58 protein-coding genes (3 of these 58 cut by a window edge) are annotated in these 55497 nt (G+C 72.3%); 34 read left to right on the top strand and 24 right to left on the bottom strand.

Annotated elements, in window-relative coordinates; all coding sequences use genetic code 11:
* Positions 1-19: the 3' portion of a putative hydro-lyase gene (locus tag HD593_RS39610; protein ID WP_312904040.1), read on the top strand. Its footprint begins 761 nt before the window's first position; only the last 19 of its 780 coding nucleotides appear in the window; its start codon lies beyond the left edge, outside the window; the stop codon is at positions 17-19.
* On the opposite strand, the gene HD593_RS39605 is transcribed toward HD593_RS39610, so the two are convergent.
* Positions 1-2201: the 5' portion of an excinuclease ABC subunit UvrA gene (locus HD593_RS39605; RefSeq protein ID WP_185107245.1), read on the bottom strand. The gene continues 19 nt to the left of window position 1, outside the view; only the first 2201 of its 2220 coding nucleotides appear in the window; it begins with the start codon at positions 2199-2201; its stop codon lies beyond the left edge, outside the window. The genes HD593_RS39610 and HD593_RS39605 overlap by 38 nt on opposite strands.
* Before the next feature lie 53 nt (positions 2202-2254).
* Between HD593_RS39605 and HD593_RS39600 the strand changes: the two genes are divergently transcribed.
* A complete protein-coding gene (locus HD593_RS39600) occupies positions 2255-2866 on the top strand; it encodes a TetR/AcrR family transcriptional regulator (RefSeq protein WP_185107243.1) in 612 nt (203 codons plus the stop codon).
* Here the strand turns inward: HD593_RS39600 and HD593_RS39595 are convergent.
* Complete coding sequence (locus tag HD593_RS39595; RefSeq protein ID WP_312904038.1) at positions 2808-3404, bottom strand: P-loop nucleotide/nucleoside kinase family protein; 597 nt, start codon at positions 3402-3404, stop codon at positions 2808-2810. The two genes, HD593_RS39600 and HD593_RS39595, sit on opposite strands and share 59 nt — an antisense overlap.
* An 88-nt stretch (positions 3405-3492) precedes the next feature.
* On the opposite strand from HD593_RS39595, the gene secY reads away from it, so the two are divergent.
* Positions 3493-4782, top strand: a complete 1290-nt coding sequence (secY, locus tag HD593_RS39590) for a preprotein translocase subunit SecY (RefSeq protein ID WP_185107239.1) — start codon at positions 3493-3495, stop codon at positions 4780-4782.
* A gap of 5 nt (positions 4783-4787) precedes the next feature.
* On the opposite strand, the gene HD593_RS39585 is transcribed toward secY, so the two are convergent.
* Entirely contained in the window at positions 4788-5441 is a 654-nt protein-coding gene (locus HD593_RS39585) for a response regulator (RefSeq protein ID WP_185107237.1), read from the bottom strand.
* On the opposite strand from HD593_RS39585, the gene HD593_RS62335 reads away from it, so the two are divergent.
* Positions 5425-5583, top strand: coding sequence for a hypothetical protein (locus HD593_RS62335; protein WP_185107235.1), 159 nt, complete (start codon positions 5425-5427; stop codon positions 5581-5583). The two genes, HD593_RS39585 and HD593_RS62335, sit on opposite strands and share 17 nt — an antisense overlap.
* On the opposite strand, the gene HD593_RS39575 is transcribed toward HD593_RS62335, so the two are convergent.
* Genes HD593_RS39575 through HD593_RS39565 form a run of 3 tightly spaced genes read right to left on the bottom strand, consistent with a single transcriptional unit; the run spans position 5573 to position 8026 of the window.
* A complete protein-coding gene (locus HD593_RS39575) occupies positions 5573-6631 on the bottom strand; it encodes a sensor histidine kinase (RefSeq protein ID WP_185107233.1) in 1059 nt (352 codons plus the stop codon). The two genes, HD593_RS62335 and HD593_RS39575, sit on opposite strands and share 11 nt — an antisense overlap.
* Positions 6632-6675: 44 nt before the next feature.
* Complete coding sequence (locus HD593_RS39570; RefSeq protein ID WP_185107231.1) at positions 6676-7059, bottom strand: PPOX class F420-dependent oxidoreductase; 384 nt, start codon at positions 7057-7059, stop codon at positions 6676-6678.
* Between the two features lie 46 nt (positions 7060-7105).
* Positions 7106-8026, bottom strand: coding sequence for a phosphotriesterase family protein (locus tag HD593_RS39565; protein ID WP_312904037.1), 921 nt, complete (start codon positions 8024-8026; stop codon positions 7106-7108).
* Between the two features lie 140 nt (positions 8027-8166).
* Here HD593_RS39565 and HD593_RS39560 point away from each other — a divergent pair, with 140 nt between their 5' ends.
* Complete coding sequence (locus HD593_RS39560) at positions 8167-8622, top strand: TIGR02611 family protein (RefSeq protein ID WP_185107229.1); 456 nt, start codon at positions 8167-8169, stop codon at positions 8620-8622.
* Between the two features lie 60 nt (positions 8623-8682).
* On the top strand, positions 8683-9615 hold the full coding sequence (locus tag HD593_RS39555) for a TolB-like translocation protein (protein WP_185107227.1): 933 nt from the start codon (positions 8683-8685) through the stop codon (positions 9613-9615).
* A 20-nt stretch (positions 9616-9635) separates the two neighbouring features.
* On the opposite strand, the gene HD593_RS39550 is transcribed toward HD593_RS39555, so the two are convergent.
* A complete protein-coding gene (locus HD593_RS39550; RefSeq protein WP_185107225.1) occupies positions 9636-9956 on the bottom strand; it encodes a GroES family chaperonin in 321 nt (106 codons plus the stop codon).
* A 93-nt stretch (positions 9957-10049) separates the two neighbouring features.
* On the opposite strand from HD593_RS39550, the gene HD593_RS39545 reads away from it, so the two are divergent.
* The gene (locus HD593_RS39545; protein ID WP_185107223.1) at positions 10050-10631 is read left to right on the top strand and encodes a DUF1349 domain-containing protein; all 582 of its coding nucleotides are present in this window, start codon (positions 10050-10052) and stop codon (positions 10629-10631) included.
* On the opposite strand, the gene HD593_RS39540 is transcribed toward HD593_RS39545, so the two are convergent.
* Positions 10618-11529 (bottom strand): endonuclease/exonuclease/phosphatase family protein, encoded by a 912-nt coding sequence (locus HD593_RS39540; RefSeq protein WP_221525204.1) that lies wholly within the window; start codon positions 11527-11529, stop codon positions 10618-10620. The two genes, HD593_RS39545 and HD593_RS39540, sit on opposite strands and share 14 nt — an antisense overlap.
* Before the next feature lie 73 nt (positions 11530-11602).
* Between HD593_RS39540 and HD593_RS39535 the strand changes: the two genes are divergently transcribed.
* Positions 11603-12859 (top strand): ArgE/DapE family deacylase, encoded by a 1257-nt coding sequence (locus HD593_RS39535; RefSeq protein ID WP_185107219.1) that lies wholly within the window; start codon positions 11603-11605, stop codon positions 12857-12859.
* On the opposite strand, the gene HD593_RS39530 is transcribed toward HD593_RS39535, so the two are convergent.
* A complete protein-coding gene (locus HD593_RS39530; protein WP_185107217.1) occupies positions 12810-14150 on the bottom strand; it encodes an FAD-dependent oxidoreductase in 1341 nt (446 codons plus the stop codon). The two genes, HD593_RS39535 and HD593_RS39530, sit on opposite strands and share 50 nt — an antisense overlap.
* 114 nt (positions 14151-14264) lie before the next feature.
* On the opposite strand from HD593_RS39530, the gene HD593_RS39525 reads away from it, so the two are divergent.
* Positions 14265-14858: a TetR/AcrR family transcriptional regulator gene (locus HD593_RS39525; protein ID WP_185107215.1), complete on the top strand. Its 594-nt coding sequence runs from the start codon at positions 14265-14267 to the stop codon at positions 14856-14858.
* Positions 14859-14905: 47 nt separating this feature from the next.
* Here HD593_RS39525 and HD593_RS39520 read toward each other — a convergent pair whose 3' ends face one another.
* The 3 genes from HD593_RS39520 to HD593_RS39510 are packed head-to-tail and all read right to left on the bottom strand — an operon-like array spanning position 14906 to position 17777.
* Entirely contained in the window at positions 14906-15709 is an 804-nt protein-coding gene (locus HD593_RS39520) for an ABC transporter ATP-binding protein (protein WP_185107213.1), read from the bottom strand.
* Positions 15709-16716, bottom strand: coding sequence for a FecCD family ABC transporter permease (locus HD593_RS39515; RefSeq protein ID WP_185107211.1), 1008 nt, complete (start codon positions 16714-16716; stop codon positions 15709-15711). Before HD593_RS39515 ends, HD593_RS39520 begins: the two co-directional genes overlap by 1 nt.
* Positions 16713-17777, bottom strand: coding sequence for a FecCD family ABC transporter permease (locus HD593_RS39510; RefSeq protein WP_185107208.1), 1065 nt, complete (start codon positions 17775-17777; stop codon positions 16713-16715). The genes HD593_RS39515 and HD593_RS39510 overlap by 4 nt, the downstream gene beginning before the upstream one ends.
* A gap of 86 nt (positions 17778-17863) precedes the next feature.
* Here HD593_RS39510 and HD593_RS39505 point away from each other — a divergent pair, with 86 nt between their 5' ends.
* Entirely contained in the window at positions 17864-18883 is a 1020-nt protein-coding gene (locus HD593_RS39505) for an ABC transporter substrate-binding protein (RefSeq protein ID WP_185107206.1), read from the top strand.
* On the opposite strand, the gene HD593_RS39500 is transcribed toward HD593_RS39505, so the two are convergent.
* Entirely contained in the window at positions 18877-21297 is a 2421-nt protein-coding gene (locus HD593_RS39500; protein WP_185107204.1) for a helicase-associated domain-containing protein, read from the bottom strand. The two genes, HD593_RS39505 and HD593_RS39500, sit on opposite strands and share 7 nt — an antisense overlap.
* 78 nt (positions 21298-21375) lie before the next feature.
* Entirely contained in the window at positions 21376-21870 is a 495-nt protein-coding gene (locus HD593_RS39495) for an ATP-binding protein (protein ID WP_185107202.1), read from the bottom strand.
* A gap of 354 nt (positions 21871-22224) precedes the next feature.
* Between HD593_RS39495 and HD593_RS39490 the strand changes: the two genes are divergently transcribed.
* From HD593_RS39490 to HD593_RS39465, 6 genes are all read left to right on the top strand, one after another.
* Complete coding sequence (locus HD593_RS39490) at positions 22225-23046, top strand: helix-turn-helix domain-containing protein (protein WP_185112403.1); 822 nt, start codon at positions 22225-22227, stop codon at positions 23044-23046.
* The gene (locus HD593_RS39485) at positions 23047-23283 is read left to right on the top strand and encodes a DUF397 domain-containing protein (protein ID WP_043632079.1); all 237 of its coding nucleotides are present in this window, start codon (positions 23047-23049) and stop codon (positions 23281-23283) included.
* Positions 23284-23383: 100 nt separating this feature from the next.
* Positions 23384-23629, top strand: coding sequence for a 3'-5' exonuclease family protein (locus HD593_RS39480; RefSeq protein ID WP_246546947.1), 246 nt, complete (start codon positions 23384-23386; stop codon positions 23627-23629).
* Between the two features lie 48 nt (positions 23630-23677).
* The gene (locus HD593_RS39475) at positions 23678-24436 is read left to right on the top strand and encodes a hypothetical protein (RefSeq protein WP_185107198.1); all 759 of its coding nucleotides are present in this window, start codon (positions 23678-23680) and stop codon (positions 24434-24436) included.
* 20 nt (positions 24437-24456) lie between these two features.
* Positions 24457-25356 (top strand): maleylpyruvate isomerase family mycothiol-dependent enzyme, encoded by a 900-nt coding sequence (locus HD593_RS39470; RefSeq protein ID WP_185107196.1) that lies wholly within the window; start codon positions 24457-24459, stop codon positions 25354-25356.
* Positions 25356-25616: a sigma factor gene (locus HD593_RS39465; protein WP_185107194.1), complete on the top strand. Its 261-nt coding sequence runs from the start codon at positions 25356-25358 to the stop codon at positions 25614-25616. Before HD593_RS39470 ends, HD593_RS39465 begins: the two co-directional genes overlap by 1 nt.
* Positions 25617-25623: 7 nt before the next feature.
* Here the strand turns inward: HD593_RS39465 and HD593_RS39460 are convergent, their stop codons facing one another.
* From HD593_RS39460 to HD593_RS62325, 3 genes are all read right to left on the bottom strand, one after another.
* Complete coding sequence (locus HD593_RS39460; RefSeq protein ID WP_185107192.1) at positions 25624-26217, bottom strand: histidine phosphatase family protein; 594 nt, start codon at positions 26215-26217, stop codon at positions 25624-25626.
* A gap of 62 nt (positions 26218-26279) precedes the next feature.
* Positions 26280-27188, bottom strand: coding sequence for a TIGR03621 family F420-dependent LLM class oxidoreductase (locus tag HD593_RS62330; protein ID WP_312904036.1), 909 nt, complete (start codon positions 27186-27188; stop codon positions 26280-26282).
* A 71-nt stretch (positions 27189-27259) separates the two neighbouring features.
* On the bottom strand, positions 27260-27913 hold the full coding sequence (locus HD593_RS62325) for a hypothetical protein (protein ID WP_246546945.1): 654 nt from the start codon (positions 27911-27913) through the stop codon (positions 27260-27262).
* Between the two features lie 98 nt (positions 27914-28011).
* Here HD593_RS62325 and HD593_RS39450 point away from each other — a divergent pair, with 98 nt between their 5' ends.
* The 10 genes from HD593_RS39450 to HD593_RS39405 all read left to right on the top strand — a co-directional run bounded on the left by HD593_RS39450 (position 28012) and on the right by HD593_RS39405 (position 36846).
* A complete protein-coding gene (locus HD593_RS39450) occupies positions 28012-28779 on the top strand; it encodes a phytanoyl-CoA dioxygenase family protein (protein WP_185107190.1) in 768 nt (255 codons plus the stop codon).
* Complete coding sequence (locus HD593_RS39445; protein ID WP_312904034.1) at positions 28764-29723, top strand: phosphotriesterase family protein; 960 nt, start codon at positions 28764-28766, stop codon at positions 29721-29723. Before HD593_RS39450 ends, HD593_RS39445 begins: the two co-directional genes overlap by 16 nt.
* A complete protein-coding gene (locus HD593_RS39440; protein ID WP_185107188.1) occupies positions 29720-30937 on the top strand; it encodes a cytochrome P450 in 1218 nt (405 codons plus the stop codon). Before HD593_RS39445 ends, HD593_RS39440 begins: the two co-directional genes overlap by 4 nt.
* The gene (locus HD593_RS39435; RefSeq protein WP_185107186.1) at positions 30931-31737 is read left to right on the top strand and encodes an SDR family NAD(P)-dependent oxidoreductase; all 807 of its coding nucleotides are present in this window, start codon (positions 30931-30933) and stop codon (positions 31735-31737) included. The genes HD593_RS39440 and HD593_RS39435 overlap by 7 nt, the downstream gene beginning before the upstream one ends.
* 9 nt (positions 31738-31746) lie before the next feature.
* Positions 31747-32616, top strand: coding sequence for a Gfo/Idh/MocA family protein (locus HD593_RS39430; RefSeq protein WP_185107184.1), 870 nt, complete (start codon positions 31747-31749; stop codon positions 32614-32616).
* A gap of 199 nt (positions 32617-32815) precedes the next feature.
* Positions 32816-33766 carry an ABC transporter substrate-binding protein gene (locus tag HD593_RS39425; RefSeq protein WP_185107182.1) on the top strand — a complete coding sequence of 317 codons (951 nt, stop codon included), beginning with the start codon at positions 32816-32818 and terminating at the stop codon, positions 33764-33766.
* A 1-nt stretch (position 33767) separates the two neighbouring features.
* Positions 33768-34802: a FecCD family ABC transporter permease gene (locus tag HD593_RS39420; protein WP_185107180.1), complete on the top strand. Its 1035-nt coding sequence runs from the start codon at positions 33768-33770 to the stop codon at positions 34800-34802.
* Positions 34799-35572: an ABC transporter ATP-binding protein gene (locus HD593_RS39415; RefSeq protein WP_185107178.1), complete on the top strand. Its 774-nt coding sequence runs from the start codon at positions 34799-34801 to the stop codon at positions 35570-35572. Before HD593_RS39420 ends, HD593_RS39415 begins: the two co-directional genes overlap by 4 nt.
* Positions 35569-36210, top strand: coding sequence for an adenosylcobinamide amidohydrolase (locus HD593_RS39410; RefSeq protein WP_185107176.1), 642 nt, complete (start codon positions 35569-35571; stop codon positions 36208-36210). The genes HD593_RS39415 and HD593_RS39410 overlap by 4 nt, the downstream gene beginning before the upstream one ends.
* Positions 36211-36273: 63 nt before the next feature.
* Positions 36274-36846, top strand: coding sequence for a Uma2 family endonuclease (locus tag HD593_RS39405; RefSeq protein WP_185107173.1), 573 nt, complete (start codon positions 36274-36276; stop codon positions 36844-36846).
* Here the strand turns inward: HD593_RS39405 and HD593_RS39400 are convergent.
* Both HD593_RS39400 and HD593_RS39395 read right to left on the bottom strand, forming a co-directional pair.
* Entirely contained in the window at positions 36843-38507 is a 1665-nt protein-coding gene (locus HD593_RS39400; RefSeq protein ID WP_185107171.1) for a hydantoinase B/oxoprolinase family protein, read from the bottom strand. The genes HD593_RS39405 and HD593_RS39400 overlap by 4 nt on opposite strands.
* Entirely contained in the window at positions 38504-40591 is a 2088-nt protein-coding gene (locus HD593_RS39395) for a hydantoinase/oxoprolinase family protein (RefSeq protein WP_185107169.1), read from the bottom strand. The genes HD593_RS39400 and HD593_RS39395 overlap by 4 nt, the downstream gene beginning before the upstream one ends.
* Before the next feature lie 103 nt (positions 40592-40694).
* Here HD593_RS39395 and HD593_RS39390 point away from each other — a divergent pair, with 103 nt between their 5' ends.
* From HD593_RS39390 to HD593_RS39365, 6 genes are all read left to right on the top strand, one after another.
* Positions 40695-42158 (top strand): zinc ribbon domain-containing protein, encoded by a 1464-nt coding sequence (locus HD593_RS39390; protein WP_185107167.1) that lies wholly within the window; start codon positions 40695-40697, stop codon positions 42156-42158.
* Positions 42158-43993, top strand: a complete 1836-nt coding sequence (locus HD593_RS39385; RefSeq protein ID WP_185107165.1) for a serine/threonine protein kinase — start codon at positions 42158-42160, stop codon at positions 43991-43993. Before HD593_RS39390 ends, HD593_RS39385 begins: the two co-directional genes overlap by 1 nt.
* A gap of 79 nt (positions 43994-44072) precedes the next feature.
* Positions 44073-44729: a response regulator gene (locus HD593_RS39380; protein ID WP_185107163.1), complete on the top strand. Its 657-nt coding sequence runs from the start codon at positions 44073-44075 to the stop codon at positions 44727-44729.
* A 77-nt stretch (positions 44730-44806) separates the two neighbouring features.
* Positions 44807-46930: a DUF6421 family protein gene (locus HD593_RS39375; RefSeq protein ID WP_185107161.1), complete on the top strand. Its 2124-nt coding sequence runs from the start codon at positions 44807-44809 to the stop codon at positions 46928-46930.
* The gene (locus HD593_RS39370; RefSeq protein WP_185107159.1) at positions 46927-47556 is read left to right on the top strand and encodes an SDR family NAD(P)-dependent oxidoreductase; all 630 of its coding nucleotides are present in this window, start codon (positions 46927-46929) and stop codon (positions 47554-47556) included. Before HD593_RS39375 ends, HD593_RS39370 begins: the two co-directional genes overlap by 4 nt.
* Positions 47553-48605 (top strand): threonine aldolase family protein, encoded by a 1053-nt coding sequence (locus tag HD593_RS39365; protein ID WP_185107157.1) that lies wholly within the window; start codon positions 47553-47555, stop codon positions 48603-48605. The genes HD593_RS39370 and HD593_RS39365 overlap by 4 nt, the downstream gene beginning before the upstream one ends.
* A gap of 87 nt (positions 48606-48692) precedes the next feature.
* Here HD593_RS39365 and HD593_RS39360 read toward each other — a convergent pair whose 3' ends face one another.
* Together HD593_RS39360 and HD593_RS39355 are read right to left on the bottom strand one after the other, a co-directional pair.
* Positions 48693-50093: a phytoene desaturase family protein gene (locus HD593_RS39360; protein WP_185107154.1), complete on the bottom strand. Its 1401-nt coding sequence runs from the start codon at positions 50091-50093 to the stop codon at positions 48693-48695.
* Positions 50094-50095: 2 nt separating this feature from the next.
* Entirely contained in the window at positions 50096-50725 is a 630-nt protein-coding gene (locus HD593_RS39355; protein WP_312904032.1) for a DUF305 domain-containing protein, read from the bottom strand.
* Positions 50726-50854: 129 nt separating this feature from the next.
* Between HD593_RS39355 and HD593_RS39350 the strand changes: the two genes are divergently transcribed.
* A complete protein-coding gene (locus HD593_RS39350) occupies positions 50855-51568 on the top strand; it encodes a DUF3105 domain-containing protein (protein WP_185107150.1) in 714 nt (237 codons plus the stop codon).
* Positions 51569-51743: 175 nt separating this feature from the next.
* On the opposite strand, the gene ald is transcribed toward HD593_RS39350, so the two are convergent.
* On the bottom strand, positions 51744-52859 hold the full coding sequence (gene ald, locus HD593_RS39345; RefSeq protein ID WP_185107148.1) for an alanine dehydrogenase: 1116 nt from the start codon (positions 52857-52859) through the stop codon (positions 51744-51746).
* A gap of 150 nt (positions 52860-53009) precedes the next feature.
* Here ald and HD593_RS39340 point away from each other — a divergent pair, with 150 nt between their 5' ends.
* Positions 53010-53969, top strand: coding sequence for an excalibur calcium-binding domain-containing protein (locus tag HD593_RS39340; protein ID WP_185107146.1), 960 nt, complete (start codon positions 53010-53012; stop codon positions 53967-53969).
* Here the strand turns inward: HD593_RS39340 and HD593_RS39335 are convergent.
* A complete protein-coding gene (locus HD593_RS39335; protein WP_185107144.1) occupies positions 53966-55351 on the bottom strand; it encodes an NCS2 family permease in 1386 nt (461 codons plus the stop codon). The genes HD593_RS39340 and HD593_RS39335 overlap by 4 nt on opposite strands.
* Before the next feature lie 54 nt (positions 55352-55405).
* Positions 55406-55497 carry the 3' end of an EF-hand domain-containing protein gene (locus tag HD593_RS39330; protein ID WP_185107142.1) on the bottom strand. It continues 142 nt past the right edge of the window, so the window shows 92 of its 234 coding nt (coding positions 143-234); its start codon lies off the right edge, out of view; the stop codon is at positions 55406-55408.

Here is a 55497-nt window from a genome sequence, read left to right as displayed (position 1 = left end):
CGACTATCTAGTGACATAACGAGATATTTCGCCGTATGGGTGGACGCGCTGGTCAGCTCGGCCGGGGTGCCCTCGAACACCACCCTGCCCCCGTGCTGCCCGGCCTCCGGGCCCAGGTCGATCACCCAGTCGGCGCGCTTGACCACGTCGAGGTCGTGCTCGATGACGATCACCGTGTTGCCCTCGTCCACCAGCCGGTCGAGCAGCGCCAGCAGCGTGTCCACGTCCGCCATGTGCAGGCCGGTCGTCGGCTCGTCGAACACGTACACCCGGCCCCGCTCGCGCAGCCGGTGCGCCAGCTTCAGCCGCTGCCGCTCGCCGCCCGACAGCGTGCTCAGCGGCTGCCCCAGCGTCAGGTAGCCCAGCCCCAGCTCGCCCAGCCGGGCCACGCCGGGCAGGTCGAACACCGCCGCCGCCTCGCCGGCCGTCATCGCCAGCACGTCCGCGATCGTCCGCCCCGCCACCGTGTACGACAGCGCCTCCTCGCTGTACCTGCTGCCCCCGCACGCGTCGCACACCCGCGTCACCGGGTCCATGAACGCCAGGTCCGTCTTGATCTCGCCGCGCCCCCTGCACGCCGGGCACGCCCCGGCCGAGTTGAAGCTGAACATCCCGGGCGCCACCCCGTGCGCCTCGGCGAACAGCCTGCGCAGCGGGTCCATCGCGTTGAGGTACGTGGCGGGGGTGGAGCGCGGTGAGGCGGCGATGGCCGACTGGTCGATCAGGATCGTCTCCGGGTGCTGCGCCACCAGCTCCTGCCGCATCAGGGTGCTCTTGCCCGACCCGGCCACCCCGGTGACGGCCGTCAGCACGCCGAGCGGCACGCGTACGGTGACGTCCTTGAGGTTGTGGGCGTTCGCGCCGGACACCGTCAGCCGGCCGGACGGCTCGCGCACGCGCTCCTTGAGGCCGGTCACCCGGCGCAGCATGCGGCCGGTCAGCGTGCCACCGGCGCGCAGCCCGGCCACCGTGCCCTCGAACACCACCTGCCCGCCCTCCGCGCCCGCGCCCGGCCCCAGGTCCACGACGTGGTCGGCCAGCTCGATCAGGTCCCGGCTGTGCTCGACGACCAGCACCGTGTTGCCCTTGTCGCGCAGCTCCACCAGCAGGTCGCCCAGCCGGTGCACGTCACGCGGGTGCAGGCCCACGCTGGGCTCGTCGAAGATGTAGGTCATGCCGGTCAGGCTGCTGCCCAGGTTGCGCACCGTCTTGAGGCGCTGGGCCTCGCCGCCCGACAGCGTCGGCGTCTCGCGGTCGAGGCTGAGGTAGCCGAGGCCGATGGCGTCGATCCTGCGCAGCGACTCCACGGCGGCCTCGGCCACCGGATCGTCAAGGCGTCCGAGCACCTCGATCAGGTCGGTGACCTCCATCGCGCAGTAGCCGGCGAGGTTGTGGCCGCCGATCCTGGAGGCCAGGGCGGCCTCGTTGAGCCGGGCGCCGCCGCAGGCCGCGCAGGTGCGCTCGCGCACGTACGGGCGGGCCTCCTCGTCCACGTGCTCGCGTGCCCGCTGGAGGTAGAGCCGGTTGAAGCGGACCACCACGCCCTCGTAGGTGTTCAGGTACCTGCCCCGCCTGACCTTGAACCCGCTCCCGCGCAGCAGCAGCTCCCGCTCCTGCTCCGTGAACTCGCCCAGCGGCTTGTCCGGGTCGAACAACCTCGACTCGGCGTAGATCTGCCACGGCGCCGTGCCCACCGGGTGCAGCGCCAGCGCGCCCTGGTTGAGCGACAGGGCCGGGTCGATCAGCTTGTCCAGATCGACCTCGACCGTGCGCCCGAGGCCGTCGCAACCGGGGCACATGCCCTGCGGGTCGTTGAAGCTGTAGGCGGAGGCCGGGCCCGCCGACGGCTCGCCGCGCCGCGAGAACAGCACCCTCAGCAGCGCGTGCACCTCGGTCATCGTGCCCACGGTCGAGCGGGCGCCGCCGCCGACCGGCTTCTGGTCGACGACGACCGCCGCCGTCAGGTGCGACATGCGCTCGGCCCTGGGCCGCTCGTGCTTGGGCAGCCGGTTCCTGACGAACGCGCTGAACGTCTCGTTGAGCTGCCGCTGCGACTCCACCGCGATGGTGCCGAACACGATCGACGACTTGCCGGAGCCCGACACGCCCGTGAACACCGTCAGCCGCTCCTTGGGCAGGCGCAGCGAGGCGTTCTTGAGGTTGTTCTGCCTGAGCCCGATCAGCTCGATGTCATGCGGCACGCGGATCCACCCCCTGTAGCTTTTGCTAACACCATTAGCCTAAGCTATCTGGCATGGCTGACATTCCCGACCGCAGAGCCCGCCGCAGGGCCGAGACGCAGGCCGAGATCCTCGGCATCGCGCTCGGCGTCATGGCGGAGGAGGGGGTGGCAGGGCTGAGCCTGGCGACCGTGGCCAGGCGGCTGGGAGTGCGGCCGCCCTCGCTCTACAAGTACTTCCCGTCGCGGCACGCGGTCTACGACGCGCTGTTCAAGCTGGGGCAGGAGGGCTACCTCGCCGCCGTGCGCGGGCCCGGCGAGCCGGGGCTGCGCGGGATGGGGGCCTCGCTGGAGGCCGGCGCCCGATGGATCATGGACAACCAGGTGCTGGCGCAGCTCCTGTTCTGGCGGCCGGTGCCCGGATTCACCCCTTCACCGGAGTCGTACGCGCCCGCCCTGGCCATCCACGAGCACTTCGCCACGCTGATCGGGCAGGCCGTCGCGCGCGGCGAGCTGCATCCGGACGCGGCGAGCGAGGAGGGCCTCGCCCTGGCCGCCAGCCTCATCGCCGGCCCGATCTCCCAGCAGCTCGCCAACGAGCCGGACGCCACCTACGAGGAGGGCCGCTTCACCCGGCTCGTTCCCCGGCTTCCCGCCGTGTTCGCGGCGGTATACCCGCCGCCGTGAGCTGCGCCCCGATCTCCGGCGCGCCCCGCCGGTTGTCGATCTCTAGATGCGGTACGGCCGGCGGCTCGTCCACCCGGATGTCGCGCAGGTAGTTCTCGAACGCCGCCAGCTTGCCCGCGTCCCTGCCGAGCCCCCTGGCCGTCAGCCGCTCGCGCAGGGTCGGCCCGTCGGAGCGCACCCACAGCAGCCGCACCGGCGGCCCGCCCAGCTCCGCCACCCACTCCGCCCACCTGGCCGCGTCGTGCACCTGCGTGGTGAACGGCCCGTCGAGCATCACGGGGCAGCCGTGCCCGCGAACCTGCCTGGCGATCCTGGTCAGCCCGCCGTACTCGTGCCGCTTGATGTGCTCGTCGTACCAGGGGCCCTCGCGCTCGCCGCCGGGGCGGCCGTGGGCGCGCAGCACCTCCGCCGCGAAGCCGCCGTACACGGTGTCCTTGTCGAGCAGCGCGGGCACGGGGGACAGGCGGGCGAGCAGCTCGGCCGCCACCGTGGACTTGCCCGCCCCCGGCGGCCCGCTGATCACCCAGAGCGTGCTCACGCAGATCACCGTATACGCGGATCTGCGTACGCGGGTGCCTCGCCTCGGCGGACGACCGCGCGGCGCGCGGTGAGCAGACTCGTTGCCCATGCTGACCGTCTTGACCAGAGTCTTCCGGGCGCCCGACCTGCGGGGCAAGGTGCTGTTCACGCTCGGGATCATCGTGCTGTTCCGGCTCGGGCAGCTCCTGCCCGCCCCGGGCGTGGACATCGTGGTGGTGCGCCAGTGCCTCGGGTCCGCCAGCGGCGGCCTGTTCGACATGGTGCAGATGCTCAGCGGGGGCGCCATGCTGCAGCTCTCGGTGTTCGCGCTGGGCGTGATGCCGTACATCACGGCCAGCATCATCATGCAGCTGCTCGCCGTGGTGATCCCCAGGCTGGACGCGCTCAGGAAGGAGGGCCAGAACGGCCAGGCCAGGATCACCCAGTACACCCGGTACGCCACCGTCGGCCTCGCCGTGCTGAACGCCGGCACGGTCGTCGCCCTGGCCCGCACCGGCCAGCTCCTGCCCGGCTGCCCCCGCCCGCTGCTGCGCGACGACGGGCTGCTCACCGAGACGGTGATCGTGCTGACCATGGTGGCGGGGGCCTGCGCGGTCATGTGGCTGGGCGAGCTGATCACCGAGCGCGGGGTCGGGAACGGGATGTCCCTGCTGATCTTCACCCAGGTCGTGGCCGTGTTCCCGGCGTACCTGTCGAGGATCTTCGTGATCAGCCCGGTGAGCTTCGTGGTGATGATCGCGGCGGGGCTGTTCCTGGTGGCCGCCGTGGTGTTCGTGGAGCAGGCGCAGCGTCGGGTGCCCGTGTCGTACGCCAAGCAGCTCATCGGCAAGCGCATGTACGGAGGGCGCAACACCTACATCCCCATGAAGGTGAACCAGGCGGGCATCGTGCCGGTCATCTTCACCTCGTCCCTGCTGTACCTGCCGACGCTGGTCACCCCTCTGCTGGGGCCGGAGGCGCGGGCGTGGGTGGAGCTCAACCTCACCTCCGGGACGCATCCGCTCTACATGACGGCGTACGTGCTGCTCATCGCCGGGTTCGCGTACTTCTACGTGTCCATCACCTTCAACCCCGAGGAGGTGGCGGACGGCATCCGCAAGTACGGCGGGTTCGTTCCGGGGATCCGGCCGGGGCGGCCGACGGCGCAGTACCTGGCGTACGTGCTCAGCCGGCTGACCGCGCCCGGGGCCCTGTACCTGGCGGTGCTGGCGCTGCTGCCGCTGGTGGCGTTCGCGATCCTGCGGGATCCGGGGACGCAGCAGAACTTCCCGTTCGGCGGGACCAGCATCCTGATCATGGTGGGAGTCGGGCTGGACACCGTGAAGCAGGTCGAGGCCCAGCTCCAGCAGCGCAACTACGAAGGGTTCCTGAAGTAGCGGGCTCAGGCGGGCAGTGCGAGGCCGGCGCGCATGGCGAACACCACGAGCTGCGCCCGGTCCCTGGCGTGCAGCTTGACCATGGCGCGGCTGACGTGGGTGCGTACGGTGTCGCGGCTGATCGTCAGCTCCCTGGCGATCTCCTCGTTCGACCGGCCGGTCGCCACCCACGCCACGAGCTCCCGCTCCCTGGGCGTGAGCGTGTCGATGCCCTCGACCGGGCGGGCGTCGCCGTGCCTGCCGAACAGGCCGATGACCTTCCTGGTGATGGCGGGCGACAGCAGCGCCTCGCCGGCGGCCACCACGCGGACGGCGTTGACCAGCTCGTCCGGGGCGCTGTCCTTGAGCAGGAAGCCGCTGGCGCCGGCCTGGAGGGCGGTGAAGACGTACTCGTCCATGGCGAACGTCGTCACCACGACGATGCGGGTGCCGCGCAGGCCGGGGTCGCCGGCGATGGCGCGCAGGGTGGCCAGGCCGTCCAGGCCGGGCATGCGGATGTCGAGGAGCAGGACGTGGGGGCGGGTGCGGCGGATCAGCGTCAGCGCCGCCTGCCCGTCGCCGGCCTCGCCGACGCACTCCATGCCGGGCTCCCGCTCCAGCAGCGCTCGCAGCCCCATCCGCACGACGGCCTGGTCGTCGGCGATGGCGACCCTGATCACACCCTCCGGCCCAGCAGCGCCTTCCGCGCTGGCCGGGCTAGCCGCCCTGGCCGAGGTTTCCGCGCTGGCCGGGCCGTCTGTGCTGGCCGGGCCGTCTGTGCTGGCCGGGCCGTCTGTGCTGGTCGTGCCGGTCATGTCGTGACCTGTGGGAAGCGTGCCTCCACGCGGAAGCCGCCGCCCTCGCGTGGCCCGGCCGTGAGGTGGCCGCCCGCCTCGGTCACCCTGGCGCGCATCCCGGCCAGCCCGCGCCCCTCGCCCGCGCCCGCCGGGCCGATGCCCCGGTCGGCGACCTCCACGACGAACTCGTGCGGGTCTCCGGACGCGCGCACCAGCGCTCTGGTGGGGCCGGCGTGCCGCAGCACGTTGGTGAGCGACTCCCGCACCACCCGGTAGACGGGGCTATGGAGGTGGGCGGGCACGGTGAGGACCGGAGGCTCGACGTCCACGGGCAGGCCCGCCGCCCGTACGCCGTCGATCAGCGCGGCCAGCTCGCCGGCCGGCGGGTCGATCCCGTCGAGCGCGGCGCGCAGGTGGGCGAGCGCCGTCGTGCTGGTCTCCTTGATCGCGCGCAGCGAGGCCCGCGCCTGCTCGGGATCGTCGTCGAGGGTGACGAGCGCGAGCCCGGCCTGCATCGCGATGGCGGCCAGCCCATGACCGGCCGCGTCATGCACCTCCCCGGCGATCCTGGCCCGCTCCCGCGCCAGCACCGCATCAGCACCCGCGCCGCCCAGCCCGGCCGCGACCTCCGGCGCACCGACCAACCCGCTACCGCCCAGGCCACCCACGCCGGCGAACGCCGCGCCGGCCTCACAGTCCAGACTGCCCGCGCCGTCCAGGCCGGGTGCGGCGTGGGCGACGGCGGGTGCGGCGGGGCTCGCCTGGCAGGGCCGCACTGTCGCGATGGGCGCGGTGCGGGCCGCGGGGATGCCCCATGCCGCCGTGACGGCAGGCGGGGCACCCTGGGACTGGTCGGCCGCAGGCGCCTGGAGGCGGGGCATCTCGGCCTCGGCGGCGGCAGCGGCGGCCGCCGCGCGGGCCTGGGCGAGGCCGCTGAACGACCAGGGGACGGCCAGCCACCCGGCCCATGCCAGCATGACGACGACCGGCACGTCACCCAGCCGGCTCACGCGCGACAGCGCGGCGAGCGGCCTGCGCAGACGCCCGGTCCTCCGCGTGTCGTCGGTCGCCATCCCCCACCCGCTCAGGCTCGTGTAGCCCCGATCCTAGCGAGCTTTCACACGGTGCGGCTCGACCGAGTCCCGTCCAGCCCCCAGGAGATGATCTTGCTGGGCGCGAGGCGGATGACCTCGCGGGAGAAGAACGGCACAGGCGGCTCGGCGTCCGTCAGCGCCACCGCCGTGCCGCGGATCTCGATCCCCCGCGCCACCCACGGATCGACCGAGGCCAGGTCGTCCACGACGAAGGAGACGGTGCTGCCGCGCTGGATGTTCCTGAACTTCTTGGACGCGCCCAGCGCGTGCCCGCCGATGACGATCGTGCCGTCCTGCACGAAGAAGCCGACGGGGTTGTTCTGTACCTGCCCGTCGGGCGCCACCGTGGCCAGGCGGCCGAGCTGCTGGCCGGAGAGATAGTCGAGTTCCGCTGATGTGAAGATCATGCCGACCAGTCTGCAACCTTGACATTGGTTGAGGTCAAGGCCGGGCTCAGGCCGCCAGCCCCTCGGTCAGCCAGCGCAGCGGGTTGTCGTGGGTGATGAGGCGCATGACGTCCTCGCCCGTGCCCGCCTCGCGCAGGCGCGGCAGCAGCGCGTGGAACAGGTGCGCGTAACCGGGCCCGTCGTACCGGCGTACCTGCGCCACCCGGCTCAGCCCCGTGCTGAGCAGCAGGCGCTCGGCGTGGCCGTCCTCGATGAGGGCGAGCGCGATCCTGGCCGCCTGCTCGGCGCCCAGGCCCAGCGCGCCCAGGCTGACGTACGCGCCCGACTCGGCGATCTTCCTGGCGGCGCCGAGGTCGGCGCCCGCGTACCCGACGGCGATCCGCGAGCCGGGCAGGTTCTGGCCGAGCAGGATCTCCAGCAGCGCCAGGGCGCTCCTGCCGTGCGTGGCCACGGGCAGGCGCGAGCGCAGGGAGGCGCGGGCGGCGGCGATCAGGCAGCGCTCCTCGCGCGCGGTGGGCTCCGCGCCCCAGCAGCCGACCTCGCCGATCACGCCGGGGAACACGCCCGTCCCGTCCACGCCGCTGACGATCTCGTCCATCAGGCGGGCGGTGAGCGCGTCCACGTCGTCGTCGCCGACGTTCGTGAACGGCTCGGCGTACAGGCCGGTCGAGGCGATCACCGGCACCCGGCTGCCCGCCGCGACGCGGGCCAGGGCGGCGGCGTCGCGGCCCATGCCCATGCAGGTCAGATCGACCACCAGCCCGAGCTGCTCGGACTGGCGCAGCTCGCGCAGCTCCGCGGTGACCGTCGTCTCCTCGTCGAGCCAGCGGTGCGGGTCGGAGTCGATGCCGACCGCCCAGCGCATGTCGGTACGCAGGTGTTCGTGGGGGAGGACGGTGCCGTCGATGGCGGCCACGCGTACAGGGCCGGTGACGGTACGGAGCAGGACCTCGGGCATAACAGACATTAACCGATGTTTGCTGGACAAAAGCTGATCAGGCGGGAAATTTTACCGTCTATGGGGTTTGGTGGATTGCTAGTCGTCTGCAAGTGGGCACGGGGGGCCGGGCCGTATCCTGGGTGGCACACTGACTGCCGGGGGGACTTGTGCCGATTTCGAACTCCGACGCGGGCGCAGCCGACGTGATCAAGAACGACGCCGCCGACCGTTCCAGCATGCCCGAGCGCCGCTCGGGTTTCCGGGGCTGGCTGGACGGCGTGCGCTCCACCCGCGCGGGGGCCCTCACTCTGAAGATCGTGGTCGGCGTGATCGGCGCCCTCATGGTCGCGGGCGGGTTGATCATGGTGCCGTTCCCCGGGCCGGGCTGGCTCGTGGTGTTCGCGGGCCTGGCGGTGCTGGCCACGGAGTTCCACTGGGCGCACAAGGTGCTGGAGTTCGGCAAGCAGACGTTGCACGCCTGGACCGAGTGGTACAAGCGGCAGGGCTGGACCGTGCGCATCATCGTGCTCGTCGTCACGGTGGCCGCCGCCGCGGTGATCGTCTACTTCGGCCTGCTCACGCTCGGCATCGACGTCATCGAGATCGCCCAGCGCTTCGTCTAGTCCCAGACCCGGTGGTTATCGCCACCGGGAACCGGGCGATCCGCTGTCTATTCTGCGGGCGTGATCGCTCACCTCGTCATCGCGCTGTCCATGACGTTCTCCGCCGCCTCCGTGCCCGCTCGGGCGGACCTGGCGCTGCCCGGCACCGGTGGCGTGAAATATCGCGAAAAGGCGGGCGATCCGGTGCGCCTGGCCGCCTACGGGCTCGGCACCAGGCGTACCTATCTCCGATCGGCCACCGGCAACGCCTTCACCTGGGAGAAGTCGCTGTCCGAGGTGTCCGTCTCGCCGGGCAACCGCTGGACGGCCGGCGTGCCCGCCGCGTACCGGTCCGGCTACGACCACCTCGTCGTCACCGACCGCACCACCGGGCGCAGCTCCAGCATCCGCACCGTCAAGCAGCCGATGACCGCCTCGTACGTCTCCTGGTCGCGCGACGCCAGGCGCGTCGCGCTCACGGTCGAGCGCAAGGTGAGCGGCAAGTGGCGGGTGCTCGGCTTCACGGTCGTGGACGTGGTCTCCAAGACCGCCCGCACCGTGCGGATCTCCGGGCTGAGCGCGGAGGCCGGGTTCTGGTGGAGCCCCGACGGCAACCTCGTCTCCCGGCACGGCGGCGGCCTGCGCGTCCACCGGGCCTCCGACGGGGCGGTCCTGCGCACGTACGCGGGCGCCGGGCTGCCTACGGGGCCCGAGGACTCGTTCTCGCCCTCGGGCAGGCGGCTGGTCACCTGGTGCCCGTCACGCTTCCAGGAGCACCTGTGCCTGGTCGATCCCGCCACCGGCAGGATCGCCAGGCGGGTGGCGGCGCGGCCGGAGGCGGTCTTCGGCTGGTGGGACGAGAGCCACCTCGTCGCCGTCATGGCGCACCGCGGCGCCTACCGCCTGTCGGTGCTCGACCTCGGCGGCAGGGTCACGCGCGTGCTCGCCGGCCTGCCCGCCCGGACGTGGGCCGCCGACCTGTGGCTCTCCTTCACCCGTACGCCGGGGGCCTAGGTCTCACCCGGACGCCGGGGTCACAGGTACAGGCCCGTGCCGTGGTCGGTCTCCTCGGTGGCCACGGCGTGCAGGTCGCGCTCGCGCATCACCAGGTAGACCTTGGCGTGCACCTCCACCTCGAACTGGTCCTCCGGGTTGAACAGCACCTTGTCGCCCACCTTGACCGAGCGCACGTTCGTGCCGACGCCGCAGACCTCGCCCCACGCCAGGCGGTTGGCCATCTTGACCGTCGCGGGAATGACGATCCCGGAGCCGCTGCGCCGCTCCTCGGCCTCCTGCTCCAACCTGATCATGACTCGGTCGTGCAGCATCTGAATCTCGAACTTGGGCTCTTCCACGGGCTCAAGTTTACGAGCAGGCGGACGTGCGGTCCTCCAGGACGCTCACACCGGCCGGCTACCGTGACCGGGCGATCATGGCAGGATATCGCCATGATCATGGCCTTCGGCGAGACCGGCTGGCAGTGGCTGAACGCTCCGAAGCAGTGGACCGTGGACGACGGCCTGAGCCTCTTCTGCGACCCGGGCACCGACCTGTGGCGCACCACCCACTACGGCTACGTCAACGACAACGCCCACCTGTTCGGCCGCACCCTCCCCGGCGACCTGCGGCTCACGGTCACCTTCTCCGGCGAGTACGCCGAGCAGTACGACCAGGCCGGCGCCGTGCTGCGGATCGACGAGCACAACTGGATCAAGGCCGGCGTCGAGTACGTCGACGGCGGCTTCCACCTCAGCACGGTCGTGACCAGGCAGTTCTCCGACTGGTCGGTGCTGCCGCTGGACCGGGCGGCGAGCACGGTGACGTTCGACCTGGAGCGGTCGGGCGACGCGGTCACCGTGCGCTACGGCCTCGACGGCGCCCCGCCGCGGACCATGCTCCGCCTGGCCTACTTCCCTCCCGGCGAGCCCGCCCTGGCCGGCGCCATGGCCGCGGCCCCCGCCGGCAAGGGCTTCCCCGTCCGCTTCACCGACATCCGCGTCGCCACGACCCCGCCGGCTACGGGAGCCTGAGCTCGGCGAACACCGGCCGGTGGTCGGTGCCGCCGAGGCCCAGCACCTCGAAGCCGAGCACCGCCATCCGCGAGTCCGCCAGCACGTGGTCGATGGTCACCCCTGGCGACTGCACCAGCGGCCCGTTCTGCGGCCACGTCGCCACGAACCCCAGCCCCATCACGTCCGCGGCGTCCCGGTACCCGGAGGCCAGCAGGTCACGCACCGGCAGGTGGTCGAGCGTGGCGTTGAAGTCGCCCGCCAGCACCCGCAGCTCCTTCCCGCCGCCCCGGGGCAGCGCCTCCAGCCCGGCCCGCCAGCAGGGCTGCCGCCCGATCCGCTTGGGCGCGCACGGATGCACGGAGACGACCTCGATCCGCTCCTCGCCGGGAATCGTCACCCACGCCCTGGCCTGCCCGAACGGCCCCTCCTTGATGAACCCGCCGTCCTTGAGCGGGTGCCGGGCGTACACGGCGGACCCGCCCACCCCGTTCAGCGGCCTGGTCACCGCGTGCCGCAGCGTACGGCGCAGCCCCGCCTCCTCCAGCCCCCGCATGGAGTCCGGGGTGAACTCCTGCAGCGCCAGCACGTCCGGCTTCAGCCGTTCGACCAGGGCCATCAGCTCGGCCGGGTCCGCCTGGCCGACCATCAGGTTGGCCGCGAGCACCCGCAGCGTGGGCCCCTCGGCGTCGGGGTTGCCGTCCGTGAGCGCGCGCGGCAGCACGGCGGGCACCAGTGCCAGCACCGACACGAGCGCGACCGTGCCCGCCGCCCATCGCCGCAGCACGCAGGCCAGCACCAGGCCGACCACGGCCGCGCACACCGCGTACGGCGTGTACGCCACAGCCGGGATCCACGGCCAGTCCGGCTCGAACCCGCTCAGCCGCACCACCGCCCACAGGGCGAAGGGCACCACCATGATCCAACTCGTCCAGGTACGCACACCCTGTATCGCCATAAGTCCGGATCCGGGTTCATGAGAAGGTGTGCCCATGCACCGCGCAGAAACCCTCGTCCTCGACGCCCTCGACGAGGCCGAGACCGTGAACCTGCTGGCCGAGACCGTCAGGGTCCCCAGCGTGACCGGCACCGACGCCGAGTCCGACCTGCAGCACCGCATGGCCCGCCTGCTCACCGAGGCGGGCATGGACGTGGACGTCTGGAAACTCGACCTGGCCGACCTGACCACCCGCCCCGGCTTCCCCGGCACCGAGGCCCCGAGATCGGAGGGGTACGGCGTGGTGGCCGTCACCCAGGCCGGCGAGGGCGCGCCCGCGCTGGCGCTGCAGGGTCACGTGGACGTCGTGCCGACCGGCGACCTGGCCAAGTGGGCGGGCAGCGACCCGTTCGCCGCCCGGATCACCGGCGACGTGCTGCACGGCAGGGGCGCCTGCGACATGAAGGCCGGCCTCGTCGCGAACCTCGCCGTCGCCCGCGCGATCAAGCGGGCCGGGATCGAGCTGGCCAGGCCGCTGGCCGTGCACTGCGTGATCAGCGAGGAGGACGGCGGGCTCGGCGCGTTCGCCACCCTGGCCAGGGGGCACACGGCCGAGGCCGCGGTCATCACCGAGCCCACCAGCGGCGCGGTCATCACGGCCAACGCTGGCGCGCTGACGTTCCGGCTGGAGATCGCCGGACGGGCCGCGCACGGCGCCACCCGGTACGAGGGGGTCAACGCGATCGAGGCGTTCTGGCCGGTGTTCCAGGCGATCAGGCGGCTGGAGGCCGAGCGCAACAGGGACGTGCCCGAGCTGTTCGCGGGGAACGCGATGCCGTACCCGATCGAGGTCGGCACGGTGCGGGCCGGCGACTGGGCCAGCACCGTGCCCGACCTGCTGGTCGCCGAGGGGCGGCTCGGGGTGCGGCTGGACGAGGACCCGGCGGCGGCGCGGGCGGCGTTCGAGGGGGCGCTGGCGGAGGTCGCGGACCCGTGGCTGCGGGCCAACCCGCCGGTGGTGACGTGGCCGGGAGGGCAGTTCGCCAGCGGCAGGCTGCCGGCCGGTCACGAGCTGCTCGACCAGGTGAACCGGGCCGTCAAGGACACGACGGGCGCCCGGCCCGCGCAGACGGCGGCGCCGTACGGGAGCGACCTGCGGCTCTACACGGCGGGCGGCATCCCGACGCTGCACTACGGCCCGGGGGACGTGCGGTTCGCGCACGCCCCGAGGGAGCAGGTCGAGCTGAGGGAGCTGCGCGAGGTCACGCGGGCACTGGCACTGCTCGCTGTGCGCCGCTGCGCAGCACTCTGAGCAGCGCGGGAGGGCTCATCAGCGCCTGCGGCGGGTCGTAGAGGTTCGTCACCCGCAGGAAGCGCCGCGTCAGCTCGGCGTCGTGCTCGGCGGCGGCGTGGAACCGGTCGAGGTAGGCGCCGATCAGCCGCATCCTCGGCGTCGGCCGGCCGGCCGTGGTGGCGATCCGCAGGTCGGCGCCGACCGTGATCTCCCAGGGGAGGTCCACGACGGCGGCGATCCGGCGGAAGTACGCCGCCGGGCTCAGGTCGGGGTCGAGCAGCGCCCTGGCCTCCAGGGCGGCGACCGTCATGCCCTGGCCGTAGAGGGGGTTGAACGAGCAGACCGCGTCCCCGATGACCAGCAGGCCGTCGGGGAAGGAGGCCAGCCGCTCGTAGCGGCGCCTGACGGCGGCGGGCGTGTGGTACGTGCGCGGCTCCCCGAGCGGCTCCGCGGTCGTGACCAGGTGGTGCAGGTCGGGAGCCGCGAGGGTGCCGGCGAACGCGGTGAAGCCGTCATGGCCGCGCGGCGGAGCCGCCGTGGTGATGCAGGCGGTTGCGTCCGCGTGGCCGTGCGGCGGGCCCGCGCCGTAGCCGGCCAGGGTGACGGCCCAGCGCTCGTCCTCCAGCGCCAGCGCCACCCCGGCGCGCGGCACCCCGGGCGTGGGGCCGACGACGGCGATCAGGTCGCCGGCGAGGTGGTCGCCGCGGCGGCGGAACTCGCGCGAGCTGTACCGCAGGTCGATCGTCACCCGCTCCTCCCGCGGCGGCCGGCAGCCCAGGTCGCCGAGCCAGAGCGGGGTGCGCGAGCCGCGGCCCGAGGCGTCCACGATGAGATCGGCCGGGACCAGCTCGCCCTCGGCGAGCCGCACCCCCGTGACCCGGCCCCGCCTGGACAGCAGCCCGGTGACGGTCCGCTCGGCGAGCACCCGCACGCCGGGCAGGGCGCTGACCCTGCGCCGCACCTGGCCTTCGAGCAGCGGCCGGCTGACCAGCACCCCGGTGAGCCCGCTGGAACCCCGGGCCAGCCGCCGCCCCCCGTGCACGTGGCGGGCCCTGTCCTGCATGTCTCCCCTGATCGCCCCCTGCGCGACGAGCTCGGCGGTGAGGCCGGGCAGCAGCTCGTCCATGACCTCGCTGCCCCTGGCGAGCAGGCCGTGTGCGTGGCGGCTCTGGGCGGCGCCCCTGCGGTGGGCGTCGACCGCCGGCAGCGTGTCGCGGTCGAGCACCGTGACCTGGGCGAACCGGCGGTGCAGGGCGGCGGCGGACAGCAGGCCCGCGATGCTCGCCCCGATGACGACTGCGTGGTCCATCTGGATTCCCCCTGTGAAGTCGTTCTGAGCATTCGGCAGAGGGTCGCCCGTGGATGGCTTTCCTTCCACGTCTTTTGGTGCGTTTCAGGGCCGGGGAATTGGACTAGAGTCCGGATGGTGCGGGAAACGTCGCTGGAGCTGCTGATGAGCCGGCCCGTCCAGGAGCGGGCGGACGCGGCACGCAACCGGGAGAAGGTGCTGGCCGCGGCGGCGCGGCTGTTCGCCGAGAAGGGCGTGGACGCGGTCTCCATGGACGCCGTGGCGGCGGAGGCCGGGGTGGGCAAGGGCACGCTGTTCCGGCGCTTCGGTGACAAGTCGGGGCTGGCGGTGGCGCTGCTCGACGCCCGCGAGCGCGACCTCCAGCAGCGCATCCTGTCGGGCCCGCCGCCGCTCGGGCCCGGCGCGCCCGCCGGCGATCGGCTGGTCGCGTTCGTACGGGCCTACCTCGGCTACCTCTTCGACCACCTCGACCTGGTACGCATGTCGGAGACGGCCAGCCCGGGCGCGCGATACCGCATCGGGGCGTACCGGTTCTGGCACCGGCACGTGGCGATCCTGCTGGCCGAGGCCAGGGGCGGCGACGCCGACGCCCTGGCGCACGCGCTGCTGGCGGCCACGCAGGCGGAGCTGGCGGAGGTGCTCAGGAACGAGTACGGCCGCGACCGCGCCGTCGCCGCCGTCACCACCCTGGCGACGGCCCTGACCTGAGCGCGCCTCCTTCCGTTCCCTGAAGGGACCGGGAGTGGACGGAGGGCTCAGGAGGAGGCGGCGGTCACGCGGCGGCGGGCCTCGGGGACGATGAGCGGGGTGCCCGACTGCGGGTCCTGGATGATCTCGCAGCGCAGGTCGAACACCTCGTGCACCAGCTCCGACGTGACGATCTGCGTGGGATCCCCCTCGGCCACGATCTGCCCGCCCCGCATCACGATGAGATGCGTGGCGTACCGGCACGCCTGGTTCAGGTCGTGCAGCACGGCCACCATGGTCCGCCCCTGCTCGTGCAGCTCGGCGCAGAGGTCGAGCACCTCGATCTGGTGGGAGATGTCCAGGAACGTGGTGGGTTCGTCGAGCAGCAGGATCGGCGTCTCCTGGGCCAGCGCCATGGCCAGCCACACCCGCTGCCGCTGCCCGCCCGACAGCTCGTCCACGATCCGGTCGGCCAGCTCGGCCACGTCGGTGGCGCGCATGGCCTCCGACACGGCCGCCTCGTCGGCCTTCGACCACTGCCGCATCAGCTTCTGGTGCGGGTACCGGCCGCGGGCCACCAGGTCGGCCACGGTGATCCCGTCGGGCACGATCGAGCTCTGCGGGAGCAGGCCGAGCCGCCGGGCCACCTCCTTCGACGGCAACGAGGTGATCACGCTGCCGTCCAGGTGCACGGCGCCGGTCTTCGGCTTGAGCATCCTGGCCAGCGCGCGCAGCAGGGTGGACTTGCCGCAGGCGTTCGGGCCGATGATCACGGTGAACGACTCGTCGGGGATCGCCACGGTCAGGTCCGTGGCCACGACGCGCTGGTCGTAGGCGAGGGTCAGGCCGGTGCCGGACAGGCGGCAGTCCATCAGTGGCGGTCCTTTCGGAGGAGCAGGACGAGATAGGTGCCGCCGATGGCAGCGGTCAGCACACCGACGGGCAGCTGGGTGGGGGCGAGCACGCGCTGCGCGGCCAGGTCGGCGGCGGTCAGCAGCACGGCGCCCATGAGAGCGGAGGAGGCCAGCGTCACGCCGGGGGAGCGGGTCAGCCGCCGGGCGAGCTGCGGGGCGGCCAGCGCGACGAAGATGACGGGCCCGGCGGCGGCCGTGGCCACCCCGGACAGCAGCACGCCGGCCGTGACGGCCGCCGCCCGGACGACCTCGACCCTGATGCCCATGGCCTTGGCCGCGTCGTCGCCCATCTCGATCATCCGCAGCGGCCGCGCGATGGACAGGCACAGCGGCAGCAGCACGAGCAGCGCCAGCGCCACGGGCCAGGCGTGCTCCCAGCCGCGCCCGCCGAGGCTGCCGGTGAGCCAGGCGCCCGCGTTGGCCGCGTCGTTGATGTTGGCCCTGGTCAGGATGTACGAGTTGACGGCCAGCAGCAGCGCGTTCGCCCCGATGCCGACCAGGACCAGCCGGTACCCCTGGACGCCGCCCCGGTAGGCCAGCAGGTACACCAGCGCCGCCGTCACCACGCATCCGGCCAGCGCGCCGCCGGCGATCGTCATGGCCGAGCCGCCCGCGACGACGGCGAGGATGCCGCCCGTGGAGGCGCCGGCGGTGAAGCCGATGAAGTCGGGGCTGCCCAGCGGGTTCCTGGTGAGGCTCTGGAAGATGGCCCCGCTCAGCCCGAACGCGGCCCCGACCAGCAGCCCGGTGACCACGCGTGGGGCGCGGAGTTTGCCGACGATCAGCTCGGCGACCGGCGTGCCCTGCCCGAAGATCGCCGAGACGATGTCGGGCACGGGCACGGTGAACTCGCCCGTGGACAGCGCCGCCACGGTGACCAGGAAGCCGGCCACGACGAGGAGCACGCTGACGAGCAGGGCGCGCGGTGCGAGCCGTACGGACCAGGAGCCGACGCGCACGTTCACAGCGCCGCCACCCGCTTCCGCCTGGCGAGCATGATGAAGATCGGCGCGCCGATCACCGCCCACACGATGCCCACCTGCACCTCTCCCGGCCGGGCGATGAGCCGGCCGATCACGTCCGCCCCCAGCAGCAGGATCGGCGCGGCCAGCGCCGAGTACGGCAGCACCCACCGCTGGTCGGGCCCCACCAGGGCGCGCACGGCGTGCGGCACGATGAGCCCGACGAACACCAGCGGCCCGGCGGCGGCGGTGGCGGCGCCGCACAGCAGCGTGACGGCCACGCCGGTGAGGATCCTGGTCCTGTTCACGTTCACGCCCAGTGCCTTGCCGGCGTCCTCGCCGAGCGCCAGCAGGTTGAGCGGCCTGGCCAGCAGCAGCCCGAGCACCAGCCCCGCGACCATGAACGGCGCCAGCCGCACCAGCGTGTCGGCCGTCTGCCCGGCCAGCGAGCCGGTCAGCCAGAACCGCATCCGGTCGAAGGTCTGGGAGTCCATGCGGAGGATGGCCGAGGAGATCGCCGTGCAGACCATGCCGAACGCGACTCCGGCCAGGGCCAGGCGTACCGGGCTGGAGCCCGAGCGGCCCGAGGACGCCAGCGAGTACACCGCGACGGAGGCCAGCGCGGCGCCGCCGAAGGCGAACCAGACGTACACGACGGGGTCGGTGAGCCCGAACAGGCCGAGCGCGAGCGTGACGCCGAGCGCGGCGCCCTGGTCGATGCCCAGCAGGCCGGGGTCGGCCAGCGGGTTGCGGGTCAGGCTCTGCATGAGCGCGCCGGCCAGCCCGAGCGTGGCGCCGACGCCGAGGCCGAGCAGGGTGCGCGGGACGCGCAGCTCGCGGATGACCGTGTGGTCGTTGGAGCCGTCCGGCGCCACGAACGCGTCGATCACCGCGCCGAACGACACCGAGCGGGCGCCCAGCGCCACGCTGGCCATGGCGACCAGCGCCAATAAGGCGACCGTGACGGCCAGCCCGGCGACGAGCACGGAGGGGCGTGCCCTCGCCTTGCGTCCGCCGTCTTCCTGGCCCGCTCCGGCCGTGACCGATACCTCAGCCGGGCGCACCCGACCCCCTCTCGTCGCAAGTCAAACTTAGGCAAGGCTAATCTAATGACCTCGCAAGAAGGCAAGCCTAACCTTAGGAGATGTACATGTCGGGACCGGTACTGGCTCGCAGGGGCTTCCTGTCGGGCGCGGCGGGACTCGCGGCGGCCCTGACACTCGCGGCATGCGGTGACGGCGGCACGAGCACGCAGGCGACCCCCGCCGCGCCGGCCTCCTCCGGCGCCCCCTCCCAGGGGCCGTGGACGTTCACCGACGACCGCGGCAAGAAGCTGGAGCAGCCCAAGGTCCCCACCAGGATCGTCGCCCAGGTGGGCGCCGCGGCCGCCCTGTGGGACTTCGGCGTGCGCCCGATCGCGGTCTTCGGCCCGCACAAGCTGAAGGACGGCAGCAGGGACCCGCAGGTCGGCAACGTCGACATCACCAAGGTCACGGGCCTGGGCAACGTCTGGGACGAGTTCAACGTCGAGCAGTACATCGCGCTGCAGCCCGACCTCCTGGTCAGCAGCATGTACGTCAACGGCACCCTCTGGTACGTGCCCGAGAAGTCCAGGGACACCATCGAGCAGGTCGCCCCCACCGCCGGCGTCATGCTCACCGGCAAGAGCGCCACCGAGGTGATCGGCAAGTACGAGGAGCTGGCCGCGTCGCTCGGCGCGAGCATGGAGGGCGTGCCCGAGGCCAAGGCCCGCATGGAGGCGGCCACCAAGGAGCTCGCCCAGTTCAAGAACCTCAGGATCCTCCTGGCGTCGGGCGGCGCGGACGCGTTCTGGGTCGTCAACCCGCCCGAGTACCCGGACATCGTGCACATGGTGAACGCCGGCCTGAACGTCGTGACGCCGTCGAAGGTGGACGAGGGCGGCTTCTTCCAGACCCTGAGCTGGGAGAACGCCGACGAGTACGACGCCGACGTGATCCTCTACGACACGCGTACGCAGGCGCTCAAGCCCGAGGAGATGATGAAGAAGCCCACCTTCGCCAAGCTCCCCGCGGTCGAGGCCGGCCAGCTCTACCCGTGGTCCGCCGAGGCCCCCTTCAGCTACCAGGGGTACGCCACCTTCCTGGAGGAGCTGGTGGCGAACCTGAAGAAGGCGAAACCGCTTCAGTAGGCGCCCCGGACCTCGACGATCTCGGCGAGGGGGAACTCCAGGTAGTCGCCGGCCTCCTCGCACCACGCGTCCAGCGCGCCGCCCTTGAGCTCGCCATGGCTGATCGTGGCGGTCAGCCCGTCGGCCAGCGTGATGCCGGCGCGCACGCCCCGGTCGACGACGAAGCCGAGCAGCGACTGCTGCGCCGTCGGCAGCCTGGTCGCCATCCTGCCGATGATCGCCCAGGTGCGCCCGTTCCTCTCGTCGTCCGACCGGCCGGTGGCGACGAGGCGGCGGGCGTGCTCGTACGGGTCGGGCGGCGGCTCGACCAGCATGTGCGCCGGCGCCTCGAACTCCGCCAGGCCGGGGAACTCCGACAGCTCGGCCACCTGCCCGCCCGGCAGCAGGATCAGCTTGCCGGGGGCGCTCTCCTCCGCCCTGGCCCGGTGGATGGTGATCTCGCCGGTGTCGGAGACGGGCACGGGGGAGTAGCCGACCTCGCGCAGCGCGGCCAGCGTACGATCGGCCGGCGCCGCGCTGACCAGCACCGTGGGGGCCAGCAGCCGCAGCCCCAGCCGGCCCAGCCGCCGGTGGGCGGCGATCTCGGCCAGCAGCGTCGGGTCGGTGGCCTGCACCACGCAGCCGACCGTGCTCACCGTCACCTCGCCGTGCCTGCGGGCGGTGTCGCGGACCAGGTATTCGAGCGGCTGCGGGATGGTGCCCACCGCCGCCAGCTCGTCGAGCAGGTCGTCGGCCTCGTACCCCTGGTCGAGCGCCCGCCGCACGCTCGGCGTGGTGAAGCGCCACACCGAGGCCGCGCCGCGCGACTCGCGGTCGGCGCAGCGGTCGAGCAGTGCCGCCAGCTCCGCCGACGGCGGCCCCGTGACGACCGCGGTCAGGTCGGGCCCGAACAGCGCGCTCCTGCGCACGCTGGCCAGCGCCCTGGTGGCCGCCTCCGCCAGCATCGGGTCGTGCTCGACCATCGGGACGGCGTCGTCGTTCTCGTCTCCCGGCCTGGCCGTCAGCCCGGCCAGGGCGCGGCCGAGGTCGGTCAGCGCGTTGTTGGCCAGCAGCCCGAGCAGCCTGGCCTCGTCGAGCACGCCGGGCGCGCACTCGCGCAGCAGCGCCCGGTCGATCAGCGGGGCGTGCCAGTGGACGCTGCTGATCAGGCTGTCGCGGTCGGCGAAGGCCGTGCCCGAGGGCAGGTGGGTGAGCACCGACAGCACGGCCCTGCGCACCTGGGCGATGACGGGGCCCGCGGGGTCGTCGCCGAGCACGGTGCCGTACTTGCCGTCGATCTTGCGCAGCGAGGAGCGCTCCATCCGCCACCAGGCGGCCAGCAGCACCCGCAGCCGGGCCGAGCCCTCGTCGAGCCGCCACCGGTCGAACCGCTCGGTGGGGATCATGCCGCCGGACGGCTCGTCCCAGGCCAGCAGCCTGGCCACCGCGCAGACCTCCAGCAGCAGCCGCGTCTCGTCCTCGTCGCAGCCGGTCTCCTTGGCCATCCTGCGGACCTCGCGCACGCCCACGCCGCCGGTCTTGAGCAGCGGCAGCGGCGTCTTGGAGGTGTTGTCGAGCAGGGCCGCGCACCGCTCGACCACGTGCGGCGCGGCCAGCGTCATCAGGTGGTCGACCTCCTCGGGGTCGACCGGGATCGTGGCCACCTCGGGCGCCTCGGGCAGGTAGGCCGGGTGGTAGCCGGAGCCGCGCAGGCAGATCGCCACCTCGCGGGGGATCTCGGCCTTGTGCCAGCTCGGCCGGAAGAGCAGGCCGTGGTCGGCGCACCACCGCTCGGGCGTGCCGGGGCTGACGAACCTGGCGCCGTCGACGGCGAGCGCGGGGCCGTCCCAGGCGAAGCGGTCGAGCAGCGGCACGGTGCCCTCGGGGGCGTGGCGCATCAGCGCCCTGACGCGGTCGGTGTCGCTGAGCGCCTCGATGACCCGGCTGATCATGCGGCGCTTGTTGCCCTGCACGGGCAGGCCGAGGTTGCGGGCCAGGGCGTGCAGCGCGTCGTTGCTGATCGACCAGGCGTTCAGGTAGTGCGCGAGCGGCTCGCCGAGGCTGAGCGGCGCGGTCCACCAGCGCGCGACGCCCTCGGCGAGGTGGATGACGCCGTCGTCGCCCGGCCAGGCCAGCGCGTGGTCGTAGAGGTGCTCCAGCCAGGGCGTCACCTCCTCGGGCGGGCTGCTGAGGAAGCTCGCCAGGGACTCGAGGGTGGGGCGGGTCATGGCCAGGGCGGTCTCGGCGACCTGGAGGCAGGGCAACGGCAGGCGGCGCAGGGTCTCGATCACGGCGACGGCGTTGCCGAGCCGCTGGGTCAGGGTGTCGAGCCGCCTGGGCCAGGGCGCGGCGATGGCGTCGGGCCTGTTGGCCAGGATGCGGCCGAGCCGGTCCTCGTCCAGTGTTCGTAGCCAGCCGAGCAGGTGATCTTCCATCTGTCAGCACTCTCATGGGGTCGCGCGCGGGACTCACCGTGAGCCATGACCATCCACGGTAATGCAGATCACCCCCGGTCAGGAGAGGACTGCCCAGACGATCTTTCCGTGAGGCGCGAGTGCGGACCAGCCCCAGCGGAGGCTGAGCGATTCGACGATGTGGAGTCCGAGGCCACCGGTGTCAAGGGGCCCAGGGTATCGCAGCACCGGGACCGAGGAGGCTGGATCGGTGAAGGCGCTGGTGACCAGCGGCCCCCGGCGGACGAGTGACATGTGCACGGAGCGCTGGCGGGCCGGGTCGTCCAGGCACAGGCCGTGCCGCAGGGCGTTGGTGGCGAGCTCGGAGACCACCAGCTCCATGTTGTCGGCCAGCTCGCCGAGGCCCCAGCCGGTCAGCGCGCCCACGGTGAAGCTGCGGGCGGTATGGACCGAGGTGGCGGTGGGCGGGAGCACGAACGTGGCGCTCATCGACGGGCCGGGGACCAGCAGATCGCGGGCGGCCTCCGGCCACCAGCCGACAGGGGGCCACCAATCGAACGTGGTCCACTGGCCGGGTGCCGTGGTGGATTGCACGTGATCATTCTGCTGCAAACTCTCGTGCAGGTGCAAGAGCGAATGCACGTGCAGACAACTCGTGCAGGCGCTACGGTTGCCCTCAAATGGTCAATATGGGGGAAAGGGGATCTTGTCCGCGGCCCATGATCTTTCGGCCGTGAAGTGACAGACTGTAGGTGCATACTCCGCTACCCTGCGGTCGCCCGCACAAAAGGGGCGTATCGCGGGTGCAACTTCGCTACGTGCGGTGGGCGCCGCCGAGAACGGTGCGGTCCCATCGTGTTGCAAGGAAACGACCCTTTACGGGATAGGACCAAGGAGCAGCACGTGTCGATTGATCCGCCCGGGACCGGTTCAACCGTTCGGCGCATCATGCTGGGGGCGAGTCTCAGGCGCCTCCGCGAGGCCAGCGGGCTCGACCGGGCACAGGCCGGATTCCACATCCGGGCGTCCGAGTCCAAGATCAGCCGCATGGAGCTCGGCCGCGTGGGCTTCAAGACACGTGACGTGGAAGACCTGCTCACCCTGTACGGCGTCGTCGACGATGCCGAACGCCGTGCCCTGCTGGAGATGGTGCGCGAGGCCAACACCCCCGGGTGGTGGCACAAGTACTCGGCCGAACTGCCGTCGTGGTTCACCACGTACATCGGTTTGGAGGAGGCGGCCAGCGTGATCCGTACCTATGAGGTGCAGTTCGTGCCGGGCCTGCTGCAGACGGCCTCGTATGCGCGTTCGGTCTTCCAGCTTGGCAACCCCGATGCGAGTTCCGAGAGAATCGAACGGCGCGTGCACCTGCGCATGCAGCGCCAGGAGCGCTTCACCCAGAAAGACGGACCCCGGCTGTGGGCCGTCATCGACGAGGCGGCGCTCAAGCGGACCATCGGCGGGCGGGAGGTCATGTCCGAGCAGCTCCAGCATCTGCTGGAAGTCGCTGCCCTTCCCAACATCACCCTCCAGGTGATGCCCTTCAGGTTCGGCAAGCATGCCGCTGAGGGGGGCGCGTTCAGCATCTTGCGGTTTCCCGAGTCCGACTTGTCGGACGTTGTCTACGTCGAGCAGCTATGGGGTGCCCTGTACCTGGACAAACGTGAGGACATCGATCCGTACCTCACGGCCATGGAGCAGTTGTGCGTGGAGAGCACCACGCCAGGGGGCACCGTCGAGCTCATCGGCGGTCTTCTCAGAAAGATGTAGATGAACCAGACCTACAACGGCATGCCGGCGGCGGACCTCACCCAGGTCGCCTGGCGCAAGAGCCGCTACAGCAACTCGCAGGGCAACTGCGTCGAGCTCGCGGAGCTTCCCGACGGGGGCATCGCGGTGCGTAACTCGCGCTTCCCCGACGGCCCTGCCCTCATCTATACCCGCGACGAGATCCGGGCCCTGGTGCTCGGGGTGAAGGACGGAGAGTTCGACGGCCTCCTCGTGTAACAGCATGTTCACACCGGCGCGCCCCGCGTAACGAGGGCGCGCCGGTGGTGTAACCGCCCGGCCTCGTGCTTTGGCCAGGATTCAGGTCATGCTCGACCAGATGACTCTGTATCCGATCGCCGACGACGTGCTGTTCGCGCCGGGCGGCAAGGTCGTGATCCGCACCTATGGCGTGGCGCCCGCCGCCACTGGCGCCTCCGTCTCCTACCGCACCTGGGTGACCGGCATCCGGGACCAGCCCCGGTACTGGCACTGGGGCCACTTCGAGGACGCCGCGTCCGGGCACCGCAGGGTCCTGGAGTGGCTCACGGGACGGGGGCCCCAGCCTTCCCAAGCGCCTGCCTGATCGCTATCCTCTGAGCCAAGCAATCGCTTGGTAGTCGGAGGAGGCGTGGTGCGGCGCGCGATCCACCTGATCGAGGAGGTCGACTTCCGGCCGATGAACTCCAGGCGCCCGCTGGAGTACCTCACCTGGCTGACCCGCTACAAGCGCGAGGACGAGGAGCGCGCGGCCCCGGAGCTCACCTCCGGCATGTCCATCAGGTCGCGCGAGATCGACCTCGTCGGCGCCTTCTACGCGGTCGGCATCACCGGCCACCCCCAGTTCAAGGCCGTCACGCTGTGGGACTGCCACGGCGGCTGGGACGGCGGCTGGCGGCAGATGATGGAGATCTACCAGGGCGTCGACCAGCGCCTGTTCCTGTCCGACATCGACGACCTGCGCTTCTCCGCGTTCTCCCGGCCGCTCGGGGCCGTGCCCGGCTGCCCGCCGCTCGCCGAGGCGCCCGCCGCCGAGCTCTACCTCTTCGAGAACGCCCGCGTACGCCCCGGGGCCGCGCTCGACTACCTGCACGCCGTACGCACGGAACGGGCCCCCATGCTCGCCGAGCACGGCCACACCCTCGTCGGCCTGTACGAGGTGCTGTTCTGTGACACCGAGGCGGTCACCCTCTGGGCCGTCTCCCTCGACGACCACCTGGCCACCCAGCGCGCCCGCGACGCGGCACTCGGCCTCGACGACGAGGCCGAGCCGGATTCTCGGCTCCTGGACTGGGGAAAACGCGCCCGCGACTACCTTGAAGGCCGCTGGCGTGAGACGCTTCTGGCACCGTTCCCCGGCTGCCGCCTGGCACCAGGGAGCCCGCCGGGTTAGCGTCGGCTGCGGAGGTGGCCATGACGGACTCTTACCTCTACAACGGGCAGAGCCCAGACGACCACGTCGCCTCGTGCCCCGACTGCAGCGCTGCCATCGCGCTGCTCGACGGGCCGGAGACGGCCGCCGAGCCGCCCCCGTCGCTGCGCGAGGCCGTGATGTCCCTGGCGCGCCGGCGCCGCAGCCCGGCCCTGGTGCCCGTGGCGACGGTCGCGGTCCCGTACGCCGAGCAGGTCGCGCTCATGGACGACCTGCTGGCCGAGCTGAGCGCGCCCGACTGGGAGGCCCCGATCGCCCGGCACGGCACGATCAGGGGGCTCGTCGAGCACCTGGCCGCCAACGACGAGACCGTGGCCAGGTTCATGGGCGTGGCCGGCGCGGGCGTGACCACGATGGCCGCGCCGATCCACCGGCGCTGGCGCGACCAGGCCGGGTCCCTGCTGCAGCGCGTGTCGGCCGGCACCGAGGTGCTGCTGGACGTCGAGGTGGCCCTGGCCGGCCCCAGCCCCACCCCGGTCCGCGCGCCGCTGCGCCAGGCCATGGTCCAGCGCACGTTCGAGACGTGGACGCACGCCGACGACATCCGGGCCGCCACCGACCGCTCCAGGGCCGCGCCCCGGCCCGAGCACGTGCGCATGATCGCCGAGTTCGGCCTGGCCCTGCTGCCGCGCGCGATGAAGGGCCCGCGCCGCGACGTCTCCGCCACCGTCGTGCTGACCGGCCCCGGCGGCGGCACCTGGACGGTCCCGCTCTCCCCGGCCTCCGACCACGTCGGCGTGCTCGTCTCGGCCGACGCCGTGGACTTCTGCCGGCTGCTGGCCAACCGATGGCTGCCCGACTGCTTCCCGTACGCCGCCGAGGGCGATCCCGGGCTCGCCCGCGACCTGATCCGCGCCGCCGCGACGCTGGGATGCGACTGATGAGCGACATGGACCTGTGCGCGCGGCTGACGGCCGGCGACCTCGACGCGCTGGCCGACGCCTACGACCAGCACGGCCCGTACGTGTACGGCGTCGCCGTCAAGGTCACCGGCAGCCAGGCGTACGCGGAGGAGGTCACCCAGGACGTGTTCACCGCGCTCTGGGAGCGGCCCCTGTCGTACGACCCCAGCCTGGGGTCCTTACGCGGCTGGCTGGTGAGCAGGGCCCTGCACGAGTCGGCCCTGCGCACGAAGGTCTAGCCAGGGTCTAGCCCGCCATCGAGTTGACGGGGGCGTTCCAAGCCATGAGCACCGGCTCGGCGTGCTCGAAGCCGAGCCGCGAGTAGGTGCCCGTGTCCAGCCTCAGCAGCCTGCCGTCCTCGGGCGGCAGGCGCAGCCAGCGGGCGGCCAGCACGCGCAGGAAGTGGCCGTGCGCCACCAGCGCCACCCGCCCCTCCGCCTGCCTGGCCCGCTCGATCACCCGGTCGGCGCGCGCGCCCACCTGCGCCGCGCTCTCGCCGGGATGCTCGGCGTCGCCCTGGATCACGCCGTCACGCCACAGGTACCACCCGGCCCTGGTCTTGCGGATCTCCGGCGTGGTGATCCCCTCGTAACCGCCGTAGTCCCACTCCCACATGTCCTCGTCCACCTGGTAGCCGGTCAGCCCGGCCAGGTCCGCCGTGCGGCGGGCGCGCTGGGCGGGGGAGACCAGCACCAGGTCGAACGGCTCCTTGACCAGGGGCGCCAGGGCCCTGGCCTGGTCCTCGCCGTGCTCCGTCAAAGGCAGGTCGGTACGGCCGGTGTGTTTGCCTGCCTTGCTCCATTCGGTCTCACCGTGGCGAAGCAGCAGCATCTCGTTCATGAGTCCCATCATCGGGCACGGCCGCTCCCAGCCTGAGGCCAGGTAGCCGGGGACGGGGTGGGTCAGGTGGCCAGTTCCTCGACGACGGGCTCGAAGGCGGTCAGGTCCCGCTCGTGGTGCAGCACGAAATACGAAATATCATGCTCATCTCGCCAATAGCGGAGCTTGTCGACGATGTCGTGTCGCGTGCCCAGCAACACCTGCGGCGTCTCGTCCAGCGCGGTGCTGTCGGCCGCGCTCCACGCCTCCTCGGCCTTCCGCTCGCCCGCCTGGATCACGCTGGTGCCCAGTTCGAGGCCCGCGTACCGCTCCCCGGCGGCCTCCCGTACGGCGGCGAGCTTGCCGAGCAGCGCGCGCAGCCCGCCGTCACGCAGGTCGGGCCCGCTGCCGTCGGCCTGCACCCGCATCCCGATGTTCACCACGTCGGCCTCCTCGGCCGCCAGCCGCAACATCCGCGCCCCGCCCGCGCCGATCACCAGCGGCGGTCGCGGGCTCTGCAGCGGTTTCGGCCGCTGGTCGAGCCCGGAGATCCGGTAGTGCCGTCCCTCGAAGCTGAACGGCCCCTCCCCCCAGAGCCCCTTGAGCACGGCCAGGGCCTCCCGCAGCCGCTCGACCCGCACCCCGGGCGGCTCCAGCGCCAGCCCGGCGCCCGCGTAGTCGCCGGCCATCCACCCGGTCCCGATCCCCACCTCCAGCCGCCCGCCGGACAGCAGGTCGAGCGTGGCCGTCTCCTTGGCCAGCACGGCGGGGTGTCGGAAGTCGTTGGCAAAGACCAGCGTGCCCACGCGCAGCCTGGTGGTGGCGCAGGCGGCGGCCGTGAGCGCGGCGACGGGCGCGAACCTCGGGCCGACGAGGTGATCGGGGACGAGCAGCACGTCGAACCCGGCCCCCTCCAGCCTCCTGGCCTTCTCCGCCCACGCCTTGCCCGACTCCGCCTCCCGCACCACCGCCCCGAACCTGAACCTCCGCACGACCGCCTCCCACCAAGTGCTTGCTCGGTGAGCATAACCGAAGAGCCGTGCACTGAGCCGATCGTGCGGGGTCAGGCCTTGTCGCGGGGCTGGGGCAGGGCCAGGGAGACGCCGCCCAGGCCGGCCGCCAGGATGATCCAGGCCGCGGCCGCCGCCGCGTTCGAGAGCTGGGCGAACCAGGCGACCGGGATCAGGAACGGCGCCACGATCAGGGTGATCGCCGCCCACCTCGGCGCCGCGCTGGAGAGCGCCGCCACGCCCAGCAGGACCAGCCCCAGCAGCGCCGGGAAGAACCCGAGCCCGGCCACCGCCGTCGGCAGCCCCTCGCCCAGCTCCACGACCAGCCGGTTCGTCGTGGCCGCGTCGAGCCCCGCGCGGGCGGCGGCGTAGATGACGTCGTCGGTGTCGACCGACGGCAGGACCAGGATGAACGCGAGGATCATGCCGGCGAGCCCCAGCACGGGCCGGCCCGACCTGGCGACCCTGCTCACGGCGAGGAGCCCGGGGATGAGGGCGGCGAAGCTGAGGAGGCTGAGCCAGCTCGGCAGCGCGTACGCGTCCAGGCGCGCGGTGAACGCCCGGATGTAGGCCTCGCCCTCCAGCGTGGCCTGGAACGGGGTGAGCAGCAGCGACAGCGCGATGAGCAGCGGTGCGGCCACCGCGCAGGCGACCATCGCCGTACGGGTGAAGCCGGAGGTGACGGAGGGGGTGTCCACTGTGGTCATGCCCCGAGGGTCGGCCAGGGAGGGCGGGCGCGCATGAGTAGGGGGTACTCAAACGACGGGTCTTACCAAGCGCTTGCTTTAGGTGCGAGACTGGGGGCATGGAGATCCCCGTGCGTCAGGCGACCGACGACGAGGCGGCGTTCTTCGCCGAGCACGGCTGGGTACGGCTCGGCCGGCTGGTCCCGCCCGGCGTCGCCGCCGAGCTGCGCGAGCGGGCCACGGGCTACCTGGAGGCGCGGAGCAAGCGGCACGAGACGCTGGTGGACCAGGCGTTCGGGCAGTCCAGGGACATCGCGGCGAGCGACGAGGCGTTCGCCGCGCTGACGCTGAGCCCCGCGATGGGCCGCACCGCCGCCCGGCTGCTGCGCGGCGTCCGCGCGGTACGCGTCCAGGTCACCAACCTGCTCGTCAAGGAGCCGGGCGAGCACGGCGCCACCGAGTTCCACCAGGACTTCCCGTGGATGCCGATGGACCGCTCGGCCATGCTCACCGTCTGGCTGGCCCTGTCCGACGTGCCCGCCGACATGGGCTCGCTGCGCTTCTACGACGGCTCGCACCGGTACGGCCTGCTCGGCCGCAGCTTCACCCGCCCCGGCGACGACCAGCTCACCCAGCACCCCTGGCTCAAGGAGCTGGAGCTGTCACCGCCGCTCGACCTCAAGGCCGGCGACGCGACCGTGCACCACGCCCTGACCGTGCACGGCGCCCCCGCCAACCGCCGCGACACCCCGCGCCTGTCCTTCACCGTGACCTACTTCGACGCCGACGCCCTCTACACCGGCCTGCCGTACAAGCAGACCGACGGGCTCGGGCTGGAGGCCAACCGGCCGTTCGAGCACGAGAGGTTCCCGTGCCTGAGACCGTGAGGGGCCCGGTCGCCGACCTCGGGGCGACGCTCATGCACGAGCACGTCTTCGGGCTGAGCCCGGAGATCCTGTGGAACTGGCCGGACATCCCGGAGGGCTGGGACCTGGAGGCGCGGGCGCGCGAGGCGGCGGGCAAGCTCGACGCGCTCAAGGCGGCGGGCGTCGACAGCATCGTGGACCTCACCGTGGTGGGCCTGGGCAGGTACGTCCCGGCCGTGCAGCGCGTGGCCGAGCTGACCTCCGTGAACATCGTGGCCGCCACCGGCCTCTACACCTACGACGCGCTGCCGCCGTACTTCGGCAACCGGGGCCCGGGCTCGCTGTTCGGCGGGCCGGACAGGCTGGCCGAGTTCTTCGTGCGGGACCTCACCGAGGGCATCGGCCGCACCGGCGTCAGGGCCGCCGTCCTGAAGTGCGCCTCCGACCACCTCGGCCTGACCAAGGGCTGCGAGCGGGTGTTCAGGGCCGTCGCCGAGGCGCACCTGGAGACCGGGGCGCCGATCACGACGCACTCCCACAGCGCGTCCAGGGGCGGGCTCGACCAGCAGAAGCTGCTCGCGTCGCTGGGCGTGGACCTGGGGCGGGTGGTGATCGGGCACGCCGGCGACTCGACGGACGTGGCGTACCTGGAGGAGCTGGTCGCGAACGGGTCGTACCTGGGCATGGACCGGTTCGGCATCGAGACGATCAGCTCGTTCGAGGACCGGGTGGCGATCGTGGCGGAGCTGTGCGAGCGCGGGCACGCCGGGAGAATGGTGCTGAGCCATGACTCGTACTGCTTCAACGACCGCTTCGACGCCGAGGTCGTCCGGCGGCGGCACCCGCGCTACCACCTGCTGCACATCTCCCGCGACGTGCTGCCCGCGCTGCGCGGGCGGGGCGTCACGGACGACCAGATCCACCAGATGCTCGTCGTGAACCCGCGGAGGATCTTCGCACCATGACCGAGGACATCATCGAGGACATCATCGAGGACTTCGACGTCGGCGCCGATTGGCACGTGGCGGCCCCGTACCCGTTCCTGGCCAGGCTGCGCGAGCAGGCGCCGGTGTTCAGGAGTGAGCACCTGGGCGCGTACGTGCTGACCCGCCACGCCGACGTGCGGGCCGCGTACGGCGACCCCCGCCGCTTCTCCTCCGAGGGCTCGCTGACGATCTCCCGCAGCCTCACCCGCCAGACCAGGGAGAAGCTGGGCGAGCACGGCTCGTTCCTGTCCAGCTTCGTGGCGAACGTGGACCCGCCCGACCACACGCGCCTGCGCCGGTCGGTGTCGAAGGCGTTCACGCCGCGCGCGGTGGCGGCCATGGAGCAGCAGTTCAGGCGGCTGAACGAGGAGCTGCTCGACCGGATCTCGCCCCGCGGGCACGCCGACTTCGTCAGCGAGATCGGCCACGAGCCGTCGATCAAGCTGACCGCCCGCTTCATCGGCGTGCCGGAGGCGGACGAGGCGTTCGTGCAGGCGCGCGTCAAGGACTGGTTCCAGCTCTTCCTCTCCCCGCAGCCGCCGGCCAGGCAGCTGGAGCTGGCCGGGAGCTTCCTGACCTACCTCGACTACGTGGACCGCCTGGTCGCCGCGCGGGCCAAGGACCCCCAGGACGACTTCACGTCCCTGATGACCTCGCTCATCGGCGTCGAGCTGACGCACCGCGAGGTGGTGGAGCTGATCTCCACGATCCTGCTCGGCGGCAACGACACCGTGCCCAACCAGCTCGGCAACACCGTCCTGCGGCTGCTGCGCGAGGACGCCTGGCCGGTGCCGCCCGAGCTGGCCGCGAACGCCTCCGAGGAGTGCATGCGCATCGACGGGGCGTCCCTGGGCTCCTTCCGGTACGCGGCCGCCGACGTCACCCTGCACGGCGTGACGATCCCGCGCGGGGCCCTGGTGCTGCTGTCCACCGACTCGGCCGGCCACGACGGGACGGTCTTCCCCGACCCCGACCGGTTCATGATCGACCGGCCGAACGCCGCCGAGCACCTGGTCTTCGGCTACGGCATCCACTTCTGCGTGGGCGCCGCGCTGGGCAGGCTGCAGCTTCGCACGGCGCTGGACGTGCTCGGCCGGCGGCTGCCCGGGCTGCGGCTCGCGCCCGGCCAGGAGATCACCTACCGCAGGTCCATCGTGGGCCGCGGGCTGACGTCCCTGCTGGTGGAATGGTGAGCGGGCGCTTCGACGGCAAGGTGGCGCTCGTGACGGGCGCCGGATCCGGCATCGGCGCGGCCTGCGCGGCCCGCTTCGCCGCCGAGGGGGCCCTCGTCGGGGTCCTCGACGTGCGCACGGCGGGCGCGCGGGCCACCGCCGCCGCCATCCGCGCCCGCGGCGGCACCGGGATGGCGCTGACCTGCGATGTCTCCGACGAGAAGCAGGTGGAGGAGGCGGTCGCGACGCTGGTGGCCTCCTTCGGCCGGGTGGACGTCCTGCACTCCAACGCGGCCGTGTTCGACCCCGGCGTGTACGGGCGGGACCGGGAGCTGGAGGCGCTCGACGTGGCCGTCTGGGACCGCACCATGGAGGTCAACCTGCGCGGCGCCATGCTCATGGTCAAGCACGCCGTGCCCGTCATGCCCGACGGCGGCGCCATCGTCCTCACGTCGTCGGTGTCCGCCCTGGTGGGCGACACGGTGCACGCGGCGTACGGCGCCTCGAAGGCCGCGCTGATCGGCTTCACCCGGTACGTGGCCACGATGTACGGCTCGCGCGGCATCCGCTGCAACGCGGTCGCGCCCGCCCTCGTCCTCACCCCGAATGCCCAGCGCGCCATGACACCCGAGCAGCTCGCCGTGAAGGAGGCCGAGCGGCTGCTGCCGTGGGCCTGCTCGACGGAGGACGTCGCCGGCCTGGTGGCGTTCCTGAGCTGCGAGGAGTCCCGCTGCCTGACGGGCCAGACCCTGGTGATCGACTCCGGCACCCTCGCGCACCGGCCCCAGCACGCGGTTGAGCGCTGGCGCTCGCGGCCGTAGGTTGCACGGATGAGCGATCAACGGGAGCCGGTGGCGGTAGGGCTGGTCGGGGCGGGGCCGTGGGCGCGGATGGCGCACGCGCCGATGCTGGCCAAGGGGCCGCACACGCGGCTGGCCGGGGTGTGGGCACGCAGGCCGGAGGCCGCCGCCGAGCTGGGGGCGCCCGTCTTCGCGACGGTCGAGGAGCTGTTCGAGCACTGCGAGGCCGTGGCGTTCTGCGTGCCGCCCGCCGTACAGGCCGAGTACGCCGTGCGGGCGGCCCGCGCGGGCAAGGCGCTGCTGCTGGAGAAGCCGCTGGCCGACACCCTGGAGAGCGCCGAGCGGGTGGCGGCGGCCGTCGCCGAGGCGGGCGTGGCGTCCCAGCTCGTGCTCACCCTCCGGTACGCCCCGCAGACCCGCGCGTTCCTCGCCCGCTGCGCCGAGATCGACGCCCTCGGCGGCCACGCCGCGAACATCTCCGGCCTCCTCCTCGGCGACCACCCCTTCGCCACCCCGTGGCGGCACGCGCACGGCCCGCTCCTGGACGTCGGCCCGCACGTGATCGACCTCCTGGACGCCGCCCTGGGCCGCGTCACCGGCGTACGCGCGCACGGCGACCCGCTCGGCTGGACGGGCCTGCTGCTCGACCACGAGGGCGGCGCCGTCAGCGAGGTGTCCCTGTGCATGACCGCCGCCGGCGACCCGCCCCCGCCCACGTTCGCCGTGTACGGCCGCGCGGGCAGCGCCGTCCTGCCCCACTTCGACGACGACCCGCTGGAGACGGTCGCCGAGGAGTTCGCCAGGACCGTGCGCGCCGGCGGCGGGCATCCGCTCGACGCCGCCCACGGCCTGCGGCTGCAGCGGATCATCGCCGAGGCGCAGGCTCAACTCGCCCCTTGACGCGGGCGGCATCTGGGGCATTGATAACGTTTGTCCGATGCGCAGAGCGCAGCGAAGTCCGGTGCGAGTCCGGCGCTGTCCCGCAACTGTCATAGCCAGGTCGCCTGCCTCCGCGCTGACGTCATCAACCCTCGTGGAAAAGGGTGATCCGTCGCTCTACGCGGGTCTCTCGGTTCCGAACAGTGTGAAAGGACTTCTCGTGAGGCCCGTACGCACGGCCTTCGCGGGCGCGCTGCTGGGAACGCTCCTCCTGGCCGGATGCGGCCAGGGCGGCACCACCACCACAGCGTCCGCCCCCACCACCACGGCTCCCGCCTCGTCCCCCGGTGCCTTCCCCGTCACCATCGAGGCGGGCAACGGCAAGGTCACCATCACCAAGAAGCCCGAGCGGATCGTCTCGCTGTCGGCCACCCACACCGAGACGCTGTTCGCCATCGGCGCCGGCCCCCAGGTCATCGCGGTCGACGAACAGTCCAACTACCCGCCCGAGGCCCCCAAGACCGACCTGTCCGGCTTCAAGCCGAACGTCGAGGCCATCGTCGCCCAGAAGCCCGACCTCGTCATCGTCTCCGACGACCTCGACAAGGTCGTGGCCGAGCTGGGCAAGGTGAACGTGCCCGTCCTGCTCCAGCCGGCCGCCACCAAGCTCGACGAGGCGTACGAGGAGATCGCCGAGCTCGGCGCCGCCACCGGCAACCAGGCCAAGGCCGACGAGGTCGTCGCCGGCATGAAGGCGGCCATCGACGAGCTGGCCGCCAAGGCGCCCAAGGACAAGCGGCTCACGTACTACCACGAGCTCGACACCACGCCGTACGCCGCCACGTCCAAGACCTTCCTCGGCCAGATCTACGGCCTCTTCGGCCTGACCAACATCGCCGACAAGGCCCCCGACGCGGCCGGCGGCTACCCCAAGCTGTCCGCCGAGTTCGTCGCCCAGGCCGACCCCGACCTGATCTTCCTGGCCGACGTCAAGTGCTGCCGGCAGAGCAAGGACACCCTGGCCGAACGGCCGGGATGGCAGAACCTGTCCGCGATCAAGAACGACCAGGTGGTCCAGCTCGACGACGACATCGCCTCCCGGTGGGGGCCGCGGGTGGTCGATCTGGCCGAGGCCATCGGCGCCGCGGTCTCGAAGGCGGGCACGAGCTGACGTGGTGACACAGGCGGGCCCGTCCAGGGCCCGGCCCCTGTGGGTGGCGTGCGCGCTGGGCGTGCTGGCCGTGTCCATGATCGCGGCCCTGCTCGACGGGGCCGCCGACATCTCGCCGTGGCAGGTCGTGCTGCAGGTCGTGGACTGGCTGCCGTTCACCGAGGTGGACTCGGGGCTGGCGCCCGTCGAGCAGGGGCTGCTGTTCGAGCTGCGGCTGCCGCGGGTGCTGGTCGCCGCCGTGGTCGGCGGGCTGCTGGCGATGGCCGGCGCCGGGTACCAGGGCGTGTTCCGCAACCCGCTCGCCGACCCGTACCTGCTGGGGGCCGCCGCCGGCGCCGGGCTCGCGGCGACCGCGGCGATCGTGCTGCTGCCGTCCGTGGCCGGGAGCATCCCGGTGGCGGCCTTCCTGGGGGCCGTGGGCGGGGTGTTCCTGGCGTACACGCTGGGCAACACCGCCGGGCGGGCCGGCGGCACCGCCACGCTGGTGCTGGCCGGGGTGGCGGTCACCTCGTTCCTGACCGCGATCCAGACGTTCGTGCAGCAGTTCAAGGTCGAGGAGCTGCAGCGCATCTACTCGTGGATCCTCGGCGACGTCGGCGGCGGGTGGGACCAGCTCTGGCTCGTCCTGCCGTACGCCGCCGTGTCCGCCGTGCTGCTCCTGCTGCACGGGCGCATGCTGGACGTGCTGTCCGTCGGCGACGAGGAGGCCACCAGCCTGGGCCTGCGGGCCGCCAGGGTGCGCCTCATGGTGCTGATCGCCGCGTCCCTGGCCACCGCGGCGGCCGTGGCGGTGAGCGGGCTGATCGGGTTCGTCGGGATCGTGGTGCCGCACGTCGTACGGCGGATCGCGGGCGGCTCGTACCGGATCGTGCTGCCGCTCTCGCTCATCGGCGGGGCGGCGTTCCTGGTGCTGGCCGACCTCGTGGCCCGCACCGTGATCGCGCCGGCCGAGCTGCCGATCGGCGTCGTGACCATGTTCGTCGGCGCGCCGTTCTTCGTGGCGGTCCTGCGCATGACCAGGCGGGCCGGCACATGATCGGCGCACGCGGCCTGTCGGTGCGGCTCGGGGAGCGCGACGTGCTCGACGGCGTCGACCTGGAGGTACGGCGCGGCGAGTGGGTCGGCGTCATCGGGCCCAACGGGGCCGGCAAGTCCACCCTGCTCAAGGCCCTCATGGGGCTGGTCGGGCACCGGGGCGAGGTGCTGCTCGACTCCCGGCCGTCCGGCGGGCTCAAGCCGCGCGAGCGGGCCAGGCTGCTGGCGTACGCGCCGCAGACGCCCGCCCTGCCGCCGGAGATGACGGTCTTCGACTACGCGCTGCTGGGGCGCACGCCGTACATCCCCTACCTGGGGCGCGAGAGCCGGCACGACCGCGAGGTGACGGCGTCCGTCATCGAGCGGCTGGACCTGACGGCGCTGGCCGGCCGGCACGTCGGGGAGCTGTCCGGCGGGGAGCGGCAGCGCGTCGTGCTCGCCAGGGCGCTCGCCCAGCAGGCCCCCGCGCTGCTGCTGGACGAGCCCACCACCGCCCTCGACCTCGGCCACCAGCAGCAGGTGCTGGAGCTGGTGGACCGGCTGCGGCGCACCGACGGGCTCACCGTCGTCACCACCCTGCACGACCTGACCGTCGCCGGCCTCTACGCCGACTCCCTCCTGCTCCTCACCGGCGGCCGCGCCGTCGCCTCCGGGGAGCCCGCCCAGGTGCTCACCGAGGAACTCGTCGGGCGGCACTTCGACGCGCATGTCAAGATCGAGCCAGGGCCCGACGGGCGGCCCGTCGTGCACCTGGTGCGGGGAGGGCCGTGAAGCTCAGCTATCGCGTGGAGGACGGGGCCCGGCTCGGGGCGTTGCTCTGGGAGTTCGGGCCCGGCTGGCGGATGATCTCCTCTGCCATGCTCGGCGGCGGGATCGGGCCCCGGGAGTGGGTGCTGAACGCGCAGGTCGTGGCCGGGTACGCGCGGATGGACCCGGTCGATCACCTGGCTTCGCTGGGGCCCCGGGACGGGGCCGGGGTCGGGATGATGACCGCGGCGTCCGTGGACCGGTACGTGCGGGCCGCCGATGGGGGTGTGGAGGCGTACGCGACCGTGGGGCTGCGGGTTCCCACCTGGGCTGCGGCGCCGGAGGGGCACGTGGATCCCGAGCTGGCGCCGATGCGGGTGGGGACCATCAACCTCGTGGTCGTGCTGCCGGTGGCGATGACGGACGCGGCGCTGGTGAACGCGGTGATGACGGTCACGGAGGCCAAGACACAGGCCCTCGTCGAGACCGGCTTCGCGGGGACGGGGACGGCTTCCGACGCCGTGTGCGTGGCCGTGCGTGTCGCGGGGGAGGAGGAGGTGTTCGGGGGGCCTCGGTCGGAGTGGGGGGCTCGGGCGGCTCGGGCCGTGCATGCGGCGGTGCGGCGGGGGGCCGAGGCGTGGCGGCCTCGTCACTCAAAGTGAGGAGATCTGGGGAAGTAGCATGTGGGCGAGGGCGAGGTTCCCGATACTGAGCAGGTGACCGCAATGGCGACGATCGAACCGACCAGGCAGGCCGGCATTCCGGGCGTGCCGCCGTTCACTGTCGATGACCTGCTCAAGTTCCCCGACGATGGGAACCGCTACGAGCTCTTCAACGGGAGCCTACTAGTGAGTCCTGCCCCCAGCCCGGTGCACCAAGACGTGATCTTCAGGCTGCAGATGATTCTCCACCGAACGGTGCCATCGCATCTGAAGGTGCTCTCCACAGTCAACGTGCGGAGTTCCGACAAGGACCTCTACATTCCCGATCTGGTCGTGGTACCCCGGGAGCGGTTCAAGTCGGTGAGGCTCATGTTTCCGCCTGAGGATGTGCTTCTCGCTGTCGAGGTGGTCAGTCCGAGCACCAAGACACGTGACCGGGCGACCAAGGTGGGGGCATACGCAGAGGCCGGCATCCCCACGTATTGGCGGGTCGAACCCACCGAAGGGCCAACGCTCTACGTCTACGAGCTCGACGGAGAGTGTTATCGAGGACCTGCCGCCCACAAGCCGCAAACCATGGCCTCCCTCACGCGGCCCTACCCGATCAGTTTCGACCCCGCTGACCTGATCGACTAATTTCCCAGCCCGTAGTCCTCGGCCGCGCCTCGCGCCGAGACGCGCCCCGCGTCGAGGTCCGCCAGCACCGCCTCCCGGTCCCGCTCCGACGCGACCCCCAGCCCGCCCCCGCCCGTCGTCTCCACGATGAACGCCTCCCCGGCCGCGAACCGCACGTTGTTCACCTTGGACGCCAGCCGCTCCACCGTCCCGTCCAGCCGCCGCCGGTAGAACCCGCCCAGCCGCCCCGGCAGCCCGCCCTCCCGTCCCGGAGGCGCCAGCCGTAGCCGGTCGCCGCGCGTCGTGACGTGGCAGTCCTCCAGGAAGCGGTAGACGGTGCGCGATCCCAGCCCGCCCCGGTGCCGTCCGGGGCCGCCCGAGTCGGGGATCGTCTCGATCGACTCCACGATCAGCGGGCAGCGGCTCTCCACGGGCTCCGCCTGCGGCACCGAGTTCCGTCCGACGCCGAAGTGCACGCCCGTCGCGTCCGGCCCGTCCAGGCCGCGGCGCGCGCCCACGCCGCCGAAGTCGTACGACAGGTGGATCCAGTACGGCGCCCCCACCGCCGAGATCGAGAACGGCTGCAGGATCCCGCTGGCCGCGATGGCCCGCTCGGGCACCGCGTCCGACAGCGCCTGGAAGACGGCCTCCATGGCGGCGTAGATCGGGACGTACCGGCCGCCGCAGGGGTGCGGAGAGCGGGCGTTGAGCAGCGAGCCCTCCGGGAGATGCACGTCGATGGCGCGCAGGCAGCCGTCGTTCATGGGGATGGCGGGGTCCAGGAAGCAGCGGATCGCGAACACGGCGGCGGCCAGCGACTGCGACGCCGAGGCGTTGATCGCCGCCGGCACCTGCGGGTCCGTGCCGGCGAAGTCCAGCGCCGCCGTACGGCGGGCGAGCGTGACGGCCACCCGGACGTGGTGGGGACGGTCCGGGTCGATCCCGTCGTCGTCGATCGGGTACGACGCCTCGAACCGGCCCTCGGGCAGCTCCGCCAGCGCCGCCCTGGTCCTGGCCTCCGTGTGGTCGAGGTAGCCGGCCACGCCCGCGGCCAGGCCGTCCTCGCCGTACTCCGCGATCAGGGACTCCATGCGGGCGGCGGCCACCGCCGTGCCGGCCACGAGGGCGCGGACGTCGCCCATGACCTTGTCCGGGGTGCGGCTGTTGGCTTTCAGTATCGCCTCGACCGCCGGCTCCAGGCCCGAGGCGGTGGCCAGGCGGACCGGGGGGAGCTGGAGGCCCTCCAGGAAGATGTCCGTGGCCAACGGGGCCATCCCGCCTGCCGAGAGGCCGCCCAGGTCGGAGACGTGGATCATGGTGGCGGTGAAGTAGGCGGGGGTGTCCCGGACGAAGACGGGGCGGTAGACGAGCAGGTCGTTGGTGTGCACGCCGCCGCGGTAGGCGTCGTTGAGCGCGTACACGTCGCCGGGGCGCATCGTGTCCGGGGGGATGTCGGCGAGCAGCTCGGGGAGGGCGAGCTTGAGCGCCATGCTGTTCATCAGCGTGGTGGCCATGGAGTGGGCGATCAGGCGGCCGCCGGCGTCCAGGACGGCCGCCGAGGCGTCGGAGCCCTCGACGATGAACGTCGAGTACGCCGAGCGCACCACCACGATGCCGGCCTCCTCCGCGGCCACGACCAGGGCGTTCCTGAGCACCTCGGCGGTCAGGGGGTCCGGGGTCATGCGGTGGTTCTCCTGGTGAGGTGGATGGCGTGGGCCGGGGTGAGGGTGGCGGTCCAGGCGGGCGGGACGACGGTCGTGGACTCGGGGTCCTCGATGATGGCCGGGCCCTGGAGCGTGGCGGCCGGCTCGGTGGCCAGGGTGCCCCTGGTGTGGACGGGGACGCCGGTGTACCCGCCGCACTCCGGGAAGTACGCCCTCCGGGTGCCGGTGCTCGCCGTTCGCGTTGCGCCGGTCTCCGCCGCACGACTCCTCGCCGCACCGGCGCTGGGAGGGGGCGGGGCCGGGTGGGACGCATCGTCCGCGAGCGCGTCGCTCGGTGGGGCGGCTCCGGGTGGGGTGGTGACGCGGACGCGGTAGCTGACCAGCTCGATCTCGCCCCGCTGCGTGATCCCGTACACCTCCGCGTACCGGCGGAAGAAGCGCGACTCCAGGGCGGCGCGGTCGGCGGACCAGTCCACCGTCAGGTCGTGCGACTGGCCCTTGAAGCGCACGTCCACCGAGCGCAGCACCCGCACCCCGGGCGCCGTGAGGTCGAGGTCGAGGTCGTTGGCGGCGTCCGAGGCCAGGGAGGTGAAGAGGGCCTCGGGGTCGGGGGCGTCGAGGCGGGACAGGACGCGTTCGGTGGACAGGGCGCCCGACAGCAGGCCCGCCGCCGAGGCCACCCCGCAGTGATCGGGCACCACGACCGTTCCGATGCCGAACCGTCCGGCGATCCGGGCCGCGTGCATGGGCCCCGCGCCGCCGAACGCGACCAGGGCGAAGCCGCGCGGGTCGATGCCGCGCTGGACGGTGACCACGTGCACCGCCGACGCCATCGAGGCGCTGACGATCTCGTGCACCGCGTACGCGGCCTCCGCCCGCGACACCCCCAGCGGCGAGGCCAGCCGGTCCAGCGCCTTGTCCGCCAGCGGGGGCGACAGCGGGATGGAGGCCGAGGACAGGTAGCCGAGCACGAGGTTCGCGTCCGTGACGGTCGGCTCGGAGCCGCCGAGGCCGTAGCAGGCGGGCCCCGGGGAGGAGCCGGCCGAGCGCGGGCCGACGCGCAGCGCGCCCGCCGGGTCCAGCCAGGCGACGCTGCCCCCGCCCGCCCCCACCTCGGCCAGGTCGATGGCGGGGGTCTTGATGGGCACGCCGGTGCCGGCCCGCCGCCCGCCGAAGCTGCCCTTGCCGCCCACGTGGAACTCGTGCGTGATCTCCGGCCGCCCCCCGCGCACCACGCACGTCTTGGCGGTGGTGCCGCCCATGTCGAACGAGATCGCGTCCGCGAACCCGGCCCCCGCCGCCGCCAGCACCCCCGCCGCGGGGCCCGACTCGATCGTGGCCACGGCCCGCCTGGCGGCGAGGTCGGCGGAGATCACCCCGCCGCTGGACTCCATCACGTGCACGGGCGCGCGGATCCCGATCTCCGCCAGCCGCTCCCGCAGCCGCGAGAGGTAGGAGGCCATCAGCGGGCCGATGTAGGCGGACATGATGGTGGTGGTGGCCCGCTCGTACTCGCGGATCTCGGGCCACACCTCCGACGAGGTGACCACGACGGGGACGGTCTCGCGCAGGATCTCCGCCACCCGGCGTTCGTGCGCGGGGTTGGCGTACGCGTGCAGCAGGCACACCGCAGCCGACCCGATCCCGCGGGCCGCGATCGCGGCGGCCACCCGGCGTACAGAACCGGGGTCGAGCGGGATCAGTACGGCACCCCGGGCCGAGACGCGCTCGACCACTTCGAAGCAGTCGCCCGGCGCGACCGGGGGAGGCGGCGGGGTGAAGCGCAGGTCGTAGCGGTCCTCCTCGACGCGGGCGTACCGGCCGAGCGGGACGGCCGCGCGGAAGCCCCGCGTCGTGACGAAGGCGACCCGCGCCCCCTTGCGTTCGAGCACCGCGTTGGTCGCCAGGGTGGTCGCGTGCACCACCCTTGTGACCTGCGCCGGGTCCCGGTCGCCGAGCACCCGCGTAACGCCGGAGACGATGCCCGCGATGGGGTCGTAGTGGGTGCTCAAACATTTGGCCACGGATATCGCTCCGGACGTGCCGCTCAGGACCACGTCGGTGAAGGTGCCGCCGACATCGACGCCGATCGCGTAACCCATTCAGGCACGTTATGTCCCCGAGCAAGCGCTTGTCTATGTGGTGGTCTATTGACTTACGCCATGTGATTGGGAACCTGGTCCTATTCCAGTGTTTGGAGCGGAGATGGCGCGCCTCACAGCTCTTGCCGGTGGCGCCGCGGTGGCACTGGCGCTCATCGCGACACCGGTCGCGGCCCACGAGCACCCGAGCGGGATCACCGACCTGGTGAGCCCGGCCGTGGTGCGGCTGGAAGCCGTGTCCAATGTGAAGATCACCCTGCTCGACCACGTGGGCGAGCTGAAACACGTGGACCGTTCCTACAGCCTGCCGTTCGCCGCGGGCACGGGCACGGTCGTCAACCCCGACGGCACCATCGTGGCGCTCAGGCGCCTGGCCGTGAACCCGAACGACGTCGCCATCTACGCCGCCAACAAGATCTTCGCCGAGCACCACAAGGTGAAGATCCCGGCCGACTACGACAAGCACAAGCTCTCCGACCCCGTGCTCAACCGCCACCTCCAGCAGTGCTACAACCTCGGCAGCGACACCGCGACCTGCATCGTCAGCGTCACCACCGACATCACCGCCTTCCCCAACGTGTCACCGGCCAGCCCCGACGGCTACAAGGTCAAGTGCATCAAGGCCGGCCCCCAGCCCGACGATCCGGCCGTGCTGGTGCCGCTGACCCCGGCCGCCGGCGGCGTCGGCATGCCGACCGCGCCGCTCGCCGACAAGGTGCCCGACCAGGAGGGCTCCCCGACGAACGTGGCCGGCTTCCTCGGCAGGCCGGGCCCGAACGTGGCGCACACCGTCGAGATCGCCCACCTGGGCAAGGGCGGCGTGCAGGGCGGCGCCGGCAGGCCGTTCGCCGACCCGGAGAAGAAGGTCGACGAGCCGGTCAAGCTGGGCGGCCTCGCCGACAAGGGCCTCGTCGGCGCGCCGGTGATCGGCGACAAGGACGGCCACGTCATCGGCCTGCTGGTCGGAGGCGGCAAGGACGGCAAGATGATCGGGGTCAAGGAGGTCACCGCCGTCCTGGCCGCCGCCAAGGTCGTGCCGCGCAGGGGCGCGATCGACACCGCCTTCGAGGCGGCGCTGACCCGCTATCACACGAAGTACTACACCGAGGCCGCGCCGGGCTTCCAGCGCGTGCTGGAGCTCTACCCGGGCAACGTGGTGGCCGCGGCGCTGCTGAAGACCTCGCTGGCCAAGCGGGGCGGCCCGGAGGACCAGGGCACGAAGAAGGCCGCGGCCGAGACCGAGGCGCCCACGCCGCTGTGGCCGTTCATCGCGGCGGCGGGAATTCTTTTCATAGCGGCCGGGGGTGGCGCGTATCTGCTGTGGCGCCGCCGCACTCCTGAAAGACAGACAGAACTGCCACAGCCGCTGGCGGCCAGTCCACCGTTCGACGACGGCGCGAACCAGACCGTGGTCGTGCGGCGGTCCCAGTCGTTCCAAGTGGTCCCGCAGCAGCAGCAGGTGATGACCGCGCCAGACCCGGCGATCAAGTACTGCACCTCGTGCGGCATGAGGCTCGGACCGGCGCACCGCTTCTGCGGCTACTGCGGCCACCCCATCGAGACGTGATGCCATTGAACGAAAGATCGCTCATCGGCCAGGAGGTGGCCGGGTACTACATCGAGGACATCGTCGGCAAGGGCGGCATGGCCGTCGTCTACCTGGCGCTCGACCCGAGGTTGAGCCGCAGGGTGGCGCTGAAGATCCTCAACCCGGTGCTCAGCGTCGACGACAGGTTCAGGCAGCGGTTCATCCTGGAGTCCAGGACGGTCGCCAGCATCGAGCACCCCAACATCATCCCGATCTACGAGGCCAACGCCGACGTGGACGGCGTCCTGTACATCGCCATGCGGTACGTGGACGGTCTCGACCTGCGCCGGCTCATCTACGACCGCGGGCCGCTGCCCCTCGGCCAGGCGAACCAGATCTTCTCGCAGGTGGCCGCGGCACTCGACGCCGCCCACGCGCACGACCTGATCCACCGCGACGTCAAGCCGGCCAACATCCTGCTGGCCGGTGACCACGTCTACCTGACCGACTTCGGCATCACCAAGCACCGCTCGTCGATCTCCGGGCTGACGCAGACCGACCAGTTCATCGGCACGCCCCGCTACATGTCGCCCGAGCAGATCAACAAGGAGCACATCGACGGCCGCTGCGACCAGTACGCGCTGGCCTGCGTGGTCTACGAGGCGCTGTCGGCGCGGCTGCCGTTCCAGCGCGAGAACGACATCGCGCTGCTCTGGGCCCACCTGGCCGAGCAGCCGCCCCCTCTGTCGCAGCTGCGGCCCGAACTGCCCGCGCAGGTGGACGGCGTGATCATGCGCGCGCTGGCCAAGTCGCCCGAGCAGCGGTACGCGACCTGCACCGAGTTCGTGACCGCGCTGCGCGATGCGATCAGCGGGCACCACCACGACCCCTTCGCGGACCCGTTCGGCGCGCTCGGCTCCCCTCTCGGGCCGGGACGGCACCTCGTGCCGCCGCCGGGGCAGAGCCCGCATTCCGGGCCCTATCCCGTGCAGCGCCAGGGAGGAGCGCACGCCGCGCCCTCGTCCGGGCCGCATCACGCCATGCCGCAGCCGGACCTCGGCCCGGGCCCCGGCTCGGGGCCGCACTCGGTACCGGGTTCAGGGCCGGGCTCCGGGCCGCACTCCGTACCGGGTGCCGGGCCGGGTGCGGGGCCGGGTGCTGGGCTGGGTTCAGGGCCGGGATCGGGGCCGGGTTCCGTGCCGCCGTTCGCCGCCCCGCTCGCGCGGCCTCAGGGTACGGCCGGGCAGCCCACGCAGCCGGCGGGCAGGCGGCCCGGCCGGGTCCCGATCGTGGCCGCCACGCTGGTGGCCGCCGTGGCCGCGCTCGCCCTGGTGGCGTTCGTGATCATGAACAATCGCGGCGATACCTGGATGAACTACAAGACCAGCGCCGCCGCGCCGCTCACGTTCGACTATCCGGGCGACTGGACGGTACGCACCCACCAGGACCTGTTCGCCGTGGCGTCCTCGCACGCCACGGAGTTCGAGGACCTGTTCGTGGCCGGTCCCGGCGCCGACTGGTCGAAGGTCAAGGAGATCGTCGGCAACGACCCCGAGGGCGTCGCCGGGGTGTACGTCCAGGTCTCCGACACCCTCGACGCCAGCGGCACCGCCGAGATGATGAAACCCAAGATGGAGGCCCTGCTCCCCGGCCAGGTCGACCTCGACAAACCCGTGCAGGACCAGGCGGGCAGCAGCCCCGCCACCCGCTTCGACGGCTCGCTGCACGACCCGGCCAGCGGCACCAGGATCGGCTTCGTCAGCTACGTGATCGACCGCGAGCCCAAGACCATGCTGATCATGTACTTCTGCGGCAAGACCACCTGCGACGACGCCACCCAGACGAGGATCAGGCAGAGTGTCCGGCTGTCCTGACTTGGAACTCACTTGCGTACGGCTTGGCACGGGTGTTCTCCCGGTGTTCAAGGAGGCACCCGGCGTCTAACCTCCGCGTGTGGGCATTCGCATAGTCATCGCCGACGATCAGGCGATGGTCAGGGCCGGGCTGCGCATGGTCGTCGAGAGCGACCCCGGCATGGAAGTCGTCGGGGAGGCGGCCGACGGGCGTGAGGCCGTCGCCGTGGCCAGGCGTACGCGGCCGGACATCGTCCTCATGGACATCTCGATGCCCCGGCTCGACGGGCTGGCGGCGGCCAGGGAACTGCTCGACACCCCCTCGCCGCCCAAGGTCATCACGCTGACCACGTTCGACACCGACGAGAACCTCTACGCCGCGCTGCGCGCCGGCACCAGCGGCTTCCTGCTGAAGGTGTCGCCGCCGGAGCAGCTCCTGGAGGCGATCAGGGTGGTGTACTCCGGCGACGCGCTGCTCGACCCGGCCGTGACGAGCCGGGTGATCGCCACGTTCGCGGGCCGCGCCGAGCCCGTGCCGTCGCCCGCGCTGGCCGAGCTGACGCCGCGCGAGCTGGAGGTGCTGCGGCTGCTGGCGCGCGGCCTCACCAACGCGGAGATCGCCGGGGACCTGTACGTCGGGGAGGCCACGGTCAAGACGCACGTGGCCCGGGTGCTGATGAAGCTGTCCCTGCGCGACCGGGCGCAGGCCGTCGTGTTCGCGTACGAGACGGGCGTCGTGCGGCCCGGGGCTGCCTAGCCGGGAGGGACTAGCGGGCAAAGGCGTGAATATGTGTATATTTTCCTGTATCAGGTGGCAGATGCAGGAGATATTTCATGCGATCGTTCCCCAAGGTGCTGTTCGACGAGGCTCACAGCGAGTCGTGGACCATCCGGCGCGAGCTGGCCGAGTCCGTCAACCCCGCCCATCCCGACGACACCAGCTACGCCCGCGCGGCCGGGCTGCTGCGGCACCTGGGGCACACGGTCGGCGTGCACACGACGGGGCCGCTCGGTCCCGAGGCGCTGGCGGACCAGGACGTCCTGGTGATCGCTCACCCGTCGAGCGGCACGTGGGAGCGCACGACCGGTGAGGGCAGCCCCGTCCTGACCGCCGCCGAGCTCGACGCCGTCGAGTCCTTCGTGGCGGCGGGCGGCGGGCTGGTCGTGCTGGCCGAGGAGGAGCAGGACAAGTACGGCAACAACCTGCGCGAGCTGCTCGCCCGGTTCGGCGTGGACGTCCGGCACACCACCGTGCGCGACCCCCGGCACGCCTACCGGGACGTGGCCACCTGGGTGCTGGGGGAACGTTCCAGCGGCTCCGGCCTGCTGGCCGGGGTGCGGACGGCCTGCTTCTACCGCGCGGGCACGCTGGTGGCGGAGGGGGCGGAAGTGCTCTTCGCCACCTCGGCGGCGGCCGACCCGGCCGGGGAGCCGCTGGCCGTGGCGCTGCGGCACGGGCGCGGGCGGGTCGTGGTGTTCGCCGACTCCGACCTGTTCGGCGACGACTCCATCGAGGACCACGACCACCGCGTGCTCTGGCAGAACGTGATCACCTGGGCCGCCAGGCTCCCCGGTGGCGAACCCGCGGGCGCGGCTCGCCACGAGACCACCGGCGAGCTCGCCGGTGAGGCTCGCGGTGAGGTGATCGGCAGGGCCGCCGGCGAGGGCAAGGCCACGCTGTTCGCCCGGCTGAAGGAGACCGTGGAGGAGCTGCGGCCGCTGCAGGTCAAGGACGGCTCCGTGCCGGCGGAGGCCAAGGAGCGGGCCAAGGTCCTGGTGGAGCGGATCGCGCAGCAGGTAGGCGAAATTTCAGGACATTTCCCGCACGACGCCGCCTACCTCCAGGCCGTCCAGGACGACCTGGGCAAGTGGGCCGCGCAGGACCTCGGCGTGCCCGACTTCCTCGACTCGCTCGACCTCTTCCACCCCGACACCCAGCGCGAGGACGGCCTGGAGCACGTCGTGGTGTTCCCCATGTACACGCAGAACGGCAACCCGTCCCGCAACCTCGAAGCCGTCTGGATCCGTACGATCTGGCCCGGCTGGCTGGCCGAGCTGGAGGCGGGCGGCTACGACAACCCGATGTTCGTGCCGATCGCGTTCGAGGACTTCACCTCCGGCTACGACACGCACTCGGCCGTGCTGTTCCCCGAGACGGTGGCGGTGCGGCAGGCGCCCGCGAGGTTCACCTGGGGCGGGATCTTCGCCGACCGCGAGGCCGCCAGGTTCAGGCGGGTGTCCAGGGCCGCCGTCGAGACGCTGCGGCTGGACCTGCCGCCGGACGCCGAGCGGCTGCTGGCCTCGCAGCGGCTGGCGCAGGACACGTTCGTGCTCTGGGACCTGGTGCACGACCGCACGCACAGCCACGGCGACCTGCCGTTCGACCCGTTCATGATCAAGCAGCGGATGCCGTACTGGCTGTACGCGCTGGAGGAGCTGCGCTGCGACCTGACCGCGTTCGGCGAGGCCGTGGAGCTGGAGCGGCGGGGAGTGCCGTACGCCCGGTACGTCCAGACGGCGATCCTGTTCGACCGGCTGTTCCGGTTCCCCGTCACCGGGGAGCGGGTGCGGAACTACGACGGGCTGGGCGGGCAGCTCCTGTTCGCCTACCTGCACCGCAACGACGTCGTCCGGTGGACCGACAACCGGCTCACGATCGACTGGGAGCGGGTCGCCGACGGGGTGGCCGACCTGCGCGGGGAGGTCGAGAAGCTGTATCGCGACAGCATCGACCGGTCCAAGCTGGCGCACTGGCTGGCGGCGTACGAGCTGGTCAGCGCGTACGTCGCGCCGCACCCGGGCTCGACCTGGGCCAAGGGCGTCGAGGCGCTGCCGGAGGAGCAGAAGGCCAAGGTGGACGCGGTGCTGCCGGACGAGTTCCCGCTCAGCATGTTCTACGAGGCGCTGCGCCGTAAGCTGACGGACGTGGTCGAATCGACTAAGGGACTCCGAGCATGATCATTCTGGTTACCGGGGCCGGAGGGCCTACAGGTGACGCCGTATCCGGATATTTCCGGAAACGGGGGCACACCGTGATCGGTGTGGACAAGCAGGACGTGGACCTGCTCGACCGCGCCGCCGTCCAGGAGCTGGCCGATCGCGTCGAGCGCGAGCACGGCCGCGTGGACGGCGTGGTGCACCTGGTCGGCGGCTGGCGCGGCGGCAGGTCGTTCGCCGAGACCAGCCTCGACGACTGGGACGCCCTGCACGACCTGCTGATCCGCACCCTCCAGCACGTCTCGCTGGCGTTCGAGCCGCTGCTGCGCCGCAGCGACAACGGCCGCTTCGTGATCGTCTCCGCCCGCGCGGCGCAGCGGCCGAGCGCCGGCGGAGCCGTCTACGCGGCGGCCAAGGCGGCGGCGGAGGCCTGGACGCTCTCCCTCGCCGACGCGCTGAAGGACACCTCCAGCGCGGCGACCATCCTCGTCGTCAAGGCCCTGGTGAACGACGCCATGCGCGCCGAGAATCCCGACGGCAAGTTCCCCGGCTTCACCGACGTCAACGACCTGGCGGCGGCCATCGGCGGCCTCTACGACCGCCCCGCCGCCGAGCTCAACGGCACACGATTGGACCTCACTTCTTGAACCCCCGGCACGACCCCCGGCTCAAGGCCTTCGCCAGCGACAACTACGCCGGGGTGCACCCCGAGATCCTCCAGGCCATCGTCACCGCGAACGGCGGCCACCAGACCTCCTACGGCGACGACGTCTACACCGAGGCCATGCAGGAGGTCTTCCAGCGGCACTTCGGCGAGCGGGCGCAGGCCTGGCCGGTGTTCAACGGCACCGCCGCCAACGTCGTCTCCCTGCGCTCCATGACCGCGCAGTGGGAGGCGGTCATCTGCGCCGAGAGCGCCCACATCAACACCGACGAGGGCGGCGCGCCCGAGGTGGCGGCCGGCATCAAGCTGCTCACCGTCCCCACGCCCGACGGCAAGCTGACCCCCGAGCTGATCGACCGCCAGGCCTGGGGCTTCGGCGACGTGCACCGGGCCCAGCCGAAGGTGGTCTCGATCTCGAACACCACCGAGCTCGGCACCGTCTACACCGCCGACGAGATCGCCGCGATCTGCGCGCACGCCCACGACCTGGGCCTGCGCGTGCACCTCGACGGCTCCCGGCTCACCAACGCCGCCGCCGCGCTCGGCGTCCCCATGCGCGCCCTGACCACCGACGCGGGCGTGGACGTGCTCTCCTTCGGCGGTACGAAGATCGGCCTCATGTACGGCGAGGCCGTCGTCGTGCTCGACCCGGACGCGGCCACCGGGGTCGACTACCTGCGCAAGACGTTCATGCAGCTCTCGTCGAAGATGCGGTTCGTGTCGGCGCAGTTCGAGGCGCTGCTGTCGGGCGACCTGTGGCTGCGCAACGCCCGCCGGGCCAACGAGATGGCGCGGCGGCTGGCCCAGGCGGTCGAAGGGGTTCCCGGCGTGCGGGTGGCCAGGGCGGTCGAGGCCAACGCCGTGTTCGCGGTGCTGCCGGAGGACGTGGCCGCCCGGCTGCGCAAGCGGTACAAGTTCTACGACTGGACGGACGGGGAGGTGCGGTGGATGTGCGCGTTCGACACGACGGAGGAGGACGTGGACGCCTTCGCGGCCGCCCTCGCCGAGGAGATGACCGACACCCGCCGCTGAGACTCGGCGACGGCGCGGCGCCGGGCGATGGCGCGGGGCCGGGCGCGGCCTGGCGGCGGCACAGGGTCGGTGGGGCCCGCAGGCCGGTCAGTGGTGGCGCAGGGCCAGGCGGGCGGCCTGCCAGCCGCCCATCCCGTGCACGCTCGGCCCCGGCGGCGTCGAGGCCGAGCAGAGGAACACCCCCGGCAGCGGCGTGCGCCACGGGGCGGGCGACCAGACGGGCCGGCGGAGGAACTGCGTCAGGCTGGCCAGCCCGCCCCCGAGGTCCCCGCCCACCAGATTGGGATTGTCCGCCTCCAGCGCCGCCGGCCCCATCGCGTGCCTGGCCAGCACCCGGTCACGGAAGCCCGGGGCGTACCGCTCGATCTGCGTCTCGATGGCGTCCGTCATGTCCGCCCGGGAGCCGTGCGGGACGTGGCAGTAGGCGTACAGGGTGTGCCCGCCCCGCGTCGGATCGGCCGCGTACGGCTGGACCAGCAGCACGTACGGCCGGGGGGACACCCGCCCGGCCACCGTCTCGGCCTCGCTGAGCGCGATCTCCTCCAGGGTCCCGCCCAGGTGCACCGTGCCCGCCGACGCCACCGCCGGATCCCGCCACGGCACCGGCCCGTCCAGCGCCCAGTCCAGCTTGAACACGCCGGGCCCGTACCGGAAGCGCTCCAGCCGCCGCCGGTACCCGTCCGGCAGGTCGGCCATCGCGAGCAGCTGCCTGGGCGTCACGTCGAGCACGACGACGGGCGCGTCCAGCTCCTCCAGCCGCCGTACGCGGTGCCCGCTCACCGCCTCCCCGCCCAGCGACCTGAGCTCGGCCACGAGCGCGTCGGCCAGCACCTGCGACCCGCCCCGCACCACCGGCCAGCCCACCAGGTGGGCCAGGACCGCCAGCAGCAACCCGTAACCGGCCGAGATGGGGGAGCGCAGGTCCAGCATGGAGTGCGCGGACATGCCCGCGATCAGCGCCCGCGCCTCCACGGTGCGGAACGCCCCGCGGGCGAACGTCGTGGCGGGCAGCGCCGCCGCCAGCCCGAACCTGGCGGCCCTGGCGAACACCTCCGGACTGGCCGGCCACGGCCCCAGCGGCTTGAGCAGCAGGTCCACCAGCGGGAGCCCCGCCCGCACCGCCGCCCCCACGGTGGCCGTCCAGGCGGCCCGGTCGGGCCCCAGCCCGTCGGCGGTACGCCGCACGTCGCGGTGCACCAGCACGGCGGGCCGCCCGTCGAGCGGATGGGCGGCGGCCACCGGCGGATGGGCGAACTCGACGCCCTTGAGGTCCAGAGCGCGGAACGCGGGGGAGGCCAGCGCCATCGCCATCACGGTCGCGCCCAGGTCGTGCACGCGCCCCGGCAGCGTCAGCTCGCCGGACCGCAGCCCGCCGCCGAACCGGTCGGCCGCCTCCAGCAGCAGCACCTCGCGCCCGGCGCGGGCCAGCATGACCGCGGCCATCAGCCCGTTGGGGCCCGACCCCACGACGACCGCGTCGGCGCCCACCGCTACTGGCTCTTGAGTATCGACGGGTAGGGCCGCGCGCCCCGCTGCTCCAGCAGCTCCGTCATGAGCTTGATCTCCCCGCTCTGCCCGTCGACGATCTTCTGTGCCATGCTGACCACCTCGCTGCGCGTGGACAGCGAGAGGAGCCCCTCGGCCATCTGCACGCCGCCTTCATGGTGGCGGATCATGAGCTGCAGGAACAGCACCTCGGCCTGCGTGCCCTGCGCCTGCCTGAGCTCGGCCAGCTCGGCGGCCGAGGCCATGCCCGGCATCACCCCCGGCGTGGCGGAGGCGGACGGCGTGGCGCCGTGCCCGTGGCCGCTCATCCAGGCCATCGGCCGCTGGTCGGTCGCCTGGCTCAGCTCCCACTGCTGCAGCCAGCCCTGGAACATGCCGCGCTGGTTGGCCTGGGTGTTGATGATGTCGAAGGCCAGGCTCCTGATCTCCTTGGCGGGGCCCTTGTCCCTGATGATGAACGCCATGTCGACCGCCTGGGCGTGGTGCGTGGCCATGTCGCGGGCGAACCCGGCCTCCGGCGAGCTGTCGCCGGGCGTGCCACCCCTGCCGAACAGCAGGAACGCGGCCACGGCGAGCACCAGCACGCCGCAGATGATCAGGACGGGTCTTCTCACCGGCTTTTCCATGGCGGCTCCAGCGTACCCACCTGCGGAGCCGTGATCGGACCCTTATGCGGGGCTTATTCTCCGCATACGCCCGCAGGGCATAGGGTGACCCGGAGTTGGTACGCCGATGGAGGGACGATGACGAAGGAGAAGGCGCAGGCGAGGCGCGAGAACCTGCAGAGGCTGCGCGCCGAGCAGAAGCGCAAACAACGCCGCGCCGCACTGCTGATGTGGGGCACGGGCGGGCTCATCATCGTGGTGCTCGTCGGCCTGGTCGGCTTCTACCTGATCGACCAGAGCAGGAAGACCTCGCTCGACGCGGTCACCAGCGTCAAGTACGAGGCCGGGCAGCACGTCTGGAACACGGTCTCGTACAAGGAGACGCCGCCGGTGGGTGGTGAGCACAACAACTACTGGCAGCAGTGCGCGATCTATGACAAGCCCATTCACAGCGAGCACGCGGTGCACTCGCTGGAGCACGGCGCGGTCTGGATCACCTACCGCCCCGACCTGCCCAAGGCGCAGGTGGACCAGCTGAAGGAGGTCGCGGGCTCCACCGGGCAGCAGGACTACATGCTCATGAGCCCGTTCCCCAACCTGCCGTCCCCGATCGTGGTCTCCTCCTGGGGGCACCAGCTCAAGCTGACCGATCCGGCCGACCCGAAGCTCGGCGCGTTCATCAAGCGCTACCAGAACGGGCCTGACACCCCCGAGCCGGGCGCCACCTGCGGCGGCACGGACGCGATCACCACCACGGCCGACCAGGCGCCGCTGCCGCCCGAGCCCACGAACCAGCAGCAGGCGCCGATGGAGACGCTCTCCCCGTCGGCCAGCCCCTCCCAGCAGCAGTAGCGGAACCGGAAGGACGTCAGGGCCTGGCCCCCGCCGGGCCCTGACGCACGTTCCAGGTCGGCCCTCGCCGCGTGCGCAGGGGGACATCACCACCCTGTTCATCACGGTGAGTAGCTGATCGCTACTTAGCGTAACTCTTGGGGTGCGGGATGCCCAGAGGCGGCGGAGAATCCGCTCAGGCGAGCACGTCCCGCGGCGGCGTCCACTCCAGCCCGTGCGCCTCGGCCACGGGGCGGCTGGTCACCCGGCCCTCGTGCGTGTTCAGGCCGAGCGCCAGCGCGGGGTCCTCGCGCATCGCGCGCTGCCAGCCCAGGTCGGCGATGGCCAGCGCGTACGGGAGCGTCACGTTCGTCAGCGCGAACGTCGAGGTGTGCGGCACCGCGCCCGGCATGTTGGCCACGCAGTAGAAGATCGAGTCGTGCACCCGGTACGTCGGCTCCTCGTGCGTGGTCGGCCGCGAGTCCTCGAAGCAGCCGCCCTGGTCGATCGAGATGTCCACCAGCACCGAGCCCGGCTTCATCCGGCTGACCAGGTCGTTGCCGACCAGCGTCGGCGCCTTGGCGCCCGGCACGAGGACCGCGCCGATGACCAGGTCGGCCTCCAGCACCGCGCGTTCGATCTCCAGCGTGTTGGAGGCGACCGTCTGGCAGTGGCCCTGGTAGATCAGGTCGGCCTGGCGCAGCTTGTCCAGGTTCATGTCGAGCAGCACCACCTCGGCCTGCATGCCGAGGGCGATCGCGGCGGCGTTCATGCCGGAGACCCCGGCCCCGATCACCACCACGTGCGCCGCGCGCACCCCGGACACCCCGCCCATGAGCACGCCCCTGCCGCCCGCCGAGCGCATCAGGTGGTAGGCGCCCACCTGCGGCGCCAGCCGCCCCGCCACCTCCGACATGGGCGCCAGCAGCGGCAGCGCGCCGCCGGCCGTCTGGACCGTCTCGTAGGCGACGGCGGTGCAGCCCGACTCCAGCAGCGCCCGCGTGCACGGCCGCGACGCGGCCAGATGCAGGTACGTGAACAGCACCAGTCCCTTGCGCAGCCGGTGGTACTCCTCCGCCTCCGGCTCCTTGACCTTCATGACCAGGTCGGCCGCGCCCCACAGCTCGTCGGCGCCGGGCACCAGGACGGCGCCCGCGGCGGCGAAGTCGGCGTCGGGAATCGCGGAGCCCGCGCCCGCGTCGCGCTCGACCAGCACCTGATGTCCGTGGCGGACCAGCTCGTGCACCCCCGCGGGGGTCAGCGCCACCCGGTACTCGCTGTTCTTGACCTCTCGCGGCACACCGATCTTCATGCCGTCACTCTTCCCGGCGATCCCGTGTTTCCTCCTCCATTCTTCCTCCGGTCTCACAGTTGCATGAGGATTATCCGGTGGATTACCCCGCTGTGCCTTCTCCTCGATAGGCTCACCGGCAGCCCGAACGTCAGGATGGGATCGTCATCGATGGACAAGCCGGAAGAGCCGCCACCCGCGGACCCGGGGGAGCCGACCGCCAGCAGACTCACCACCATCGTGCTGATCGTCTCGCTGGTGCTCGTCGTGCTCATCGCAGGCGTGCTCGGCACGGTCGCGGTCCTGATGACCAAGAGCCCCGACACGCCGCTGTTAGGGGGCGCGCCCCCGCGGTACCTGTCCGTGCCCATCCACTTCGCGCCGGTCAGGGAGACCAAGCCCGCGCCGTGCCCCGGCGACCCCGCCGTGCTCGACCAGGCGCAGACCACCTGCTACCTGCTGGAGGACGGCGTCACGGTCGGCGCCGTGCAGCGGATCGAGCCGCTGCGCGAGGACGACGGCCTGTACTCCGTGCGCATCGCGGTCGCCCCGGCGTTCAAGGACAGGCTGGTGCAGCTCATCGACGAGCTGGCGCCCTCCCAGGAGGAGGTCGCCATCGTGCTGGCGCCCTCGCAGGCCGACCAGCCCAAGACCGTGCTGGCCGCGCCCATCGTGACCCAGCCGATGGACGGCGACAGCGTGAGCATCGCCGGCTTCACCAAGCAGGACGCCGAGGCGCTGGTGACCCGCCTGCTGGGCAGCACGCCGGCCCCCGGCACGGGCACCACCCCGGCCCCCACCGGCCAGTCCACGCCCCCCACGGGCCAGCCGGCCACCCCTCCCACCGGCGGCCCCGCCACGGGGCCCACCGGCGGGCAGCAGACCGGCCCCGCCACGACGGCCGGGCCGACCGCCGGCACGGGTACGACGGGTTCCACCGGCACGTCCAGGCCCGGCGGCACGACGCCCGCGACGGGCGGCCGGGGCGGCCTCGACAAGCGCTACGGGAGCTGCAAGGAGGCCGTGGCGGCCGGCGACGGGCCCTACTACAGGGGCACGCACGAGGAGTACGCCTGGTACACCGACGTCGACAACAACGGCGTGGCCTGCAACAGCGGCGACATCCGCTAGGCGAACAGCTGCTCCAGCCAGTCGATGGCGAAATAGGCCAGGAAGATCAGCGAGACCACCCAGAGCAGCCAGGGGATCTCCGAGAAGCGCCCCCTGACCGCCTTGATCAGCGTGTAGACGATCACGCCGGCGCCCACGCCGTTCGTGATCGAGTACGTGAACGGCATCAGCGCGATCGTCAGGAACGCCGGCACGGCCAGGTCCAGGTCGTCCCAGGGCACGTTCCTGCTCTGCATCATCATCAGCGCCCCCACCAGCACCAGCGCAGGGGCCGCCGCTGCGGCCGGCACCACCGCCGCCAGCGGCGTGAACAGCAGCGTCAGCCCCAGCAGCGCGCCCGTGACCACGCTGGCCAGACCGGTACGCGCGCCCTCGCCGACACCGGCGGCCGACTCCACGAAGACGGTGTTGGCCGACGAGCTCGCCACGCCGCCCACCATGCCGCCGACGCCGTCCACGGTCAGGATGCGGCCCAGCCGCGGCACCCGGCCCCGCTCGTCCACCAGCCCGGCCTCGTCGCTGACGCCGATGATCGTCCCCATGGCGTCGAAGAAGCCCGACAGCACCAGCGTGAACAGCACCACGGTGGCCGTCAGCGCCCCCGCCGTGACGAACCCGCCGAACAGGTCGAACTGTCCCACCAGCCCGAAGTCCGGCGCCGAGACCAGCCTCTCCGGCATGCGCGGCGCGACCACGCCCCAGGTCGCCGGGTCGATGGTGTTGACCGAGTTGACCAGGATGGCCACCGCCGCGGTCACGGCGATGCTGATGAGGATGGCGGCCGGGACGCGGCGCACGTACAGGAGGATCATCAGGAGCAGGCCGAAGCAGAAGACCGCGACCGGCCAGCCCGTCAGGTGCCCGGTCGCGCCGAGCTGCACGGGCGTGCCCGTGCCCGCCGCGACGAAGCCCGCGTCCACCAGGCCGATCAGTGCGATGAACAGGCCGATGCCCACGCTGATGGCGTGCTTGAGCGCCAGCGGGATCGCGTTCATGATCAGGGTGCGCAGGCCGGTCACGGCCAGCAGGATGATGACGAAGCCCTCCAGCACGACCAGGCCCATGGCCTGCGCCCAGGTCATGTGCGGGGCGGCCTGGTAGGCGACGACCGCGTTCAGGCCGAGCCCGGCGGCCAGCCCGAACGGCGCGTTGCCGACGAACGCCATGAGCAGCGTGGTGATCGCCGCGGCGAGCGCGGTGGAGGTGGTCAGCTCGCCGATCGAGAGGCGGGCGCCCGTGACGTCCCTGGCCCCGGCCAGGATGATCGGGTTGAGCAGGATGATGTAGGCCATGGCCATGAAGGTGGTGAGCCCGCCGCGCACCTCGCGGCCGACGGTGGTGCCCCGCCCCGTCAGCTCGAAGAATCTGTCGAGCACCGCCATTCCCCCCTTGTGATCAGGGGGAATGCCGGGTTGCCTACCCCGCGGGGCCCGAGATCACGCCTTCTCGTGGCGGCCGTGGCCCACCAGGGCGACGAACTCGTCCAGCTTGATCATGCCGTCGCCGTCGCTGTCGGCCGAGCCGATGA

It is taken from the genome of Nonomuraea rubra, from assembly GCF_014207985.1.
In the GTDB taxonomy this organism is placed as follows: domain Bacteria; phylum Actinomycetota; class Actinomycetes; order Streptosporangiales; family Streptosporangiaceae; genus Nonomuraea; species Nonomuraea rubra.
Note: the sequence above shows the minus strand (reverse complement) of the source record. Positions and strands in the feature narration are given on the sequence as shown.

What these genes read in the sequence shown, in the direction of transcription:
- HD593_RS39600 (WP_185107243.1), top strand. Translation starts at nt 2,255, where the DNA reads ATGGCTGACATTCCCGACCGCAGAGCCCGCCGCAGGGCCGAGACGCAG.
- secY (WP_185107239.1), top strand. Translation starts at nt 3,493, where the DNA reads ATGCTGACCGTCTTGACCAGAGTCTTCCGGGCGCCCGACCTGCGGGGC.
- HD593_RS62335 (WP_185107235.1), top strand. Translation starts at nt 5,425, where the DNA reads ATGGCGACCCTGATCACACCCTCCGGCCCAGCAGCGCCTTCCGCGCTG.
- HD593_RS39575 (WP_185107233.1), bottom strand. Translation starts at nt 6,631, where the DNA reads ATGGCGACCGACGACACGCGGAGGACCGGGCGTCTGCGCAGGCCGCTC.
- HD593_RS39570 (WP_185107231.1), bottom strand. Translation starts at nt 7,059, where the DNA reads ATGATCTTCACATCAGCGGAACTCGACTATCTCTCCGGCCAGCAGCTC.
- HD593_RS39565 (WP_312904037.1), bottom strand. Translation starts at nt 8,026, where the DNA reads ATGTCTGTTATGCCCGAGGTCCTGCTCCGTACCGTCACCGGCCCTGTA.
- HD593_RS39545 (WP_185107223.1), top strand. Translation starts at nt 10,050, where the DNA reads ATGATCATGGCCTTCGGCGAGACCGGCTGGCAGTGGCTGAACGCTCCG.
- HD593_RS39540 (WP_221525204.1), bottom strand. Translation starts at nt 11,529, where the DNA reads ATGGTGGTGCCCTTCGCCCTGTGGGCGGTGGTGCGGCTGAGCGGGTTC.
- HD593_RS39535 (WP_185107219.1), top strand. Translation starts at nt 11,603, where the DNA reads ATGCACCGCGCAGAAACCCTCGTCCTCGACGCCCTCGACGAGGCCGAG.
- HD593_RS39530 (WP_185107217.1), bottom strand. Translation starts at nt 14,150, where the DNA reads ATGGACCACGCAGTCGTCATCGGGGCGAGCATCGCGGGCCTGCTGTCC.
- HD593_RS39525 (WP_185107215.1), top strand. Translation starts at nt 14,265, where the DNA reads ATGGTGCGGGAAACGTCGCTGGAGCTGCTGATGAGCCGGCCCGTCCAG.
- HD593_RS39520 (WP_185107213.1), bottom strand. Translation starts at nt 15,709, where the DNA reads ATGGACTGCCGCCTGTCCGGCACCGGCCTGACCCTCGCCTACGACCAG.
- HD593_RS39505 (WP_185107206.1), top strand. Translation starts at nt 17,864, where the DNA reads ATGTCGGGACCGGTACTGGCTCGCAGGGGCTTCCTGTCGGGCGCGGCG.
- HD593_RS39500 (WP_185107204.1), bottom strand. Translation starts at nt 21,297, where the DNA reads ATGGAAGATCACCTGCTCGGCTGGCTACGAACACTGGACGAGGACCGG.
- HD593_RS39490 (WP_185112403.1), top strand. Translation starts at nt 22,225, where the DNA reads ATGCTGGGGGCGAGTCTCAGGCGCCTCCGCGAGGCCAGCGGGCTCGAC.
- HD593_RS39485 (WP_043632079.1), top strand. Translation starts at nt 23,047, where the DNA reads ATGAACCAGACCTACAACGGCATGCCGGCGGCGGACCTCACCCAGGTC.
- HD593_RS39480 (WP_246546947.1), top strand. Translation starts at nt 23,384, where the DNA reads ATGACTCTGTATCCGATCGCCGACGACGTGCTGTTCGCGCCGGGCGGC.
- HD593_RS39470 (WP_185107196.1), top strand. Translation starts at nt 24,457, where the DNA reads ATGACGGACTCTTACCTCTACAACGGGCAGAGCCCAGACGACCACGTC.
- HD593_RS39465 (WP_185107194.1), top strand. Translation starts at nt 25,356, where the DNA reads ATGAGCGACATGGACCTGTGCGCGCGGCTGACGGCCGGCGACCTCGAC.
- HD593_RS39460 (WP_185107192.1), bottom strand. Translation starts at nt 26,217, where the DNA reads ATGAACGAGATGCTGCTGCTTCGCCACGGTGAGACCGAATGGAGCAAG.
- HD593_RS62325 (WP_246546945.1), bottom strand. Translation starts at nt 27,913, where the DNA reads ATGACCACAGTGGACACCCCCTCCGTCACCTCCGGCTTCACCCGTACG.
- HD593_RS39450 (WP_185107190.1), top strand. Translation starts at nt 28,012, where the DNA reads ATGGAGATCCCCGTGCGTCAGGCGACCGACGACGAGGCGGCGTTCTTC.
- HD593_RS39440 (WP_185107188.1), top strand. Translation starts at nt 29,720, where the DNA reads ATGACCGAGGACATCATCGAGGACATCATCGAGGACTTCGACGTCGGC.
- HD593_RS39435 (WP_185107186.1), top strand. Translation starts at nt 30,931, where the DNA reads ATGGTGAGCGGGCGCTTCGACGGCAAGGTGGCGCTCGTGACGGGCGCC.
- HD593_RS39430 (WP_185107184.1), top strand. Translation starts at nt 31,747, where the DNA reads ATGAGCGATCAACGGGAGCCGGTGGCGGTAGGGCTGGTCGGGGCGGGG.
- HD593_RS39415 (WP_185107178.1), top strand. Translation starts at nt 34,799, where the DNA reads ATGATCGGCGCACGCGGCCTGTCGGTGCGGCTCGGGGAGCGCGACGTG.
- HD593_RS39405 (WP_185107173.1), top strand. Translation starts at nt 36,274, where the DNA reads ATGGCGACGATCGAACCGACCAGGCAGGCCGGCATTCCGGGCGTGCCG.
- HD593_RS39400 (WP_185107171.1), bottom strand. Translation starts at nt 38,507, where the DNA reads ATGACCCCGGACCCCCTGACCGCCGAGGTGCTCAGGAACGCCCTGGTC.
- HD593_RS39395 (WP_185107169.1), bottom strand. Translation starts at nt 40,591, where the DNA reads ATGGGTTACGCGATCGGCGTCGATGTCGGCGGCACCTTCACCGACGTG.
- HD593_RS39390 (WP_185107167.1), top strand. Translation starts at nt 40,695, where the DNA reads ATGGCGCGCCTCACAGCTCTTGCCGGTGGCGCCGCGGTGGCACTGGCG.
- HD593_RS39385 (WP_185107165.1), top strand. Translation starts at nt 42,158, where the DNA reads ATGCCATTGAACGAAAGATCGCTCATCGGCCAGGAGGTGGCCGGGTAC.
- HD593_RS39375 (WP_185107161.1), top strand. Translation starts at nt 44,807, where the DNA reads ATGCGATCGTTCCCCAAGGTGCTGTTCGACGAGGCTCACAGCGAGTCG.
- HD593_RS39370 (WP_185107159.1), top strand. Translation starts at nt 46,927, where the DNA reads ATGATCATTCTGGTTACCGGGGCCGGAGGGCCTACAGGTGACGCCGTA.
- HD593_RS39350 (WP_185107150.1), top strand. Translation starts at nt 50,855, where the DNA reads ATGACGAAGGAGAAGGCGCAGGCGAGGCGCGAGAACCTGCAGAGGCTG.
- ald (WP_185107148.1), bottom strand. Translation starts at nt 52,859, where the DNA reads ATGAAGATCGGTGTGCCGCGAGAGGTCAAGAACAGCGAGTACCGGGTG.
- HD593_RS39340 (WP_185107146.1), top strand. Translation starts at nt 53,010, where the DNA reads ATGGACAAGCCGGAAGAGCCGCCACCCGCGGACCCGGGGGAGCCGACC.
- HD593_RS39335 (WP_185107144.1), bottom strand. Translation starts at nt 55,351, where the DNA reads ATGGCGGTGCTCGACAGATTCTTCGAGCTGACGGGGCGGGGCACCACC.